This window comes from Streptomyces sp. NPDC029122 (assembly GCF_055569445.1).
Genome location: NZ_JBVHWK010000043.1, coordinates 1534 through 45331, shown reverse-complemented (window position 1 = coordinate 45331; position 43798 = coordinate 1534). Strand labels below are relative to the sequence as shown.

Genomic DNA, 43798 nt, shown 5'->3' with positions numbered 1-43798 from the left:
CCGTTCGCGGTCGCCCAGATACGGATGCGCTCCTCGCCCTCACCCTGCGCGACCCGGTCCACATAGATGGTCGGCGGGAAGATCCGGGGCCAGTTCCCCACCTCGGCGATCAGACGGTACACAGCGGCGGCCGGAGCCGAGACCGTGATCTCGTGCTCCACCTCCCGCAGACCGGACTGCGACATGCTCATGACTCCTTCAGACTCGGGACGAACCGTTCGGCGACGAACGGAACCCCAGGACGAACCCTGTGTGCCGGCCGTGGGCACCGTGCCGACGGGGCGGCCGCCGTACCAGGGGGCGGCCGCCCGGCGTCGCGGAAGGCCTAGGCGTCGACGAGGGCGCGCAGGCTCAGGTTGATGGCCTCGACCAGGGACCGCGGCGTGGTGTTGTCGACGAACACGTCGTCGTCGAGCGTGATGCCGAACTCGCGCTCGATGCGGCCGCCGGTCTCGAGCAGCGCCAGCGACTCGTAGCCCAGCGTCTCGAACTCGATGTCGAGGATGTCGCCGTCGAGGTCGACTCCCTCGTCGGCGCCGGCACCCTCGAGGAGGATGCGCTTGAGGTCGTCAAAGGTGAATTCCTGCTTGGACACGATGGATCCCTTCATTGGTCTTCCGCATCCGGGGGATTTCGGCTGCGGGGCACAAAGGACGCCGCCTCCGTCAGGGGGACGGTGGCGTACGCCGGCTGGGGGGCGCCGTCAGTCGACGGCGCGCACCACGGCCGCGGCGTTGAAGCCGCCGCGGCCGCGGGCGAGGACGAGGGCGGTACGGACCGAGGCCGTCCGGGGCCGCGCGGCCACCAGGTCGAGGTCGTACGCCGGGGACAGCTCTACGTTGACGGTCGGCGGGATCAGGCCCTCCCGCATGGAGAGGACCGCCGAGACCACGTCGATCGGTGCCGCGCCCGCGTTGATCCGTCCGGTCATGGTCTTGGGTGCGGTGACCGGCACCCCGCGGGGGCCGAAGACCGCGGAAATGGCCTCGGCCTCCTCACGGTCGAGCCTCGGGACGCCGGCGGCGTCGGCGAAGACCACGTCGACCTCGGCCGGGTGGCAGGACGCGTCGGTGAGCGCCGCGTCGATGGCCCGGCGCAGGCCGGGTTCCCGGTCGCTGCCCGGCCTGGGGTCGAGCGTGGCTCCGTATCCCGCGAACTCGGCGTAGACGTTGCGCGCGCCTCGGGCGCGGGCGCTGTCCTCGTCCTCCAGGAGGATCAGGGCGCCGCCCTCTCCCGGCACGTAGCCGGCCGCCGCCTCGTCGAAGGGCAGGTAGGCGCGCTCGGGTTCGTCGCTGGTGGACAGCTGGCCGCCCGCGAGGTGCGCCGCCCAGCCCAGGGAGCAGATCGAGGCGTCGAAACCGCCGGTGGCGATCAGCCTGCTGCTGCCCTTGCGGAGCTGGCGCCGGGCGTGGGCCAGCGCGTCCAGTCCGCCCGCCTGGTCTCCGACGAGGACGCCGGTGGGCCCGCGCAGGTCGTTGCGGACCGAGATCTGCCCGCTGTTGACGGCGTAGAACCAGGCGAAGGACTGGTACGCGCTGACGTGCCTGGGGCCCTGGTTCCACAGGTTCCGGAGCTCGTTCTCGCCGAACTCGAGCCCCCCGGAGCCGGCCGCGGTGACCACGCCCATGTCGCACGGGTGGATGTCGCCCGGCGCGAGACCGGCATCGGCGAAGGCGCAGTCGGCGGCGACGAGGGCGAGCTGGGTCACCCGGTCGGTCTGCGGTACGAGCCTGCCGGGCAGGTGGTCCTTGGCCTCGAAGCCGTGGATCTCCCCGGCCAGGCGCGCGGGGTAGGAAGAGGTGTCGAACCGGGTCACGGGCCCGATGGCGCTCTTGCCGATGCGGGTCGCCGCCCAGAAGTCCTCCACCCCGAGCCCGCTGGGGGCGGCCACTCCGATGCCGGTGACCAGGGTCCTGGTGCTCATGCGGTCCTCCTGTCGGGACGGGCCAGCACCATCGCGCTCTGGAAGCCGCCGAATCCGCTGCCGACGGTCAGGACGGCATCGGTGCGGTGGTCCCGCGCCACGAGGGGAACGTAGTCGAGGTCGCACTCCGGATCCCGGGTCCGCAGGTTGGCGGTGGGCGGCACCACGTGGTGCTCCATCGCCAGGAGGGACGCGGCGATCTCCATGGAGCCGACGGAGCCCAGCGAGTGCCCGATCATCGACTTGATCGAGCTCACCGGCGTGCCGTAGGCGTGCGGGCCGAGGGCCAGCTTGTACGCGGCCGTTTCGTGGCGGTCGTTCTGCTTGGTGCCGGAGCCGTGCGCGTTGACGTAGTCGATGTCGCCCGGGTTCAGCCGTGCCTCGTCCAGTGCCACGGTGATGGCCTCGGCCATCTCCCGGCCGTCGGGGCGCAGTCCCGTCATGTGGAAGGCGCTGGAGCGGGAGGCGTAGCCGGCGACCTCCGCGTAGACGTGCGCGCCGCGGTCGCGGGCGCTTTCGAGTTCCTCCAGGACGAAGACCGCGGCGCCCTCGCCGAGGACGAAACCCTTGCGGGAGGCGTCGAAGGGCCTCGAGGCCTTCTCCGGCTCGTCGTTGAGGGTGGTCGTCGCCTTGATCGCGTCGAAGGACGCCAGGATGAAGGGCGTGATCGGGGCGTCGGCGGCGCCGGTGACCATGATGTCGGCGCTGCCCTCGCGGATCAGGTCGACGGCGTGCGCGACCGAGTCGATCCCGGAGGTGCAGCCGGTGGAGACCACCGTGGACGGTCCCTCCGCGCCGACGGCCCAGGCCACCTCGGCGGCGAAGGAGCTGGGCACCAGGTGGTCGTACAGATGAGGGGGCGCGTCCTTGTGGTCGACCGCGTCCAGCCGGCCGCGGTCGCTGGCCGCGCGGTACGCGCTGTCGAGGCTGCCGACGGCTCCCATGCCGGTGCCGAAGCTGACACCGATGCGGTACGGGTCCAGCCCCGCGAAGTCGAGGCCGCTGTCGGCCGCCGCCTCCCGGGCCGCCACCACGGCGAACTGGGCGGCGCGGTCCATGCGCCGGACCTCCTGCGCGGTCAGCCCGTGCAGTCCGGGGTCGAAGTCGGCCTCGGCCGCCACCTTGGACCGGAAGGGGGACGGATCGAAGAGGGTGATCCCCCGTGTCGCCGTACGCCCCGAACTCAGCAGGTTCCAGAAGTCCCGGGTGCCGATGCCTCCCGGCGACAGCACTCCGAGTCCTGTGATCACTACCCGGCGAACCACCGGTGCGGCCCTCCTCTCGTATCGGCCCGGACGGATGTCACTCGGACGCCGTCCAGTCGTAGAAGCGGGTGGCCATGGCGTCGGCCGGGCTGCGCCAGGTGGCGGGGTCGTACGGCTGGATGAAGGGCAGCAGGTCGTGGCTGATCTTCATGAAGCGCGGGTCGGTACGGGATTCCTGGATGCGCTCGCCGCCGTCGTCCTCGGCGAAGTCCTGGAGGTGGAAGTAGAGCCCCTTGTACATGAACAGGCGGCGGCGGAGGGTGCCCATCCGCGCGGGCATGTCGGTCTTGTCGAACTCGGAGAACAGCTTCGCGACTTGGTCGCTCGACATGCTGTCCATCCGGGCCACGATGAGGTTGCTGTGCTGCATTCGGTGTCTCTCTTCCGTGAGCCGGGGGCTGGGTCTGGGGGCTGGTTCAGGGGTGGTAGAGGCGGATGAAGTCCGCCACTCCGTCGGCGATGAGGGCGTCCGCCTCGTCCTCGGGCACGGGCAGCGCCCCGAGGAAGGAGCGCTGGACGACACCGGAGGGAACCAGCAGGATGAAACGTTCCGCCGCCTGGTCGGCGTCGGAGATGTCGAGGAGGCCCTGGTCGGCGAGGTGCCGGAGCCGGCGGGCCAGTGCGCCGCGGGCCCGCCGGGGACCGGTGGCCTGCCACTTCTGGACGGCCTCGGCCGGGAGACGGGTGACCTCGGCGCTGATGTGACGGACGATCGCGAAGTGCTCGCGGAAGGCCTCCAGCGGCGCCAGCCACGCCCGGCCGAGCGCGATGAGGTCCTGTTCCAGGTCGGTGATCTCCGCGAGGTGGCTCTCGGCGACGGCCTCGAGGGCCGCGGCGACGGAGGCGGAGCTGTCCAGCAGCACGCTCAGCAGCAGCAGCTTCTGGTCCGGGAAGTGCCGCTCCACGGACTCCGGTGGTACGCCCGCCTCCTGCGCCGTCGCTTCGGAGGTGCAGCGCGTCCAGCCCTCACGGGCCAGCACCGTACGGGCGGCGCGGACGATGCCGCGGCGTTCCTCGGAAGCTCCGGGCGCAGCGCGTTCGATCGCTGCGGTGGGCGTTGCCATGGGGTGGTTCCTCCTCGTGACGTACTCGTCCGGCCGCCCGGGTGTGGCGGCCGCCCGGGAGTGCCGGTCGTCGGGGCGCGCCGGTGGTCAGGGCGTGCCGAACCAGCGCTCCAGCGCCATCGGCAGGTCGTGGTGGCTGCCGGGCGCGGCCCAGGCCACGTACCCGTCGGGCCGGATCAGCAGGGCGGTGGTGTCGTGCGGTCCGCCGCCGCCGGCCGGTGTCTCGCGCGGCCGGGCGGTGACGGTGTCGACCCGCTCCGCCCAGGCCGCGGCGCGCTGGCGCAGCCGGGGGTTGTCCGCCAGGTCGAGGAGCACCCCGCGGGCGGGGCGCAGCAGTTCGGTGCTGGAGGTCGGGCGGCCGTCGGCGCCGGTCAGCTCCAGGCGGGGCATGCGGCGGCCGAGCAGCGGGTGGCTGCCCCTTCCGACGTCGTAGGTGATCTCCAGTCCGGTGACCATGGCGGCGAGGTGGCGGGCCACGTCCTCGTACGCCATGAGTTCCCGGAGGGAGTCGCGCAGCGGCTGTACCTCCGCGCCGCTCAGGAACAGCAGCCCCTGGGCCCGGGTGTTCATCAGCAGGCGCCGCCCGACGGGGTGGCGTTCGCCGTGGTAGGTGTCGAGCAGGCTCAGCGGGGCACGGCCGAGCACGACCGAGGCGAGCTTCCAGCCGAGGTTGACGGCGTCCTGGATGCCGGTGTTCATGCCCTGGCCGCCGGCGGGCAGGTGGATGTGCGCGGCGTCGCCGGCGAGCAGCACCCGGCCGCGCCGGTACTCGGTGACCTGGCGTGCCGCGTCGCCGAAGGCGCTCACCCACACCGGTTCGGCGGCCGAGATGTCCTCGCCGGTCAGCCGCTGCCAGGCGGCCGCGACCTCCTCGAAGGACGGCGGGCTCTCGCGGCGGCGCGGCGGGGTGCCGCGTTCGCAGACGACGATGCGGGTGGTGCCGCCGGGCAGCGGGCCCACCATCACCATGCCGCCGGGCAGGGTCTCGCCGATCATGCGGGGCTTGAGCTCGATGCCCTTGATGTCGGCGAGGAACATCTCCATGGTGGCCGCCGTGCCGGGGAAGTCGAAGCCGACCGCCTTGCGCACGGTGCTGCGGCCGCCGTCACAGCCCACGAGCCAGCCGGCGCGCAGGGTGTGCGTGCCGTCCGGACCGCGGACCTCGACGTCGACGCCCTCGCCGTCGTCGCGTACGGAGAGCACCTCGTGGCCGCGCCGGATGTCGGCGCCCAGTGAGGTGGCCCATTCCTCCAGGTGCGTCTCGGTGACGGACTGCGGCACGGTCTTGGCGGCCTGGCAGGCGTCGTCGAGCACGCCGAAGTCCAGCGGGATCCCGCCGAAGTGGCCCTGCGTGCTCCGTTCGATCTCGCCGAAGCGGGCGAGCAGGCCGCGCTGGTCGAAGGTCTCCAGCGTGCGGGTGGTGAAGCCGAGGCCGCGGGATTCGCCTGTACGCCGTTCAAGGCGTTCCAGGACGACGACGGCGACTCCCGCCAGCCGCAGCTCGCCGGCGAGCATCATGCCCGCGGGGCCCGCGCCGACGACGATCACTGGGGCGTCCATCACGTCTCCTTGAATTCAACCTCCGGAGACAGTGCACCGGATCTTGACTACAAGGTTCTTCGGACGCGAGCGGCCGTTCAATGGCGCTGGATTCAGGAGTAGGTCAGGTTCCACAAGGGCCGGTCCGCTGTGTCGGGGGGCGGCCAAGGAAACGTCAAGCAGCGGTCAGACGGCTGGATCCGGGTCCTACCGGATGCCGTGCTGACCGCTGCGGAAGATCAGGCGGGGCGGGTGGTTCAGGTGCGCGCCGCCCGCCGGGTGAAGCAGGCGCGGACGTCGCCCTCGTTGTAGTACGTACGGCCGGCGCGGTTGCGCCTGCGCCAGCGCTCCTCGCTCGCCAGCCGGTAGACGGTGCCCGTCGGGGTGTGCCACAGCCGAGCGATGTCGGCGGCGGTCAGCCAGCGTTCGGTGGCGGCCGCCGGGGCGGCGCCGGGCTCCCGGGCGGAGTCCATGGAGCGGCTGAGCTCGCTCCACTGGTCGCTGGTCCAGCGGTGGGCCGGGTCGGCGTCGCACACGATCGCCTCTCCGGCCGCGGGCGCACCGGCGCGTACGGCCAGCGCCAGGGCGCCGGAGCAGCCGGACTCGGGGCATCCGCCGAGGCGGATGCTGCGGGCGGGGTCCGGGAAGGCCGCGCGGCGTCCGGCCCGGACCAGCCGGGCGATCTCCTTCGTGGCCTCGGCGGCCGCGGAGTGGGCGGCGAGCCAGTCGGCGTTGCGCAGCAGGAAGGCGGTGAGCGCGGCGACGGTCCGGGGCGGTGCGGTGAACCCGCGCTGCTGCGCGACCAGCCCGCTCCACGATCCCAGGACGGAGACCATGCGGGCCCGCACGTCGGCCGCGGCACCGTTGAAGGGCAGCCCGGGCAGGAATCCGCCGGTGGTCCGCTCGCGCAGGCTGCCGGGGGCCGCGCCGCCGAGCATCCGCCCGCACTCCTCGTAGAGGTGGGTCAGTTCGGCGAGGCCGGCGGTGAGGTGCTCGCGGCACGAACGGCACAGCAGGCTGCCGTCGGCCGTCCGCCTGCGGGGCCGTCCGCCGGCGTGCCCGCTGCGGCAGCCCTCCCCCTGGCACAGCGACGTCGCGGTCATGGTCGTCCCCCTCAGCTGGTATCGGTGGTCGGCGGTCCTCCCGCGGTATCCCGCGGGGCCGGCTCAGGCTGCCTGGCCGAACCGGAAACCGACGCCCCGGATCGTGATGATCCAGCCGGCGCCGATCTTGTTGCGGAGCGTGCTCACGTGCGTGTCCACCGTCCGGCGGGACCAGGAGTCGCCCCAGACCTGCTGCATCAGCATCTTGCGCGGGATGACGGTGTCGGGATGGGACGCGAGGAGGTAGAGCATGTCGAACTCCTTGCGCGTGGTCTCGACGGGCTCCCCGTTCAGCGTCACCTCGCGCGTTCCCGCGTCGATCCGCAGCGGGCCGCAGGTGATGGTCGCCGCGACGGGCCGGCTCGGGCGCGCCCGGCGCATCACCGCCTCCATCCGCGCCATCAGCTCGCGGAAGCCGTACGGCTTGACCAGGTAGTCGTCCGAGCCCGCCTGGAGGCCCAGGACCCGGTCCAGTTCGCTGCCCCGGGCGGTGACCGCGATCACCGGGATCTCGTGGGCCGCGCGGATGCTCCGGCAGACCTCCAGCCCGTCGAGGTCGGGGAGTTCGAGGTCGAGGAGCACGAGGTCGGCGTCGGCGTAGCCGCGCAGTCCCTCGCTTCCCGTGCCGACGATGTCGACTTCGTGTCCGTGGCGGCGCAGGCCGCGTGCGAGCGTCTCCGCCTCGGCCGTGTTGCTGTCCACGATGAGGATCCGCCACAGGGCCGACTGGGTCGGCGCGTGCTGTGGTGTCCTGAGTCCTTCGGCCGGAACGAACCCCCCGTTCACTCCGGCGGCGGCTGCGTGAGGTTCCAGTACAGCGATGGTCCGCTGGTTCATCTGCCCCCCTCCCCTCAAGCTCGGTTGAGCCAACGTCAGCGAAGATACAAACCGCGTCGCCGGTTTGTCAAAGGCCTCACACGCCCATGAGATACGGGGACGTATAGCCTGAAACCAGCCACGGCGGGGGAGGAATCACCACCAAACCAGCCACCCAGGACCTTCGACCCCCTTCTTTTATACCAACGGCGCGGTTTAATAATGGAAGGAAACTGATACAGGAGCTATGCGTGATGAAACAAGAACGCGCCGTCCGGACCCGTCAAGCACTGATTGAGTCAGCCGCGACCGTGTTCGGACGGCGCGGCTACGCCGAGGCGACGCTGAGCATGATCAGCGTCGGGGCGGGCGTGAGCCCGGGGGCGCTGCACTTCCACTTCGAGAACAAGGCGGCGGTCGCCGAGGCGGTCGAGGCCGCCGGGGCACGGGCCCTGCGCGCGGTCGCCTGCGAGGTCTACGCGCAGCGGACGTCGGCCCTCCAGGCCCTGGCCGACAGCTCGCAGGCCCTCGCCCGGCTGCTCTTGTCCGATGTCGTGGCACGGGCCGGGTTCCGGCTCAACCGGGAGCCGGCGTACTCCCCCGCCTACGCCCTGCCCCGGGAGTGGCACGAGTACGTGCACCGGCTGCTCACGGAGGCCGCGCAGGAGGGCACCCTGCTGCCCGGCCTCAACCTCCGCAACGTGGCGGCGACGGTGGTGGCCGCCACCCTCGGATTCGAGGCTCTGGCACGCGACGACCCGCAGTGGCTCGCCCCGCGCACGCTGGCCGGCTTCTGGCGGGTGGTCATGCCCTGCCTGGCCCTCCCCGCCACACTGCGCCGGCTCGACACCGCGGGTCGCCGGACCTGAGAAGCCCGCCACCCACCACCTCGGCGAAGACGGTGGTGGGTGACGGGCGGGCGTTACGGGTCCCCCGCGGCGCACTCGGGCCGCGAAGGCCCCTCACACGGACCGCAGGGCCCTGACGGTCTCCCCGGCGGACTGCGGCACCGGACCCAGCGTGGCCCTGGCCTCGCGGCCGAGCACCTCGCGCACGGAGCGCCGCGCCCGCGCGAGGTCCGCGCCGGGGCCCAGGACCCGCTCCACGGCCCGCTCGTCCAGCAGCACGTCGTGCCGGCACACCACGGTCACCCCCGCCGCGTCCGGTTCCAGCGACCACTCCCCGGCGTGCGCGGCGAGGAGGGGGTGCGGCCGGGTCCGCTTGAAGACGATGCGCCCGGCCGCCGGGAAGCACACCCGTACCCCCTCCGTGGTGTAGGAGGAGCCGTCCTCGGCCAGGTTCACCAGGCGGGTGCGCTGCACGCCGGGCCGGTCCTCGGTGACCTCGGCCTCGACGACGTGCGCGACGCGGCCCGGCCAGGAGTCCACGCCGTACAGGAACTCGTACACCGGCTCGGCCGGGCCCTCGATCCGTACGGAGTCCTCGAAGGACAGCAGCAGTTCGTCGAGCCGCCGCCAGCTTTCCGCGGCGGTCCGCAGACCGTGCAGCACCGCCCGGCCCCGCTCCTCGGCGGAGGCCAGGACCCGCTCGGCCTCCGCGCCGCGGCTCCCGGAGACGGTGAGGTCCTGCTCCAGGGTCAGCCGCGACCAGCCCGGGGCCAGTTCCGTCACGCTCCAGCTGCCGCCCGCCGCGGCGACGGGGTCATCGGGGCGCTCCTCGCGGAAGGCGATGCGCCACCGGTCGGGGTCCAGGGTCCGCCGCCAGAGCGAACGCCGCAGCTCCCCGTCCACGATCGCCCACTGCATGTACCGGTCGGTGGTGCCGTCGAAGTCCAGCCGCTCGACGTGGACGGCGTCCGGCAGGAACAGCGGCCAGGGGGCGGTGTCGGCCACCAGGGTGTACAGGGCTCCGGCGGGCGCGGCCGCGTCAACCGCGCATGACAACCGGTGCACTCGCTCGACAGACATCAGACACCTCTCTCAACGCTTGACACAGAGCCTGTCTGAGTCGGCCGGAGCCCGCGTGGACTGCCGCTCGAGTCTCAGGCGGCGGCCCGGCTGCCCAGCACTCCGTTGACCAGTTCGAGGAAGAGCCTCGGGGTGTCGGCCATTTCGAGGAGGTCCCCGTCGATGAGGATGTCGAACTTCCGCTCGATCGAGCCGGTGGTCTGCAGGACGGAGAGGAAGTCGTAGCCCAGCTCCATCCAGTACAGGTCCTGGACGTCCTCGCTCAGCTCGACACAGTCCTCCTCGCCGCCCCAGACCCGCAGGATGCGGGCCAGGTCGACGAGTTCCAGCTGATCCGTGGCTTGCATGGTCGCCTCTCTCCTCGTCCGCCGGCGCACCGACGCACACCGGGTCGCCAGGAGCCTGACCGCCCGTACTGGAGAGCCGCTCACGCCCCGGCCGAGCACCGCTCGAAGAACCAGGTCGCGGCCCTGCCACGAACCCGCCGGTGCACCAGGATGGCCCGAGGCGGCCGGTCCGCGACGCGGGCGGCACGGTCGCCCGGTGCACCGGCGCCCGCGCGGGGGGGCGGCGTGCGGTCGCCCGCCCGCACCGCCCCTACGCCGCGTACAGGTCGAAGGTGGAGCTGCGGCGCGGTCCCGCGACCACGTCGAGCGCCGGGTCCACCCGCAGCATCGCCTGGTGCAGGCGCTGGAGCTGCTGCGAGGGCTCGACGCCGAGCTCCCCGATCAGGCGGGCCCGGAGCCTGCGGTAGACGTCGAGGGCGGTGGCCTGCCGGCCGGAGCGGTACAGGGCGACCATGGCCTGCGAGTGCAGGCCCTCGTGCTGCGGGTTGCGGGCCATCAGCTCGGTGAGTTCGGCGAGCAGTTCGGTGTGCCGCCCCAGGCGCAGGTCGACGTCGATGCGCCGCTCGGTGGTCACCAGCCGGCTCTCCGCCAGGCGCAGCACCTCGATCTCCAGGATCGGCCCGACGCGTACGTCGACCAGCGCGGGTCCCTGCCACAGGTCGAGGGCCTTGCGCAGCAGGTCCGCGGCGCGCTCGTCGTCACCGTCGTCGAAGGCGGTCTGGCCGGCGGCCACGAGGGCCTCGTACTCGTGGACGTCCACCGACTCCTGCGGGATCTGGAGCAGGTAGCCGCCGTGCCGGGTGGCGAGCACGTCCTTGGCGGTGCCGGGGGCCCCGGGGCCCATGGCCGTGCCCAGTCTGCGGCGCAGCTGGAGGATGTACGTCTGCAGGGTGGTGAGCGCGCTTTCGGGCAGCTTCGTCCCCCAGATCTCCTCCATGAGGGTCGGTACGGGCATCACCCGGCCCGGGTAGAGCGCGAGAAGCGCCAGGATCTGACGCGGCTTGCCCGCCGTAGGAACGATCGATGCCCCGTTGACCTCGGCACTCAACGGACCCAGAACCTGAATCTTCACGGTCTCCCGTCTCCCCTCCATATTTCGTCGAGATACTCTCGGTTTTCAGTATTCGACCCGATGACGGTAAGGCAGCCCAGGGCAACATCACCGGGCGCTCGAGCCGACGTCGAGCGGACCTCCGAAACAGGCGAACAGACGGCGGATTCGAAAGGCAGGATTCCGATTGGAGACGTAACCCCGTGCTCAGCCCGCTGATGGAGCTGCTCATCTTTGTTCCGATTCCCGTTAACGCAAATTAACTCTCAGGTTCTCCCGCGCTCTTCCTTAAATCCCGGTACACGATTTCACAGGTCGATCATCCCGATACCGGGTTCACCCCACCCGGGCGAGCCGCTTGCGAGCGGTCTCCGGAGATTCGGCGGGGGTCTCGGGCCCGCTCATGAGGATCGACCGCTGGAGACTGCGCAGGGCGGCGGAGGGCTCGATGCCGAGCTCGCGCACCAGCGTGGCGCGCAGCCGCTGGTAGACGCTGAGCGCCTCGCCGCGCCGCCCGGAGCGGTGCAGGGCGAGCATGAACTGCCCGTGCAGGTTCTCGTGGATGCGGTACCGGCTGGCCAGTACGGTCAGTTCCGCGAGCAGCTCCCGGTGCCGGCCGAGCCGCAGGTCGGCCTCTATACGCTGGTCGAGCGCGCACAGCCGGGTCTCCTCCAGGCGCCGCGTCTCCATGTCCAGCTGCACGCCGCCGTCGACGTCCGCGAAGGCCGGTCCCGACCAGAGCGCGAGCGCCTCGCGCAGCAGCCGTGCGGCGTTGGGGAAGTCCCCGGCGTCCATGGCCCGGTAGCCCATCCCGGCCAGCCGGTCGAACTCGCGGACGTCGCTGGTCCCGCCGGCGCTGTTGAGCATGTACCCGCCGGGCAGCGTGACGAGGACGTCCTTGGGGGTGCGCGTCCCGTCCGTCCCCTCCAGCGCGGTGGCGATGAGCCCGCGCAGCTGGAGCACGTACGTCTGGAGCGTCGTACGGGCGCTGCGCGGCGGCTCGGCGCCCCACAGCTCCTCGATCAGCGCGGCCACGGGCACGACCTGGTCGGCGTGGAGCGCGAGCAGCGCCAGCACCTGCCGGGGCTTGGCCGCGGTCGGCGTGATGGAGACCCCGTTCTCCCGCACGGTCAGTGCGCCCAGTACATCGATGTCCACGCCGTACTCCCCTGCTTCGTCCATGGATGAGCCCTCGACTTTCGCTGGAACGAGCAAAAAACAGACGCGCCGGTTTGTCAATACCAAACCGGCTGTACCGTTTTCCGGCCCTCCCCACTCCTCGACTCACCCCCAAAGGGTTCATGACCTGCAGATTTGATGACCACAGGACTACTGGAGAGGCCCTCCAGAGGCCTCGGCAACCGAGAAGATCCAGCCTCAAGGGGCTCTGACAGGCCCAACATATGGCTGAAAACCAACCATAAAGTCCGCTGAAGACGACTTCGGAGCCTTACTGGCGCGAGGGCCGGGATGGTCCGCAGACCTGTCGACCCGCTTGAGTGGGTCGCTGAAGACTCCTTACAAACCGCTTTAGCGGTTTGCTCGCCAACATTCACACTCAGCGAACGGCGGAGCTGGATCGGAGCACGGCTCGAACGCCACTCAAGACAGGACCGAGCGGCTGCGTCCACCTATCGGACACCGGGGACGTTCAGGCCACGCCCGCGCCGCCAGGAGCCCCGGCCGTCGCCCGGCCGGATCGTGGGCGACGGCTCCCCCCGGCCACTGGACCAATGGCCGGTTCCTCCAGGAAGCCGATCCGCTCCGCGCCACGGGGAGCCACGGAAACCCCACCGAGCATTCACCTCGGCAAACCGCGAATACGACCCGCCGCGGAATCACGTCCCGCCCCGTCGGACCGGCAGGCGGACATCGCACGGCCGGCCTCCGCGGCCCGAGGCTCGACGCCGGGCATCGCTGTGGTCTGCGCGAGCCGTCAGGGCGAGCCGTTGGGGCGAGCCGTTGGGGCGAACCCGAGGCCTTCCGCATACCGGCGAAGCGACGCGCCCGGACGGCTGTGATCGACAACCCATCCGACCCGGAGGGCGCAAAGCGAGCCACTGACACAAATCGGCCATACTTCACGCCAAGGACCACGCCGGCCGACGGGCGACCGGCTAAAGGACCACTCACGGCCCGGTTGAGACACTACGGGTCGAGTGGCGGAGATTCGGCGACTGCCGACCGGCGGGGACCTGGGCAAACACTCCAGCGGTAGTTGGCCGGAATGAATTCCTCCGCATATTTACAGCATGAAGGCACTACTTCCTCTGGATAAAAAACCGGTTGGTATATATTTTTCTCGCAGGTCACACCTGTAACTCGCCAGCGCTGTCTAGGGGGAACAATGAGCGCGAGCACGTTTCATGTCGAGCGCACTCCGACCTACGACCCGGCGTTGCGGGCCGCACTCTCGCCACTCGACGAGCGCGGCTACCGCTTCCCGTCGTTCACCGCCACCGTCCCGAAGGAACTGGTGCACCGGGCGTCCGTCGCCGAGGTCTTCCTGACCGATTGGCAGCGCGTCGACGACACCCGCTTCTCGGTCACCGCGCAGTGGCCCCGCAGCCACAGCTTCTTCACCCCGGTCGCTGGGGACCACCACGATCCGCTCATCTGCGTCGAAACGATTCGCCAGATCGGCAGCCTCCTGGGACACGCCGAGTTCGGGGTGCCTTTCGGCCACCAGTACCTGCTGTGGGACCTCAGCATCACCGTCCACCCGGAACACCTCAAGTTGAGGCGGACGCCAGCTTCGTTGGACATCGACGTCACGTGCCCCGAGATCCGGCGACGGGCCGGCAAGCTGAGCGGGCTGACCTACGAGGCGGTCGTCCGCCGCGACGGAAACGTCGTCGCGACGGGGCGGGTCTCCTACACCTGCACCAGCCCGGCGGTGTACGAACGCGTACGGCCCCGGCACACCCTCCAGCCCGACCACCGCCCGCTGCCGCTGACAGCTCCCGCGGCACCGCAGAGCGTGGGACGGCTGTCCCCGACCGACGTGGTCCTGTCGCCCATAGGTGAGCCGAACCGCTGGCAGCTGAGGGTGGACACCCTTCACCCCATCCTCTTCGACCACCCGGCCGACCACGTACCGGGCATGGTGCTCCTGGAGGCCGCCCGACAGGCCGCCGCGGCCGCCCTGGGGCGTTCGTCCTTCCTCCCGCTCCGCATCTCCAGCGACTTCAAGCGGTACGTCGAGCTGGACCTGCCCTGCGTGATCCAGGCCGAGCGCCTGTACGGGGACACGCCCGGGGCCGAGGACTCCGTCCGGGTGACCGGCCACCAGGCTGGGGAGTACGTCTTCAGCGCCACCGTGACGGCTGCCTCCTGCACGAGCTGACCGCGACGCCGGCGTCAGCGCGGTACGAAAGCCGCGAGGTGGTCCCGTGCCCACCCCCTGAACGTTCCCGCCGGCCTCCCGGTCACCTCTCCCACGGTGTCCCGCACTCCGGCCTTGGCCCCGTCGCGCTGCCGCTCGGCACTCTGGAGCAGCGCCTCCACCACCGGCTCCGGATACCGAGTGCTCCACAGGGCGCGGGCCCGGGCCGGATCCAGTTCCTCGAAGCGCAGCGGACGGCCCAGCAACTCCGACAGCTGGGCCGCCTGCGCGGTCGCCGTAAGGGCCTCCGGCCCGGTCAGCGTGTACACACGGCCGGTGTGCCCCGGATCCGTCAACGCCCGCACCGCCACCTCCGCGATATCCCTCGGGTCGACGCAGGAGTTCGCCGACTCCCCGTAGAGGGCCCGTACGACCCCGTCCGCCCGAACGGAGGACCCCCAGGACAGCGTGTTGGACATGAAGGAGCGCGGCCGCAGCAGCGTCCACCCCATCCCGGAGCCGCGCAGGAGATCCTCGTTCCGCCGCTGCCACCGGGTGATCAGGTCGTCGGCCTGTCCGTCCTCGACGGCGGCGGCCGAGATCTTCACCACATGCCGGACGCCGGCCGCCCGTGCTGCCCGCAGGAACCTCGCGTCGTCGTCACGGCCGACACGGCTGGTCACGAGGAACGCACTCTCCACACCCCGCAGCGCCCGGCCCAGGGATCCCCTGTCGTCGTAGTCCCCCTGAACGATTTCAGCCGTTCCCGGGGCACCCGCGACGCGTGCGGGCCGCCGGGCCATGACCCGGACCGTCCGACCGGAGGCAAGGCGTCGCAGCACCTCACCCCCAACGGTGCCGGTGGCACCCGTGACGAGAATCATGGCGGTTTCTCCTCATCTCCCGGCTGGCCGGACGCGTCAGGCTTGGCGCCGGAGTTACCCGCTGTAAGATACGTACGGGACGGACGGTTTGCAGCAAGGCTTCCGACGCTCCGGGATTGGATGGAGAAAGGAGCCAACGTGGTTGAGCAGGTCCAGCAAGTCCGCGCCATCCGCACGCGTCAGGCAATCCTGAGCGCGGCCGCCAAGATCTTCGAGGAGCGGGGTTACCAGGCATCCACGATCTCCGAGATCCTCACCCTCGCGGGGGTGACCAAGGGCGCCCTCTACTTCCATTTCCAGTCGAAGGACGACCTGGCCCAGGGTGTCCTCAACGCGCAGAACCAGAATCTCGTACTTCCGGAACGCGCCGCGAAGCTCCAGGAGATCGTGGACATCGTCATGCTCCACACCTACCGCCTGCAGACAGACCCCATGGTCCGGGCCGGAGTACGGCTGACCATGGACCAGCTGGCCGGCCAGCTCGACCGCAGCGGACCGTTCCGCAACTGGGCCATTCCCGTCCGGGAGCGGCTGGAGAGGGCCCAGGCCCAGGGCGAGCTGCTCCCTCATGTCATTCCGGCCGAGACCGCCGACGTCATCGTGGGCACCTACGCCGGAATCCAGTCCATGTCCCAGGCGCTCACCGACTACGAAGACCTCACGGTCAGGGCCAGCGCCCTGCTGCGCCACCTGATGCCCAGCATCTCGCAGCCCTCTGTCCTCGCCTCCCTGTCCATGGGTGAGGGCCGGGCGGCCGAGGTCTACCACGAGGCCAGGCATCTACAGTCGGGCGACCAGTCGGCATGACCCTCCGGCGGTCGTACGAGGCTCGGAGGGCGTCCCGCAGGGCGCCCTTCCGCGTACCGATCGCGGTACGCGACCGACCGGACTTCCCATCCGCCGCCACCGGTCCGCTGACCACTGCCGGTTGTGCCCGCAATCCGTCCCCTCCCCCTGACCACGAAGACAAAGATACCGCACGTCCCGTTCTTTTCAAGGCTCTGGTACGAACTATGCTCCGCAGATGATCAGTTCATCCCTCCGTCTGGTGACGGTGACCCCGGACAACTTCGAAGCGGTGACCGCCGTCCGCGTCCGCCCCGACCAGGAGCACCTCGTCGAGTCCGTCACGCAGTCCCTCGCCGAGGCCTACGTCCACGGCGCGCCGGCCTGGCCCCGAGCCGTCGTCGACGGCGACGAGGTCGTCGGCTTCGTCATGGCCTTCCTGGACATCGTCTGGAACCCGGCGAAGGACCCGGAGCACCGCCGCTCCGGCATCTGGCGCCTGAACATCGCCGCCGAGCACCAGGGCAAGGGCTACGGCCGCTTCGCCGTGGAGGCCGTCACGGAGGAGATCCGCCGTCGCGGCGGGACCCGGGCGTACGTCACCTGGCACGACGGCGACGACAGTCCGGCACCCTTCTACCTCGGCCTCGGCTTCCGGCCGACCGGCGAGTTCAGCGGCCCCCAGCCCGTCGCCGTCCTCGAACTCGGCTGACCCGGCACCACGGATACGCCAGAGCCTCCTACTTCTCCGCGAGGGTGTGCGCGACCAGCGCGTTGGCGTGGCCGTGGCCCATCCCGTGCTCGGTCTTCAGCCAGGAGACGAGCTCCATGTGCTTCGTCAGCGGGGAGGTCCGGATGAGGTCCTTCCACTCGGCCACCGGACGGCCGTACTTCTTCTCGATCGAAGGGAAGTAGCTGGCGGGGCCCTTCACCGGCTGCTCGCTCATGAGGTGTTGCTCCTTGTTCCTGATGGATAGGGGGACGTGGACGGGGACCGGGGGGAGGGCAGGCTCAGCCGGCCACCGGCGCGTACGCGTGCACCTGCGCCCCGCTGCCGCCGAGCGCGGTGGTCCCCGCCGGCCGCAGGGTCTTCACCGGCGAGTCCTCGCCGAACAGCTTGCGCCCCCCGCCCCGCACCACCGGCAGGGTCCACAGCCGCAGTTCGTCGAGCAGGTCGTGCGCGAGCAGGGCGTTGACGAGCTGTCCGCTGCCGTAGACGAGCAGGTCGCCGCCGTCCTGCTGCTTGAGCGCGGCGACCTCCGTGGCGAGGTCGCCCGTCAGGAAGGTGGCGTTCCACTCCGGGGCGGCGGAGCTGGAGGTCGCGACGTACTTCGGCATCGCGTTCATCCGCAGGGTCCCGGCGTCGGCGCCCTCGGCCCGCGCCGTCCAGGCCGGCGCCATCGCCTCGTACGTCACCCGGCCCAGCAGCAGCGCGTCAGCGGCGGCGAGCTGCTCGCCGGCGAACTTCTCCGCCTCGGCGTTCCAGAACGGCATGGACCAGCTCGGGTCCTCGAAGACGCCGTCGACGGAGATGAAGACGGAAGCGATGACGTTGCGCATGAGGTTCTCCTAGAAATGTGTACGGCGTCCACATCCGGACGCTCCGCAGCGTATCCAGAAAAGTGGACGGTGTCCACATCCCGGTCGGCGGCCCAACTCCCGCTTGCTCAACGGGTAGACCGGCTTTCTCCCGCCGACTCATCGGTGCAGCGGCGGCCAACGCCGAAATCCGCCCCCCAGTCGCCCCGCCCCACCTTCCACCTGCGTAAATGACGTGCGGAGCGCCCCGCACGCCCCGTAGGGTCGACTCCCGTGGAACCGCTCACCGAAAAACAAATCCGCTCATCCTTCGTGAACTGCACCAAGGGTGAGGCGGCACGCCTGCGTCTGCCCCTGGACTTCGCCGCACTGCCCTGGCAGGACCTGGACTTCCTGGGCTGGGTGGACCCGGGCGCCCCGCTGCGGGCGCACCTCGTCGTCCCCCGCCCCGAGGGACCGCTCGGCATCACCCTGCGCGTGCCCGCCGCGACGCGGACGAGCGCGGTGAAGTCCAGCCTGTGCCAGATCTGCCTGACGGGACACGCCTCGTCCGGGGTCACCCTGCTCGCCGCCCCGTTGGCGGGCGCCCGCGGCCGCGAGGGGAACACGGTCGGCACGTACATCTGCGCCGACCTCGCCTGCCCCCTCTACGTGCGCGGCAAGCGGCAGCCGAAGCTGCGCGCCGGGCGCCAGGAGGAGTCGCTGACGGTGGAGGAAGGCCTCGCGCGGATGTGGGCCAACCTGGACGCCTTCACCGCCAGGATCGCCACCGGGGCAGCCGTCTGAACCGGGCCGGGATCCCCTCCCGGCCCGCGTCCAGCGTCACCGCGATGGGAGATGCCCGGCCCTCGAGGAGAGTTGAGGGCCAGGAATGTGATCACATAACCGCATGACGAGGACTCTCTACCTGTTCTGCTCCGCCGCCCCGCCCGTCTTCGACGTGGCCCACGTGATCGAGGACGCCCAGTCGCGCGGCTGGGACGTGTGCCTGGGCCTGACCCCGACGGCGGCGCGGTGGGTGGCGGAAAGCCTCGACGGTCTCGCCGCCCTGACCGGCAACCCGGTGCGCTGGCAGTACAAGCTCCCCGGGGAGCCCGACGTGTGGCCGGCCGCCGACGCCGTCCTCTTCGCCCCCGCCACCTTCAACTCGGTCAACGCCTGGGCCCTCGGCCTCACCGACCGCTTCACCGTCGGGGTGGCCGCCGAGGCCCTCGGCAAGGGCACCCCGGTGGTCGCCATGCCATGTACGAACGCCGCCCTCGCCGCGCACCCCCAGTTCGAGCAGTCGCTGGCCGTCCTGCGCGGCGCCGGCGCCGAACTGCTCTTCGGGGAGGGCGGCTTCCTGCCCGGCCCGGCCGGGCCCGACGTCCCGCCGCACTTCCCCTGGCAGGTCGCCCTCGACGCCGTGGACCGGGCCGGAGCGCTCTCCGCGTAACGCCCGCGGCTACTCCCCGGTGACCCCGTCGATCGCCTCGCGCAGCAGGTCGGCGTGCCCGTTGTGCCGGGCGTACTCCTCGATCATGTGGGCGAGGATGTAGTGCAGCGAGTACGCCCGGCCGCCGAAGTGCCCTCGTACGCCGAGGGACTCGGCGGCCGCCAGGACGGCCCGCGACCGCTCGCAGGCCTCCTCCCCGAACGGGCGGGGTGCGCCGTTCGAGGTCCATCCGCCGATGATCACACCGTCGCGCGGTCCCCGCCGCCGGATCCCCCATGCCGGACGGCCCCGTCCCGGAAGAACGCCCGTACGTCCTCCACCAGCAGCTCCGGCACCTCCATCGCGGGGAAGTGCCCGCCCCTGTCGTACGAGGTCCAGCGCACGATCCGGTCGGTGCGCGCGGCGACGTGGCGCAGCGGGACGAAGTTGTCGCGGGGGAAGTCGGCGAGCGCGGTCGGGGTGTCCGACACCTCCGGCGGCTGCCCGTGGTAGTCCGCGTGGGCCCGCTCGTAGTAGATGCGGGCGGCCGACCCCGCCGTCCCGGTGAGCCAGTACAGCATCACGTTGGTCAGCATCTGGTCCCGGTCGACGGGGGTCCGGGGGTCGCTCCACTCGGCGAACTTCTCCCCGATCCAGGCGAGCAGCCCGACCGGCGAGTCGTTCAGCCCGTACGCGAGGGTCTGCGGCCGGGTCGCCTGGATGTCGGCGTACCCCTGCCGCTCCCGCGCCCACACCCGGTAGCGCTCCCAGGAGGCCAGCGTCCGGTCCCGCTCGGCGGGCTCCAGCGCCGCGAGCTCCGCCTGCGCGGGTTCGCAGGTGGCTCCCGCCCCGGGCAGCAGGTTCAGGTGCACCCCGACGACGTCGCCGGGGCGGATCCTCCCGAGTTCCCGCGAGACGGCGGCGCCCCAGTCACCGCCCTGGACCCCGTACGCGTCGTACCCGAGCCGCTCCATCAGCACTCCGAAGGCCCGCGCGACCCGCTTGAATTCCCAGCCGGTGCCGGTGGTCGGCCCGGAGGGCCCGAAGCCGGGAATGCTCGGCAGCACCAGGTGGAAGGCGTCGGCGGGGTCCCCTCCGTACGCGCGCGGGTCGGTCAGCGGCCCGGCCACCTTCTGGAACTCCACGAAGGACCCCGGCCAGCCGTGCGTCATCAGCAGGGGCAGGGCGTCCGGCTCGGGCGAGCGGACGTGCGCGAAGTGCACGCGCGCCCCGTCGATGACGGTGGTGTACTGCGGCCATTCGTTCAGCCGCGCCTCGGCGGCCCGCCAGTCGTACTCCTCGCGCCAGTACCGCACGAGCTCCCGCATCTCCCCGAGCGGCATCCCGTACGCCCGCCCGACCCCGGCGAGCTCGTCGGGCCACCGCGCCCGCCTCAGCCGCCCGTCGAGGTCGTCCAGTTCCTCCTGCGGCACGTCGAACCGGAACGGCCTGAAACCCGTGTCTTCCATGCGCCCACGATGTCACCCCCGTCCGGGGCGGTGGACCCGGGTGTCATGGCCCGCCCGACCGCTCCGGTCCGGTGTCGGTCGCGGTCAGGCCGCGTAGAGGTCGAAGGTCGATCCCCGCTTGGGGCCGGCCACCACGTCCAGAGCCGGATCCACCGTCAGCATCGCCTGGTGCAGCCGCTGGAGCTGCGGCGCCGGCTCGACGCCCAGCTCGCCGATGAGCCGTCCGCGCAGCCGCCGGTACACGTCCAGGGCCGCGCCCTGCCGCCCCGACCGGTACAGCGCCACCATCAGCTGGGAGTGCAGGCCCTCGTGCTGCGCGTGCCGTGCCGTCAGCTCGGTGAGCTCGGCGAGGAGTTCGGTGTGCCGCCCCAGCCGGAGGTCGACGTCGATCCGCCGCTCCAGGGTGACCAGCCGGCTCTCCTCCAGCCGCATGACCTCGATCGCGAGGACGGGGCCCACCCGTACGTCGACCAGCGCCGGCCCCTCCCACTGCGCGAGACCCGCCCGCAGCAGGGTGGCCGCGCCCTCGTCGTCGCCGCCTTCGAAGGCGGCGAGGCCCCGCGCGACGAGGTCCTCGTACGCGTGGACGTCGACGGACTCCGGCGGCACCTGCAACAGGTACCCGCCGTGCCGCGTCGTGAGGACCTCCTTCGCGGCCCCCGGCCGGCCCGGGCCCATGGCCGTGCCCAGCCTGCGGCGGAGCTGGAGGATGTACGTCTGCAGGGTGGTCAGCGCGCTGTTGGGCAGCTCCTGGCCCCAGATCTCCTCCATGAGGGTGGGCACGGGCATCACCCGGCCGGGATGCAGGGCGAGCAGGGCCAGGATCTGCCGCGGCTTGGCCGCGGTCGGCACGATGGACTCCCCGTCGACCTCGGCCCTCAGCGGTCCCAGAATCTGAATCCTCACGGTTCCCCCTCCGCAGTTCGTCGATTCACCTCGATGACGGGGGTCGCTGTGGCCCTCGTCCCGTACGCCCGGACCGGCCGGGTCCGTACCTCTCCTCGCGCGTCGCGCCGCCCGGTCGGCGGCAGGTGCCCGAGCGTGCCGCGACCCGCGAGGGCCGCGTCCGGGCAGGACCCGCACCGTGCGTCGTGCGGACCCGCCGGACGTGGTCCACCGCATGCGGTCCTAGACCCCGCTCCCGAGGAACTCGTACCGCCGCTCCTCGCCGGCACCGGAACCGGCACCGGAACCGGCACCGGCCGCGGCTCCGCCGGAGGGGGCCTGCGTCCGGTACTCCCGCACCCGCTCCGCACCCACCAGGCTCGGCAGCAGCAGCCCCCACAGGGCGGCCACCTTCCGCTGGAGCTCCGCGTACGACAGCCCCGTGCCGGCCAGTACCTCGATACCGCAGACGGCGGCGGCCACCAGCGCCTCGGCGCTCTCCCACCGGTCGGCGGCCGAACCGGCATGACCCCCGGCCGCATCGCGGTCGCCGTCACCGTCACCGTCGCCGTCGCCGTCGCCGGGAACGCTCCCGACCGGCCGGTCCAGCGGCAGCTCGCCCACGTCCCGCGCCATCCGCAGCAGTTCGCACACCGCCGACAGCCACGCCCCGTGGAAGTCGACCGCGGCCGGCTGCTGCCCGGCGCACTCCTTGGTGATCCGGAAGCTCGCCGGGATCGCCGGATCCTCGTGCAGCGTCCGGGCCAGCCAGTGCGTCGTGTCGATCAGCGTCTGCAAGGGCGAGGCCCCGCCCTCCCGCAGCACCCTGACCGCTTCGTGCAACAGGCCGCAACCGCGCCGCTGGACCGCGTCGGCGAGCTCGTCCTTCGAGGCGAAGTGAAAGTACAGCGCCCCCTTCGTCACCCCGGCCGCACCCGCGATCTCTCCGAGCGTCGCGTTGGCGTAGCCGTTGCGGTGGAACAACTCGGCCCCGGCGAAGACCAACCGCCTGCGGGTCCGCTCCGACCTCTCCTGCACCGCTCCGTCTCCCTTCGCCCCCGCTCCGTCCTTGCACCTGCCGTCGGCCGCGCGCGTCCGGCGCCGGCCGCACGCGGGTCAGGCCCGTACGAGCCGTTCGGCCCGCGGGCCCGTACCGGCGACCGCCCCGGCCACCGCCGCCGCCTTGACCGCACCCTCCGGGCCGGCCATCAGGATCGAGCGCTGGAGCCTGCGCAGCGCGGTGGACGGTTCCAGACCCAGGTCCCGTACGAGCGTGGCGCGCAGCCGCTGGTACACGTCCAGTGCCTCGCCGCGCCGGCCCGAGCGGTGCAGGGCGAGCATGAACTGCCCGTGCAGGTTCTCGTGGGTGCGGTACCGGCTCACCAGCACCGTCAGCTCCGCCAGGAGCTCGCGGTGGCGGCCCAGCTTCAGGTCGGCCTCGATGCGCTGGTCGAGCGCGCACAGCCGGGTCTCCTCCAGGCGGCGCGTCTCCATGTCCAGCTGCACGCCGCCCTGTACGTCGGCGAAGGCGGGGCCCGACCACAGGGCGAGGGCCTCGCGCAGCCGCTGCGCGGCGACCGGATAGTCGCCCGCGTCGATCGCCCGGTAGCCCATGCCGGCGAGCCGGTCGAACTCCCGGACGTCGCTGGTGCCGCCGCCGCTGTTCAGCAGGTAGCCGCCGGGCAGCGTCACGAGCACGTCCTTCGCGGTCCGCTCCTCGTCGTCGCTGCCCTCCAGGGCGGTCGCGATGAGCGCGCGCAGCTGGAGGACGTACGTCTGGAGGGTGGTGCGGGCGCTGCGCGGCGGCATCGATCCCCACAGCTCCTCGATCAGCGCCGACACCGGTACGACCTGGTCGGCGTGGAGGGCCAGGAGCGCCAGGACCTGGCGGGGCTTGGGGGCGGTGGGCGTGATGGAGATCCCGTTCTCCCGCACGGCGAGTGCGCCCAGTACATCGATGTCCACGTCGTACTCCCCTGTCCTTTGGATGAGTCGCAAGAGTCAGTAGAAAACAGGCCGGACGGTTTGTCAATGCGCAACCGGTCGACCGGCTTTCGGCCGGGCGAATCTCGCCGCTCCTTGGAAATATCCCTCTGACCTGGGCTTTTGCGTGAACACCACAGACCCACGACAGCTTGGAGCCCTTCAGCCACCTCGCTACGCAGGTCATATAACACCCATCGGGGCCCAATAATCAAACCATTCAGTCTGTTTCTTGGTCCGCGACGGCCTTTCCGTCCGGAGCGATCCCCGGCAGCACCACCGTCCAGATCCGGGCCAGCGCCTGCCGCGCGGTCCACTCCGGTTCCACGGACAGCAGGTCCCTCAACCCGGACGTGATGGCCACGACCACCCGCGTCGCGTCCTGCGGGGAGACCCCCTCGGCCAGGAGCCCGGCCCGTTCCGCGGTGTCCATCAGCTCCTGCGTCCACAGACGGCACTGTCCCCGCAGATCCACCCTGCTGCGGTGGGCGGCGTCGGCGCCCAGCGCGAAGCCGGCCCGTACGACCACGTCCGCGGCCAGCAGTTTCAGCAGCGCGTACGTCGCGTCGACGAGCACCAGCAGGGGATCGCCGTCCCGGTCGCCCGCGCCTTCCGCTTCGGCGATCCGCCGCAGCGTCCGCGCCGCACGGGCCTCCACGGCCCGGGCCAGGGCGGGTTTGCCGTCGAAGTGGAACTGGACGGCGCCGGAGGTGACTCCGGCCCGCTCGCTGATCGCGGCGATCGACGCCGCGGCGAAGCCTTCCTCGGCGAACACCTCCGCCGCGGCGAGCACGAGAGCTTCCCGTGTGCGTGCCGCACGCTCCTGCTTGACCATGAGGGGCTCCACACCGCAATCGCCGCATCCGCGGGCCGCCCCACACCGAGGGGTACGAGATCCTGGGCCACAGTCGACGCCCTCACCGGAGCCGGACCGGACTCCCGCCAGAGCCGCCGTCCACCGCCGACCGCGTCAACGCCCGTCGCCGGCCCCCGCGGCCCGAGGTACCCCCAGCACCCGCACCGCCGGCCCCGTCGCGGCCGTCGTCACCAGGGCCATCAGCACCAGGACGGTGAACAGCTCCACCCCGATCACCCCCAGTCCGAGCCCCGCGTTCAGCACCACCAGCTCCGTCACCCCGCGGCAGTTCATCAGCGCCCCCAGCAGCACGGCGTCCCGCCCCCGCACCCCCGCCGCCCGCGCCGCCGCCGTCGCCGCGCCCCACTTCGCCGCGACGGCCACCCCCAGCACCGCCGCCGCCCACCACCAGACCCGGCCCCCGTGCAGCGCCCCGACGTCGGTCCGCAGCCCGCTCCCCACGAAGAACAGCGGCAGCAGCACCGGCACCGCGAACTCCCGCATCCGCCGCGCCGCCGACTCCACAGCCTTCTCCCCCCGCGGCACCACCGCCCCGAGGACGAACGCCCCGAACAGCGCGTGCGCCCCCAGCGCCTCCGTCGCGTACGCCGCCAGGCAGATCCCGCCGAACAGCGCCACGACCCCGCCGCCCCGCCCCGCCTCCGGCCGCTCCCCCTCCGGCCGCCCCGCCCCCCACCGCGCCGCCGCCCGGGCGAGCAGCGGCCGCACCCCCCACCACATCCCCGCCACGAAGACCCCGGCCAGGGCCGCCCGCCCAAGCCCGGCCCCCGCACCACCGCCCCCGGCGACGGCCGCGACCACCGCCAGCAGGCACCAGGCGACCACGTCCGCCACCGCCGCGCAGGCCATCGCCAGCACCCCAACGGGCGTCCCGTACAGGCCCTGCTCGGTGAGGATCCGCGCCAGTACGGGAAAGGCGGTGACGCTCAGCGCCACCGCCACGAACAGCACGAACTCCCCCCGCCCGACCCCCTCCGGCGCGAAGGTCCCGTACAACCCGAGCGCCAGCAGCCCCCCGAGCCCCAGCGGCACCCACACACTCGCCTGGCTCACCACCACCACGGCCCGCCGGAGCCCCCGCAGCATCCCCACGTCGAGCTCCAGCCCCACCAAGAACATGAAGACGACGAGCCCGAGGTTCCCCAACACCCCCAAGGACGGCAGCACCTCATCCGGCAGCAGCCACCGCTGACCCTCCGGCCACACCCGCCCCAGGAAGGTGGGCCCGAGCAGGATCCCCACGGCTATCTCCCCGACCACCGCCGGCTGCCCGAGCCCGCGCGCCGACATCCCGCCCGCACCGCACGCGAGGACCACCACCGCCACGGCGACCAGCACTCCACCCGCCACGGCCCTGTCCTGCCCGGACCCCCGCGCAGCGGAACCAGAAGGCGCCCGACTTCAGGAGGTCGCCCGCCGCTCCACCAACAGCCCCACCCCGTCGAGGATCCGCTCCAGTCCGAACTCCATGGCCTGGTCCTGCCCCCCGTGCTCGGCGACGGAGGCCAGCGCGCCCGCGAGCGCCGGATACTCCTCGCCCCTCATCCGTACGACCTCCCCGAGCACGGCCCCGAGCTCCTCCTCCGGGCCGCCGGCGCCACCCGCCGCCCGCTCCTGCTCGGCGATCCCCCGCACGTGCCCGGCCATCAGCACCACCACGTCCATCGCCTCGGCCCCGCTCAGTCCGCACCCCTCCAGCGCGGCCAGCGCCCGCTCCAGCCACCCCACCTCCCGCGGCCCCATCGCCCGCGCCCCCACCGTCGCGTCCAGCAGCCACGGATGTGCGCGGAACCCGGCCAGCAGTTCCCGCGCCCACGCCCCGAGCCGCTCCCGCCATCCGTCCCCGGACGCCGCCGGCGCGGCGTCCAGTCCCCGCGCCGGGTCGGGCAGCGCGGCCTCCACCATCAGCGCGACGGCCTCCGCCTTCCCCGGTACGTACCGGTAGAGGGCCATCTTGGTGACCCCCAGCTCCCCGGCCACCCGCTGCATCGACACACCGCCGAGACCCTCGGCGTCGGCGATCTGCACCCCGGCCCTCGCGATCTGCTCCAGGGTCAGCCCCCGCCGCGGCCCCCGTGCCGGCGTCACCGGCGGCCCCCACAACAACCGCACCGCCGCCGCCCACTGCCCGTCCGCCATCGGATCCCCTTGCCCTCGCACCGAAACCGCGTCTACCGTACACACAGAAATAGTTTCCACTAGACACAGTTACTCGAGGACACGTATGCCCACCACCAGAACCGTGCTCATCTCCGGCGCGAGCGTCGCGGGCCCCGCCGTCGCCCACTGGCTCGCACGCCACGGCTTCCGCCCCACCGTCGTCGAGGTCGCCCCCGCCCTGCGCGGCGGCGGCCACGCCGTGGACTTCCGCGGCGAAACGCACCTCCGCGTCCTCCACCGGACGGGAATCCTCGACGCACTCCGCCGCGTCCAGACCGGCGGCACCCCGATGACCTTCGTGGACGCCGACGACCGGGAGCTCCTCCACCTCCCCGCCGCCTTCGCGGGCGGTGACGTGGAAGTGCTGCGCGGCGACCTCTCCCGCATCCTCTACGAGGCCTCCCGCCCTTCCACCGAGTACCTCTTCGGCGATTCGATCACCTCCCTCACCGAAACCGCGTCCGGTGTGGACGTCACCTTCCGCCACGCCCCACCCCGCAGCTTCGACATCGTCATCGGTGCCGACGGCCTGCATTCCACCGTCCGCCGGCTGGCCTTCGGCCCCGAGGAGCGGTACGTCTCCCACCTCGGCTACTACGCCGCCACCTGGAGCCTGCCGGGCGACCCCCACCCCGCCCGCCGCGGCTCCGTGGGCTTCAACGCCCGCGGCCGCCTCGCCTCCGTCGGCTCCTCCCCCGCCACCCCCGGCCGCGCGGGCGCCTTCTTCCTCTTCGCCTCGCCCGAGCTGTCGTACGACCGCCACGACCCGGCCGCCCACAAGGCGCTCATCACCCGGGCCTTCGCCGGCCTGCCCTGGCGAGTGGGGCCGCTCCTCGAGTCCCTCGCCGGCGCCGAAGACCTCTACTTCGACTCGATCAGCCGCGCCGACGTCGGCGCCTGGTCCACCGGCCGGACGGTCCTCCTCGGGGACGCCGCCTGCGGCGCGACGATCGGCGGCATGGGCACCGGTACCGCGGTCGTGGCCGCGTACGTCCTCGCGGGCGAACTGGCCCGCTCCCCCGAGGACCCCCGAGCCGCCTTCCGCCGCTACGAGTCCCTCGTCCGCCCCTACGCCCGGGCCTGCCAGCGGGGCGGCAACCGCACCGGCCCCTTCCTCGCCCCCGCCACCACCCTCGGCCTGCGCCTGCGCAACACCCTCCTGAGCCGCCCCGGCTGCCTGGCCCTGATGCTGAAGGCGGGCCGCACGACCGCCACCCTCCCCCTCCCCCGTTAACGGCGTTAACGCCGCATCCCGGCCCGGCCGTTGGGGGCGTCAACGCCGTTGACGGCCCCACCCCCCTCTCCCACGAAGAGCACCCGGCAAACCACCCCAACCCACCCCAGAACCCATCTCCTAAGCGCCTTAAAAGTACTGGTCGACTGGTTTCTTTTCGGTTGCTCCCACTAGATTGACCTTGCCTACAGCGGACGTAACCGACAATCAGGAGACACACACGTGGCGAGGGTCAGGCAGGAACGGGCCGAGATCACCCGGCAGGCGATCCTCGACGGCGCGGCCGTCGCCTTCGACCGCGCCGGCTTCGGCGGCACCAGCCTCAGCGACGTGGTCAGGCACGCCGGAGTCACCAAGGGCGCCCTGTACTTCCACTTCCCGTCCAAGGAAGCCCTCGCCCGCACCCTGGTGGACGAGCAGTTCCAGGTGTCCAAGGACGTCCCCGCCCTGGAGGACCCGGGCCTCCAGACGGTCATCGACCTCACCCACCAGATGGCGTCCGGGCTGCGCACCAACGCCCGCATCCGCGCCGGCATCCGCCTGGTCATCGAGTTCGGCTCGTTCACCAGCCCGGACCCGTCCCCGTACAACGCCTGGATCGAGACCTGTCGCAGCTGTCTGACGCCGGCCCAGGAACGCGGCGACATCATGCCCTCGCTCGACGTGGACGACCTCTCGACGTTCCTCGTCGGCTCGTTCACCGGTGTCCAGGTGACCTCGCACGTCCGCGCCGACCGCGAGGACCTGCACGCCCGGGTCATCGACCTGTGGAACTATCTCCTCCCCGGCATCGTGCCCGCCTCCCGCATCCCCCTCTTCGATCCGGCGGGCTCCCCCTCCTGCCGCGCCGCGCTCGGCCTGACCGGTCCGCAGGCGCCCGTCCCGGTCGGCTGACGACGCTTCCAGGGCGGCTTCGCGCACGCCGTGGTGAACCACGGGGGTGCTCGCTACGGCGTGTGCGAGGCCGCCCTGTCGCGTACCCCGGGCCCTTCGCCACCCATTTCGTTAGCAAAACCCAAGCGTGGCACCCACGCGCACCCCGGAACGTTAGTAAAGTCCCTCCCATGACTTCACCCTCGTCCCAGAACGACCGAGAGAAGGTCGTCTCCAAGCTCCCCCCGTGGCTCCGCCAGGAGTTGAAGATCCGCACCGCCCAACTGCGGGTCGACATCCAGGACGCCGTCCACCAGGGCATCGCCCACTGGAGCGCCCTCGCCTCCGCCCCCTCCCCCGTCGACACCTCCGGCGCCGAGTCGTTCTCGACCTGGCTGCCCGCCGGACAGTGGGAGTCCTTCCGCACCGACTGCAAGGACCGCGGCGTCTCCCTCATCCAGGGTCTGGCCCAGGCGGTGCGCCTCTGGCTGGAACTGAACCCGGCCCCCACCGTCAAGCGTCCCTCCGTCGTGCGCCGCATCGTCGTGTGCAACCAGAAGGGCGGGGTCGGCAAGACCGCCGTCACCGCCGGCACCGCCGAAGCCCTCGCCGAGGACCCCGCGAGCCTGCACCCGGTCCGCGTCGCCCGCCAACTGGCCCGCCTCGCCGGCCCCGAGGAGACGGACGCCGGCCACCCCGGCTCCTCCCTCGACCTCGAAGACCTCCCGGGGCTGGGCATGCGCGTCCTGCTCGTGGACTTCGACCCCCAGGGCCACCTCACCAAGCAGCTCGGCCAGCAGCCGCTGCCCATCGGCGGCGACAGCCTCACCTGCCACATGGCCGGCGAGGCCAAGGGTCCCCTCCAGGACCTCATCGCCCCGATCGCGCACGACCGGTTCGGCGACCGCCTCCACCTCCTGCCCGCCTGCACGGACGCCTTCCTCCTCGACGTCCGCCTCTCCACGGTCCGCGCCCGCGAGGCCGCCCTCGAACGCGCCCTGGCCCCCGTCGAGTCCGACTACGACGTCATCCTCATCGACTGCCCGCCCAGCCTCGGCCTGAGCATGGACGCGGCGATCTACTACGGCCGGCGCCGCGACGCCGAACAGCCCGGAGCCTCCGGCGCGCTGATCGTCGTACAGGCGGAGGACTCCTCGGCCGACGCGTACGACCTCCTCACCTCCCAGATCAACGATCTGCGCGACGACCTGAGCCTCGACATCGACTACCTCGGCCTCGTCGTGAACCTCTACGACGGCCGCCGCGGCTACATCGCGACGAGCTCGCTCCAGGCGTGGATGGACATAAAGGACCCGCGGGTCGTGGCGATCGTCCCCGACCTCAAGGAACAGCGCGAGTCCGTCCGCCTCAAGCAGCCGCTCTTCGTCTACGCCCCCAACGGCGACCAGGCCGTCGCCCTACGCGCCCTCGCCCGGGAGATCTCATGAGCAGCAAGGCCGACAAGCTCGGCGTCTCGGCGTCCTTCGCACGGGCCCAGCCCGTCGGGGTCAGCTCGCGCCGCGCCGCCATCGCCGAGGTCACGGGCGCCCCCACCTCCGGGGTGGTCCCGCCGTCCGAGGTTCCCATCGACGCCCTCGCCCACAACCCGTTCAACCTCCGCGAGGACCTCACCGACCTCGACGAGCTGGCCCAGTCCCTCGCCGTACGGGGCCAGCTGCAGCCCCTCGCGGTCGCGACCCGGCTGGCCTTCATGGAGGCCCACCCCGGCCAGACGGACGGCCTGGGCCGCGCCCCGTACGTGGTCATCGACGGCAACCGCCGCCTCGCGGCCGCCCAGCTGGCCGGCCTCAAGACGATGCACATCCACGTCAACGACGCCCTGTCCGCCTCGGCGGCGGACATCCTCGAATCGGCGCTCATCGCCAACGTCCACCGGGTCGACGTGGCCCCCATGGACCAGGCCCGCGCCCTCCAGGAACTGGTCGAGGTGCACGGCTCCCAGGCACAGGTGGCCAAGCGGATCGGCAAGACGGCGGCCTGGGTCTCCCAGCGCCTGACCCTGCTGAACCTGACGCCCGAGCTCCAGGGGAAGGTCGAGACCGGCGAGCTGAAGGTCGAGCCGGCCCGCCGCATCGGCCGCCTCCCCCAGGAGGAACAGGCGGCGGCCGCCACCGAGAGCATCGAGGCCGTCAACCCCCCGCGCCAGCGCACCCGCCCGGCACCCCGGACCGTTAACGCCGTTAACGCCGTTAACGCCGCCGGCACCCCGGCGCCGGGCACCCCTCCCACACCCGCCCCCCGCCTCACGATCTCCACCCACTCCCCGGAGACCATCGCGGACGCCCTCACCGCGCACCTCACCCCGGACGACCTGAAGGCCGTCACGGAACTCCTGATGCAGCGCATCTGATCCGACGGGCCCGCACGCACGGGCCGCGCACACGCCGGGGCGCTGGCGGCATCCACACCGCCAACGCCCCCGCGTGCGGACAGGGGGATGTCAGCGAGCGCGGCCGTCCGCCTCCAGGCTGCGCCGCCGCACGAGCAGACGGCCGTCGTCCGCACGGACCAGCTCGTCATGGCAGAGCAGTGAACCGCGGATCGCCAGCGGGCCGCCCGGCGCGGTGGCCATCGCCAGCGCGTAGTAGCGGGTGCGCAGCGTGTCGTCGGGCTGCCGCTCGACACCCACCATCCCGAACCAGTGCCGGAAATCGAGCCCCTGCGCGGCGATGTGCTCGACCCCCGCGCGCACGGTGGCGCGCAGGGCGTCCCTGCCCCGCTGCGGCTCCGGCTCGCCCGCCGACTCGAAGACGGCGTCCTCGGTGAAGGTCTGCGCCCAGGCGTCCGCGTCCGCGCCGGGGCCCTCCACCAGATTCATCTGCCACGCGTAGAACTGCTGCACCTCGGCGTACAGCTCCGCCGACACGTAGGGCTCCGCCGGCACGTAGGGCTCCGCGCCGCTCGTGGTCCCGCTCATCCGCACTCCCCGTCTCTCGCACACGCGCTCATCGCGCCGAGGCTCCAACGCGCCTCTCGAGTCCGAGTTGAGCCGGGCCCGCCATCGTGACCGCGCAGCATCTTCCAGCCGAATCGAGGTGGCACTCGTGCGTGTCCTGTTCAACGTTTCTCCCGGACTCGACCACATCTATCCCGCTCTTGGCCTCGCGTGGGCCCTCCGCACCGCCGGTCACGAGGTGGCCGTGGCAACCTCCGGAGTCTCCGTCCAGGCGGCGGTGGGCGCCGGCCTCATGGCCTACGACGTGGCTCCCGAGGCCGACTTCTCCATGGTCTTCCCCAAGAAGGGAACCCCGCAGGAGCGCATGACCGCGATGCGCGCCCGGGGCGAGGAGGTCACCCGGTCCGAGGAGACGCCGGACTTCATCCTGCAGAAGTTCAGCCAGATCAACGACCTGATGGCGGACCGGACCCTCCAGTTCGCGCGCGACTGGCGGCCCGACCTGGTCGTCTACTCCCGCCTCCAGGGCACCGCGCTGCTCACCGCCCGCGCCCTCGGCATCCCGGCGGTGGAGAACGGCTACAGCTTCCTTCGTGAGGGGAACCTCCCGGAGCGCCTGCTGCCGCACCTCGCGCCCACGTTCGAGCGCCTCGGCGTCCCGGTGGAGCTGCCCACGGTGCAGCCCGTCTACTTCGCCCCGCAGGAGTTCATGCGCGGCCAGGGCGAGGGCTGGAGCATGCGCTTCGTCCCGCACCACGGCGGCGGTGTGCTGCCGGAGTGGCTGGCCGCCCCCAAGGAGCGTCCGCGCATCGTCGTGACCCTGGGCACCATCGTGCCCGGCGTGGCGGGCGTGGGCAGCCTGCGCAGCGTCCTGGACGCCTCGGAGGGCCTGGACGCCGAACTGGTACTGGCGCTCGGCGACCAGGTGGACCTGGAGCCGCTCGGCCCGCTGCCCGACAACGTCCGGCCGGTCGGCTGGACCCCGCTCAGCGCGCTCCTGCCCACCCTCGACGGCATCGTCCACCACGGCGGCGCGGGCACCACCCTGGCCTCCGCGCACGCCGGCGTGCCGCAGCTCGCGATGCCGTACGGGTCCGACAACTGGATCAACGCCGGCATCGTCGAGACGGCCGGGATCGGCTTCAACCTCCAGCCGGACGAGATCGACGTCGAGGTGCTGCGCAGCCTCGTGGGCGACGCCCAGCTGCGCAAGACCGCGGCCGCCGTCGCCGAGCACCTGACCTCCCAGCCGGGCCCGGACGCGATGGTCCCGCGCCTCGTCGAACTGGCCGGCGGCCGCTGACGGAGCGAAGCCGCGCCATCAACGCGCCACGACATCCCGCACGACGAAAGGAACCACGGAACATGAGACTCACCCTGCTGTCCCGCGCTTCGCGAGGAGCCGTCCTCGCGCTCGGCACAGCGGCCCTGGTGGCGGCCGCCGCACTGCCGGCGCACTCGGCGGTGAACGTCACGGATCTCGGCACACTGCCCGGGCACACCTCCAGCCTGGCGTACGGGATCAGCCCCTGGGGCGTCACGGTCGGCTACTCCGCCAACGCCCAGGGCGTCAGCCGCCCGGTCCGCTGGTCGGCGAACGGCAACATAACCGACCTGGGCACGCTGCCCGGTGACGTCAGCGGCACGGCGTTCGTCGTCAACGCCTCCGGTACGATCGCGGGCCGCTCGGTCGGTGCCGACAAGGCCGAGCACGCCGTCGTGTGGCGCCCCAACAGCGCGCCCGTCCAGCTGCAGGGGCTGCCCGGCTCGGTCAAGAGCCGCGCCTACTCGATCAACTCCTTCGGGACGGTGGCCGGCTTCTCGGCCACTCCGGACAACGTCTACAAGGCGATGCGCTGGGACTCGGACGGCAAGGCCGTCCACCTGCCCCCGCTGCCCGGCGGCACCGCCAGCTCCGCGGGTTCCATCAACAACTCCGGTGTCACGGTCGGCTACTCCCTCCAGAACGGCTTCCAGAACGCGGTCCGCTGGAACGCCGACGGCACCCCCGTCCCGCTCGGCGGCATCCTGCCCGGCGACGACTCGAGCCAGGCCAGCTGGATCAACGACCTCGGCGTCGCGGTCGGCAACTCGTTCAAGGCCGGCAAGTTCTACGACGGCCCGTACCGCGCCGTGCGCTGGAACCAGCAGGGGCAGGTCGTACCGCTGTCGCCGCTGCCCGGCCACACCGGCTCCGCCGCCTACGGCATCAACAACCTCGGGGTCGCGGCCGGGTTCTCGTACTCGCCCGGCGGCGTCTACCACGCCGTGACCTGGAGCCCGGACGGCACGGTCACCGACCTCGGCGTCGCCTGGCCGTCCGGCGCGACCGAGGCCTACGCCGTCAACGACTCCGGAACGGCGGTCGGTTCGCTGACCACCGGCGCGGGCGTGCTGCGCGCGGCGCGCTGGCGCAGCTGACCGGCCACCACGGAAGAGGAGCACATGGGAGAGACACACACGCACCGCTCCGCGCACGAGCTGCCGGTGCGGGCGTCCGCTCAGGACGTGCACCGGCTGCTCGCGGACGAGGGGAACTGGCCGCGCGTCTTCGCCCCCTTCGTCCACCTGGAGAACCTCGGCCGGGACGGCGAGTTCGACCGGATCGGCATGTGGGGGCACTACGACGGCACCGTCGAGCACTGGGTGGCGCTGCGCCGCGTCGACCAGGACGCCCTGCGCGTCGAGTTCCGGCCGGAATCCCTTCCGCCGCAGGTGGAGTCGATGCTCCGCTCCTGGGTGGTCGAACCCGCCCCGGACGGCGGCTCCGTGGTGCGCCTGGAACACGAGTACCGTCTCAAGGACCCGGCGGCGGCCGAGACGGTCCGCAGCACCGTCGAGACGATCGCCCGCACCGAGGTCGCGGCGGTGCGCGACGCCGCGGAGCTGGCCGCGCTGCGGCCCGAGGCCCTGGTCACCGTGGAGGACGGCGTCACCGTCACGGCGCCCGTCGAGGCGGTGTTCTCCGCCCTCTACGAGGCCGGCGAGTGGCCCTCCTACATGGCGCACGTGGCACGGGCCGACGTCCGGGAGGGCGGCGAGGGGCACACCCAGGTCCTGGAGCTGGACACCGTCGAGCGTCACGGCGGGATCTTCACCACCCGGGCGGCCCGGGTCGGGCTGCCCGGCTCGAAGATCGCCTACAAGCAGCTGCTGCTGCCGCCGCTGGGCGCCTCGCACCACGTCCAGTGGCTCCTCACGGAGCAGGACGGCAGCACCGTCGTCCGCTCCCTGCAGACGGTCGTCATCAAGGAGTCCGGCGTCGCGGCCGTGCTCGGCGAGGGCACCGGGCTGACGGCCGCCCGGGAGTTCGTACAGAACGAACTGAGCTCGAAGGTCCGGCTGATTCTCGACGCGGTGAAGAACCGTCTCGAGCAGGATGCGAACTGATCCACATGACGAACTACTGAAAGGACCCCCGTGATGCGAGCAGCCGCTCTGTCCGAGTTCGGCGCCCCCGAGGTGCTGCGGGAGACCACCGTCAAGGACGTGCAGGCCGGACCCGGCGAAGTGCGCGTACGCGTCAGGGCCGCCGGAGTGCTGCCCTTCGACGTGCGGGTGCGCGGCGGCTGGACCCCGCCGTTCATCAAGCGGGAGTTCCCGATGGTCCTCGGCAACGAGTTCGCCGGCACGGTCGACCAGACCGGCGAGGGGGTGACGGCCTTCGCGGAGGGCGACGAGGTGCTCGGCTACAGCGTCCTGGGCGCCTACGCCGAGTACATCACCGTGGCGGCGGACCAGATCGTCCGCAAGCCCCCGGCCATGCCCTGGGAGGTCGCGGCCGGCTTCTCCGGCAACGGCCAGGGGGCGCACATGGCCCTGTCCACGGTGGGCGTCAACGCGGGCGACACCGTGCTCGTCAACGCGGCAGCGGGCGGGTTCGGCACCTTCGCCGTGCAGCTCGCCCTCGCCTGGGGTGCGGGCCGGGTCATCGGCACGGCCAGCGAGCGCAACCACGACCACCTGCGCGCACTGGGTGCCATCCCCGTGACGTACGGCGAGGGTCTCGCCGAGCGGGTGAGGGCGATCGCGCCCGACGGCGTCGACGCGGCCGTGGACGCGGCGGGCCCCGACGCCCTGCGGGCCTCCGTCGAGGTGGCCAAGGACCGGAACCGGGTCGTCACGATGATCGCCGACGAAGCGGCGCAGGAACTGGGGCTGCCGTCGGTGGCGGGCGCGCGCTCGGCCGAGCGGCTCGCCGAACTCGTCGGCCTGTACGTCCAGGGCAAGGTCAACATCCACATCCGTGAGGCGTATCCCCTCGCCAGGGCCGACGAGGCCCACCGGGACGTGGAGAGCGGCCACGGCCGCGGCAAGGTCGTCCTGACCATCGGCTGACCGGCTCGCGATGCCCCACCGCGAAGGGGGCGGCCACCACGGCCGCCCCCTTCGCGTGCGCGCTTCGAGGCTTCCTCGACCGGCCTGCCACAGTCTCGGAGCAACCCTCCGGGCCCCTGCGAACGAGCCGACGACAACACGAGGTGAGACTTTCCGTGAAGGGAATCATCCTGGCCGGCGGGAACGGCACCCGGCTGCATCCGCTCACCCTGGGCATCTCGAAACAGCTGCTCCCGGTCTACGACAAGCCGATGATCTACTACCCGCTGTCCGTGCTGATGCTCGCCGGAGTCCGGGACATCCTCATCATCAGCTCACCGGTGGACCTGCCGCAGTTCCGCCGCGTCCTCGGTGACGGCAGTGCGCTCGGTCTGAACCTGTCGTACGCCGAACAGCCGGAGCCGCGCGGCCTCGCGGAGGCGTTCGTCATCGGGGCCGAGCACATCGGCGGTGACTCCGTCGCCCTCGTCCTGGGTGACAACGTCTTCCACGGACCCGGATTCGCCCAGCTGCTGCACCGCCACGTCCCGCACAAGGAGGGAGCGCTGCTGTTCGGCTACCCCGTGCGCGACCCGGAGCGGTACGGGGTGGGTGAGACGGACACGCTCGGCAGGCTCGTCTCCATCGAGGAGAAGCCGGCCCGGCCGAAGTCGAACCGGGCCATCACCGGCCTGTACTTCTACGACAGCGACGTGGTGGACATCGCCCGTGGTCTGCGCCCCTCCGCACGCGGGGAGCTGGAGATCACGGACGTCAACCTCGAGTACCTCGCCCGCGGCAAGGCCTCGCTCGTCGACCTCGGCCGGGGGTTCGCCTGGCTGGACACCGGCACCCACGACTCGTTGCTGGAAGCGTCCCAGTACATCCAGACCCTCGAGCGGCGCCAGGGGCTGCGCGTCGCCTGCGTCGAGGAGATCGCCCTCCAGATGGGGTTCATCGACGCCGACCAGTGCCACCGGCTCGGCTGGCTCCTGCGCAAGTCCGGCTACGGCGAGTACGTCATGTCCGTGGCGGAGTCCGCCCGGGCCGGCCGACTCGCCGCGACGGTTCCGGCCGCGACGGCCGAAACCGTCGCGGCCCTGTTCTAGGGGGCGCCCGGCGGATCAGGGCCGGGCACCCCCGGTCAGCTGCGGCTGGACTCCGGTGCCGCCTTCGCCGTCTTGTCGGAGGCCTCCCCGTCGGGCCGCCTCGGCATGAAGAGCGCGGGTACGACCATCGCCGCCGCCATGCCCAGCACCCACCAGAAGGTGTTCGCGTAGGCGGACGGGTCTGCCTGCGGGCCGCCGGAGTCCGAGGAGCCGAGGTTCACGGACAGCAGCAGGGCGACCATCGCGGTCCCGAACGACGCCCCGACGCGCTGCACCACCGCGATCATGACGGTGCCGCGGGGAATCCGGTCGCTCGGGATGTCGAGGTAGGCGGTGATGAGGATGGCCACGCCGACCACTCCGAGCCCCAGGCCCCGTACGCCCAGGGAGACGCCGAGGAGCAGGTCGTCCGGGTCCGAGGCGAGCTGGGTGAAGCCGACGGTGCCCGCCACGGACAGGGCGGTGGCGAACAGGATCAGGACCCGGGGCTGGTAGCGGTCCGTGAGCCACCCGGCGACCGACAGGCCGACCAGCATGCCGAGGCCCTGGGGGGCGAGCAGCCAGCCGATGGTGGAGCTGTCGTAGCCCAGGGAGCGGGCGTAGAAGAGCGGCAGGACGAAGAGCGGGCCGTAGACGGCCACACCGCTGAGGAACACCAGCAGTGAGGACGAGGAGAAGGCCCGGGAGCGGAAGAGCCCCACGTCGACGAGCGGGGACCGCGAACGCACGGAGTGCACGCAGAACGCGGCGATCAGGGCCGCGCCGGCGAGGAGGACTCCCACCGTCAGCGGGTCGGTCAGCTGCGCCACGTCACGTACCCGCGAGAACCCGTACACCAGCGCGACCATGCCCGGGGGCAGCAGCATGACGCCGACGCGGTCGACCTTGGCGTCCCCGCCGCCGGCGGAGGGCGGCAGCACCCTGTGCGCGAGGACGAGCGCCACGAGGATCAGCGGTACGTTCACGAAGAAGATCCAGCGCCAGCTGGCGACGTCGATGATGAGGCCGCCGGCCACCGGCCCCAGGATCGGGGCGAGCTGCCCGGGGATGCCCACCAGGCTCATCACCTTGCCGAAGCGCTTGGGGCCCGCCGCCTGGGCGAGGATCGTCTGCACCATCGGGAGCACCATGCCGCCGCCGACGCCCTTGACGACACGGAAGGCGATCAGGCTCTCGACCGACCAGGCCACCCCGCACAGCACCGATCCACCGAGGAACACGGCCAGGGCGAACATCCACATCCGTCTGCTGCCGAAACGGTCGACGGCCCATCCCACCAGGGGCGTCACCAGGGCCAGGGTGAGGAGGTACGAGGTGCTGACCCAGGACAGCGCCGTCTCGGACGCTTCCAGATCGGCCGAGATCTCGTTCAGCGCGACGCTGACGATGGTGGAGTCCAGCAGTGAGGCGATGGCGCCTATGAGCAGGGTGCCCGCGAGGATGAGCAGTCTGCGGTCCAGGCGTTCCGGGGGTGGAGTCTGCATACGAGGACCGTACGAAGCCGCGCTCTGCTCCGCCTCGAATCCGGTTCGAGCGATCCTGTTCCCGCGGACGCGTGCCGGCCGCCGGCCGTCGCAGGGCCCGGGCTACTCGCGGGTGCCGATGAAGAATCCGGGACGGCCGCCGCCCGTCTCGACGTACTCCACGTCGAGACCGCTCTTGCGGAAGGCGTTCGTGTACTCCTCGCGGGAGAACAGCGTCAGGTAGTCGACCTCGCTGCGGTGCTGGATTCCCGTCCCGGCGTCGGCGACCACGTAGTGGATCTCCATCCGGGTGACGTTGCCCTCCCGCGTGGAGTGGGAGACGCGGGAGATGCCCTGGTCGCCGTCCTTGAACGCGTGGGTGGAGACGTAGCCGGGGAGGAAGTTGTCCGGGAAGTACCACGGTTCGATGGCCAGGACGCCGTCCTCGGCGAGGTGCCGGGTCATCGCCTGGACGGCGGAGTCCAGGTCCTCGACGGTGCGCAGGTAGCCGATCGAGCTGAACATGCACACGACGGCGTCGAAGGTCTCACCGAGCTCGAAGGAGCGCATGTCGCCCTGGTGGACGGGAACGCCCGCGAGCCGCTCGAAGGCGAGGTCCGCCATCCACTGGGACAGGTCGAGTCCGGCCGCGCGGTCGAAGATCTTGGCGAAGGCGGCGAGGTGGATGCCCGTGCCGCAGGCCACGTCCAGCAGGCTCGCCGCGTCCGGCTTGCGGCCGCGGATGAACCCGGCCACCTGGGCGGCCTCCGCTTCGTAGTCCTTGCGGTCCTGGTAGAGCCGGTCGTAGAGCTCCGCCTGGCTCTTGTTCTCGTACATGGATCCCCTCCCGTTGAACACGTCCCGGCTCGGTCCTGGGACCGGGACGAGGCTGACCCGGCCGGCTCGTGTCCACCTCGACCCCCACTGGACGTCCGGAGCCGGCCCGATGCCGTCGTCAGGGCCCGCCCGAGCTCCGTCAGGTTGAGCGAGCCTCCAGAGGCCTTGGCGAGCCTGGGCCCCACCTTCGCGACATCGACCCGCTGCCCCTCGAGCCACCCCCGGAGAGCAATGTCCCGCCGCCTGTTTACCTCGGAGTCCGTGACCGAGGGTCACCCCGACAAGATCGCTGACCAGATCAGCGACACGATCCTCGACGCGCTCCTCACCGAGGACCCGACCTCGCGTGTGGCCGTGGAGACCCTCATCACCACCGGTCTCGTGCACATCGCGGGCGAGGTGACGACCAAGGCGTACGCGCCGATCGCCCAGCTCGTCCGCGACAAGATCCTCGAGATCGGCTACGACTCGTCCAAGAAGGGCTTCGACGGCGCCTCTTGCGGCGTCTCGGTGTCCATCGGCGCCCAGTCCCCGGACATCGCCCAGGGCGTGGACACGGCCTACGAGCAGCGCGTCGAGGGCGACGAGGACGAGCTCGACAAGCAGGGCGCGGGCGACCAGGGTTTGATGTTCGGCTACGCCACGGACGAGACGCCCGAGCTGATGCCGCTGCCGATCCACATCGCGCACCGCCTCTCGCGCCGGCTGACTCAGGTCCGCAAGGAAGGGATCGTGCCCTACCTGCGCCCGGACGGAAAGACGCAGGTCACCATCGAGTACGACGGCGACAAGGCCGTCCGCCTGGACACGGTCGTCGTGTCCTCGCAGCACGCCGCCGACATCGACCTCGACTCGCTGCTGAACCCCGACATCCGCGAGCACGTCGTGGAACACGTGCTGGGGCGGCTCGTCGAGGACGGCATCAAGCTGGACACCGAGGGCTACCGGCTGCTGGTCAACCCCACCGGCCGTTTCGAGATCGGCGGTCCGATGGGTGACGCCGGCCTGACCGGCCGCAAGATCATCATCGACACCTACGGCGGCATGGCCCGTCACGGCGGCGGCGCCTTCTCCGGCAAGGACCCCTCGAAGGTCGACCGTTCCGCCGCGTACGCGATGCGCTGGGTCGCCAAGAACGTGGTCGCCGCCGGTCTGGCCGCCCGCTGCGAGGTCCAGGTCGCGTACGCCATCGGCAAGGCCGAGCCCGTCGGCCTCTTCGTCGAGACCTTCGGCACCGGCACCCTGCCCGACAAGCGCATCCAGGAAGCCGTCTCCGAGGTCTTCGACCTCCGCCCCGCCGCGATCGTCCGCGACCTCGACCTGCTGCGCCCGATCTACGCCCAGACCGCCGCCTACGGCCACTTCGGCCGCGAGCTCCCCGACTTCACCTGGGAACGCACCGACCGCGTCGACGCCCTGCGCACCGGCGCCGGCCTGGCCTGAGCGCGGGCCCACGTACGAGCGGGCGGCGCGGCACCACCACCGGACTTCGATCCACGGTCGAGCGCCCGTTCCTAAGCTCGATCGCGACATCCGGACGTGAGAGGCGGCTATGATCAATCTTTTTCAGCCCCAGGTGGGTGCTGAGGAACTCGACGCGGTTGCCGAGGTGTTCGAGGACCGTTGGCTCGGCCACGGACCCCGCACCAAGGCCTTCGAGGCGGCGTTCGCCGAGCACCTGGGTGTCGCACCCGAACACGTCGTCTTCATCAACTCCGGCACTTCCGGCCTGTTCCTGGCCACCGAGCTGCTGGACCTCGAGGAGGGCGACGAGGTCGTCCTGCCCTCGCTCAGCTTCCTCGCCGCCGCCAACGCGGTCGTGACCAGCGGCGGACGCCCCGTCTTCTGCGACGTGGACCCGCGCACCCTGAACCCCACGCTCGAGGACGTGGAGCGTTCCCTCACCGACCGCACCAAGGCGGTCATCGTCCTCCACTACGGCGGCTACCCGGGCGACATCGTGCGCATCGCCGAGCGCTGCCGCGAACTCGGCATCACGCTGATCGAGGACTCCGCCTGCTCCGTGGCGTCCCGCGTCGACGGCAAGGCCGTGGGCACCTTCGGCGACCTCGCCATGTGGAGCTTCGACGCCATGAAGGTCCTCGTCACCGGGGACGGCGGCATGATCTACGTGAAGGACCCCGAGCAGGCCGCCCGGGTCCGGCGCCTCGCCTACCACGGGCTCGCCCAGCCCAGCGGCTTCGGCTACGCCAAGGTCTCCGCCCGCTGGTGGGAGCTCGACATCCCCGAGCCCGGCCGTCGCGTCATCGGCAACGACCTGACCGCGGCCATCGGCTCCGTACAGCTGCGCAGGCTCCCCGAGATGGTGGCCCGGCGCAAGGAGATCGTCGCGCTGTACGACCAGGAGCTGGCCGGGACCGCCGGCCTGGTCACTCCCCCGGCGCTCCCGGACGGCCACGAGTCCACCCACTACTTCTACTGGGTGCAGATGGACCCCGCGATCAGGGACCAGGTCGCCAGCGACCTGCTGGCCGACGAGATCTACACCACCTTCCGCTACGCCCCGCTGCACAAGGTCCCGGCGTACGGCACCGACCCGGCCGAGCTGCCCGCCTCCGACTGGGTTTCCGACCGCACCCTGTGCCTGCCCCTGCACCCCGGACTCAGCGACGCGGACGTACTCACCGTCGCCGCCTCCCTGCGCAAGGCGGTGGACGCGCGCAGCGCGGAACAGGCCGCCGGGCGCTGACCCGCCCGTACACGCCGCGGGGGGGGGGGGAGTTCACCGAACTCCCCCCGCCCCCGTTTCCGCATGCGCCGCCCGTCGCGCGGGAGCGGCGCGGCCGCGGCCGCCGAAGGGGGGCGCCGGCAGCCCGGCGCCCCCCGTTCAGCGGCCGCGGTCGTGTGCGGTGGTCACGCGACGACGTCGATCCGTCCCATCTGCCCGCCGGAGGAGTGCCCCAGCTGGTGGCAGTGGTAGAGGTACTGGCCCGTGTACGGACCCCAGGTCATGGCGATCTTCACGGTGTCGCCGGGGCCGAGGGTGACGGTGTCCTTCAGCCCCGCGTCGCGGACTCCGGCCGGCTGGCCGTTGCGCTCCAGCACCCGGAAGTACGTCAAGTGGGTGTGGAAGCTGTGCCAGAGGTGGAAGTCCGGCTTGCCGGGCGCGGCCGGGGCCTCGGCGTTGCGGACCGTCCAGACCTCGGTGGTGCCCAGCTTGGCCGTGATGTCGACCCGGTTCGGGTCGTAGGACAGGCCGTTGATGGTCATCGCCGGGAAGGTACGGATCTCGAAGTCCCGCTCGACCGTCGCCGCCGGCAGCGGCGGGTGCGTCGTCAGGCGGCCCGGCACGAAGCTGTAGTCGGAGGCCCGCCGCACGATGTCGAAGCGCATCACCTCGGGCCGCTCGGTGGGCTGCGCGCCCGGGTTCTCCAGGACGACCGAGTCACCGACCGCGTACCGGGAGAAGTCCACGACGATGTCGGCGCGTTCACCGCCGAGCATCAGCAGCTCCGTCTTCCGCACCGGGGTCTCAAGGAAGCCGCCGTCGGTCCCGATCTGGGTGAATTCGATGCCGTCGGCGAAGCGCAGCCGGAAGTACCGGTTGGCGCAGGCGTTGTAGACACGGAAGCGGTACTTGCGGGCCGCGACCTGGAAGTACGGCCGCTCCTTGCCGTTGACCAGCATGTGCGGGCAGTCGGACGGGCGCGTGTAGAGCAGCGTCCCGTCCGCCTCGACGCGCGCGTCACGGATGATCAGCGGGACGTCGTAGCTGCCGTTCGGAAGGGGCAGGGTCCGCTCGTTGTGGTCACTGAGCAGGTACAGCCCGTGCAGGCCCATGTAGACGTTCTCGGCCTCGAGGTGGTGCGCGTGGTCGTGGTACCACAGCGAGGCCGCGGCCTGCTGGTTGGGGTAGTGGTACGTGCGCTCGCCGCCCGGCACGATGGTGTCCATCGGCAGGCCGTCGTCCTGGGAGAGGACGTGCGCGCCGTGCAGGTGCACGGCGGTGTCGACCTGGAGCTCGTTGATCTGGCGGACCACGACCTCACGGCCCTGGGAGGCCCTGATGGTCGGTCCGGGGAAGGTTCCGTTGTAGGTGCGGACCTTCGACATCAGGCCCTTGACGATCTCGACCTGTGCCTCCCTCATCCGTATCTCGTACAGATCGGAGGTGGCGGTGAAGCCGGTCGGCGCGAGGGTCTTCGGCAGCGGCATGGCGTGCGCGAACGGCACGATGGGCGCCGCCTCCGCCGTGACGAGGGAACTGGCCACGGCCTCGGAGCCCGTGCCGGTCAACCGGTCCCACGGGAACAGGGCGGCGGCGCCACCCGCGGCCGCCACCTTGAGCGCATTACGACGATTCAGCATGAAACGGATCCGGATTCTCTTCGAAGGTACGGAGCTGCGCCGGCCCTCGCCGCCCACGGCACGCCGACGGCGAAGACGAGCAGCAGGCCGGCGAGGGCACAGAGCCGCAGAGCGGTGACGGCATCGGCGGCGATGGCGGAGCCCAAGGGACCGACGTCCACGGGGGAGAAGGCCCGCGCCAGGACCACGAGGGGTACGGTCACGGCGGCGCCCACGGCTGTGGCGGCGGCCGTGAAGGCCAGCTGGGCCGTGAGCGTCCTGCCCCCGGCCCGCACGAGCCGGCCGCCGGGGGGGGGGGGGGGGGGGGGGGGGGGGGGGAGGGGGAAGGGGGGGGGGGGGGGGGGGGGAGGGGGTGGTGGA

At 71.8% G+C, this 43798-nt stretch carries 46 protein-coding genes; 17 read left to right on the top strand and 29 right to left on the bottom strand.

Annotated features, from left to right (window positions below; all coding sequences use genetic code 11):
* The 9 genes from ACZ4WZ_RS32525 to ACZ4WZ_RS32485 form a co-directional block, all read right to left on the bottom strand.
* Positions 1–185 (bottom strand): SRPBCC family protein (locus tag ACZ4WZ_RS32525; protein WP_467896534.1); only part of this gene is annotated, 185 nt, incomplete at its 3' end.
* Between the two features lie 140 nt (positions 186–325).
* Positions 326–595 carry an acyl carrier protein gene (locus ACZ4WZ_RS32520; RefSeq protein ID WP_388945583.1) on the bottom strand — a complete coding sequence of 90 codons (270 nt, stop codon included), beginning with the start codon at positions 593–595 and terminating at the stop codon, positions 326–328.
* 108 nt (positions 596–703) lie between these two features.
* The gene (locus ACZ4WZ_RS32515) at positions 704–1924 is read right to left on the bottom strand and encodes a ketosynthase chain-length factor (protein WP_467896530.1); all 1221 of its coding nucleotides are present in this window, start codon (positions 1922–1924) and stop codon (positions 704–706) included.
* The gene (locus ACZ4WZ_RS32510) at positions 1921–3189 is read right to left on the bottom strand and encodes a beta-ketoacyl-[acyl-carrier-protein] synthase family protein (protein WP_467896528.1); all 1269 of its coding nucleotides are present in this window, start codon (positions 3187–3189) and stop codon (positions 1921–1923) included. Before ACZ4WZ_RS32510 ends, ACZ4WZ_RS32515 begins: the two co-directional genes overlap by 4 nt.
* 37 nt (positions 3190–3226) lie before the next feature.
* Entirely contained in the window at positions 3227–3559 is a 333-nt protein-coding gene (locus ACZ4WZ_RS32505) for a TcmI family type II polyketide cyclase (RefSeq protein ID WP_388945592.1), read from the bottom strand.
* A 46-nt stretch (positions 3560–3605) separates the two neighbouring features.
* Entirely contained in the window at positions 3606–4253 is a 648-nt protein-coding gene (locus ACZ4WZ_RS32500) for a TetR/AcrR family transcriptional regulator C-terminal domain-containing protein (RefSeq protein ID WP_467896527.1), read from the bottom strand.
* A gap of 87 nt (positions 4254–4340) precedes the next feature.
* A complete protein-coding gene (locus ACZ4WZ_RS32495; protein ID WP_467896525.1) occupies positions 4341–5813 on the bottom strand; it encodes an FAD-dependent monooxygenase in 1473 nt (490 codons plus the stop codon).
* A gap of 236 nt (positions 5814–6049) precedes the next feature.
* A complete protein-coding gene (locus tag ACZ4WZ_RS32490; protein ID WP_467896523.1) occupies positions 6050–6895 on the bottom strand; it encodes a hypothetical protein in 846 nt (281 codons plus the stop codon).
* Between the two features lie 63 nt (positions 6896–6958).
* Positions 6959–7597 (bottom strand): response regulator transcription factor, encoded by a 639-nt coding sequence (locus ACZ4WZ_RS32485; RefSeq protein WP_467896521.1) that lies wholly within the window; start codon positions 7595–7597, stop codon positions 6959–6961.
* 368 nt (positions 7598–7965) lie between these two features.
* Between ACZ4WZ_RS32485 and ACZ4WZ_RS32480 the strand changes: the two genes are divergently transcribed.
* Positions 7966–8580: a ScbR family autoregulator-binding transcription factor gene (locus ACZ4WZ_RS32480; RefSeq protein ID WP_388945607.1), complete on the top strand. Its 615-nt coding sequence runs from the start codon at positions 7966–7968 to the stop codon at positions 8578–8580.
* A 93-nt stretch (positions 8581–8673) separates the two neighbouring features.
* Here ACZ4WZ_RS32480 and ACZ4WZ_RS32475 read toward each other — a convergent pair whose 3' ends face one another.
* From ACZ4WZ_RS32475 to ACZ4WZ_RS32460, 4 genes are all read right to left on the bottom strand, one after another.
* Positions 8674–9639 carry an SRPBCC family protein gene (locus ACZ4WZ_RS32475; RefSeq protein WP_467896519.1) on the bottom strand — a complete coding sequence of 322 codons (966 nt, stop codon included), beginning with the start codon at positions 9637–9639 and terminating at the stop codon, positions 8674–8676.
* A 74-nt stretch (positions 9640–9713) separates the two neighbouring features.
* Positions 9714–9986: an actinorhodin polyketide synthase gene (locus ACZ4WZ_RS32470; RefSeq protein WP_388945614.1), complete on the bottom strand. Its 273-nt coding sequence runs from the start codon at positions 9984–9986 to the stop codon at positions 9714–9716.
* Between the two features lie 250 nt (positions 9987–10236).
* On the bottom strand, positions 10237–11058 hold the full coding sequence (locus ACZ4WZ_RS32465; RefSeq protein ID WP_362457485.1) for an AfsR/SARP family transcriptional regulator: 822 nt from the start codon (positions 11056–11058) through the stop codon (positions 10237–10239).
* Between the two features lie 315 nt (positions 11059–11373).
* On the bottom strand, positions 11374–12195 hold the full coding sequence (locus ACZ4WZ_RS32460; protein ID WP_467896532.1) for an AfsR/SARP family transcriptional regulator: 822 nt from the start codon (positions 12193–12195) through the stop codon (positions 11374–11376).
* A 1189-nt stretch (positions 12196–13384) separates the two neighbouring features.
* Here ACZ4WZ_RS32460 and ACZ4WZ_RS32455 point away from each other — a divergent pair.
* The gene (locus tag ACZ4WZ_RS32455; protein ID WP_467896516.1) at positions 13385–14383 is read left to right on the top strand and encodes a ScbA/BarX family gamma-butyrolactone biosynthesis protein; all 999 of its coding nucleotides are present in this window, start codon (positions 13385–13387) and stop codon (positions 14381–14383) included.
* A 14-nt stretch (positions 14384–14397) separates the two neighbouring features.
* Here ACZ4WZ_RS32455 and ACZ4WZ_RS32450 read toward each other — a convergent pair whose 3' ends face one another.
* Positions 14398–15246: an NAD(P)H-binding protein gene (locus tag ACZ4WZ_RS32450; RefSeq protein ID WP_467896515.1), complete on the bottom strand. Its 849-nt coding sequence runs from the start codon at positions 15244–15246 to the stop codon at positions 14398–14400.
* Positions 15247–15384: 138 nt separating this feature from the next.
* On the opposite strand from ACZ4WZ_RS32450, the gene ACZ4WZ_RS32445 reads away from it, so the two are divergent.
* Positions 15385–16053 (top strand): ScbR family autoregulator-binding transcription factor, encoded by a 669-nt coding sequence (locus ACZ4WZ_RS32445; RefSeq protein ID WP_467896513.1) that lies wholly within the window; start codon positions 15385–15387, stop codon positions 16051–16053.
* A 217-nt stretch (positions 16054–16270) separates the two neighbouring features.
* Positions 16271–16744, top strand: coding sequence for a GNAT family N-acetyltransferase (locus ACZ4WZ_RS32440; RefSeq protein WP_467896511.1), 474 nt, complete (start codon positions 16271–16273; stop codon positions 16742–16744).
* 28 nt (positions 16745–16772) lie between these two features.
* On the opposite strand, the gene ACZ4WZ_RS32435 is transcribed toward ACZ4WZ_RS32440, so the two are convergent.
* Positions 16773–16979, bottom strand: coding sequence for a DUF4287 domain-containing protein (locus ACZ4WZ_RS32435; protein ID WP_467896509.1), 207 nt, complete (start codon positions 16977–16979; stop codon positions 16773–16775).
* A 64-nt stretch (positions 16980–17043) separates the two neighbouring features.
* Positions 17044–17592 (bottom strand): dihydrofolate reductase family protein, encoded by a 549-nt coding sequence (locus ACZ4WZ_RS32430; protein WP_467896508.1) that lies wholly within the window; start codon positions 17590–17592, stop codon positions 17044–17046.
* A 252-nt stretch (positions 17593–17844) separates the two neighbouring features.
* Here ACZ4WZ_RS32430 and ACZ4WZ_RS32425 point away from each other — a divergent pair, with 252 nt between their 5' ends.
* Both ACZ4WZ_RS32425 and ACZ4WZ_RS32420 read left to right on the top strand, forming a co-directional pair.
* Positions 17845–18357, top strand: coding sequence for an FBP domain-containing protein (locus ACZ4WZ_RS32425; RefSeq protein WP_467896506.1), 513 nt, complete (start codon positions 17845–17847; stop codon positions 18355–18357).
* Positions 18358–18460: 103 nt separating this feature from the next.
* Positions 18461–19006, top strand: a complete 546-nt coding sequence (locus ACZ4WZ_RS32420) for a flavoprotein (protein WP_467896504.1) — start codon at positions 18461–18463, stop codon at positions 19004–19006.
* A 9-nt stretch (positions 19007–19015) separates the two neighbouring features.
* Here ACZ4WZ_RS32420 and ACZ4WZ_RS32415 read toward each other — a convergent pair whose 3' ends face one another.
* The 8 genes from ACZ4WZ_RS32415 to ACZ4WZ_RS32380 form a co-directional block, all read right to left on the bottom strand.
* Complete coding sequence (locus ACZ4WZ_RS32415) at positions 19016–19249, bottom strand: mycothiol transferase (RefSeq protein WP_467896503.1); 234 nt, start codon at positions 19247–19249, stop codon at positions 19016–19018.
* Positions 19246–20454 (bottom strand): epoxide hydrolase family protein, encoded by a 1209-nt coding sequence (locus ACZ4WZ_RS32410; RefSeq protein ID WP_467896501.1) that lies wholly within the window; start codon positions 20452–20454, stop codon positions 19246–19248. The genes ACZ4WZ_RS32415 and ACZ4WZ_RS32410 overlap by 4 nt, the downstream gene beginning before the upstream one ends.
* An 84-nt stretch (positions 20455–20538) precedes the next feature.
* Positions 20539–21360, bottom strand: a complete 822-nt coding sequence (locus tag ACZ4WZ_RS32405; protein ID WP_467896499.1) for an AfsR/SARP family transcriptional regulator — start codon at positions 21358–21360, stop codon at positions 20539–20541.
* Positions 21361–21582: 222 nt separating this feature from the next.
* A complete protein-coding gene (locus tag ACZ4WZ_RS32400) occupies positions 21583–22377 on the bottom strand; it encodes a ScbR family autoregulator-binding transcription factor (protein WP_467896497.1) in 795 nt (264 codons plus the stop codon).
* Positions 22378–22455: 78 nt separating this feature from the next.
* Entirely contained in the window at positions 22456–23304 is an 849-nt protein-coding gene (locus tag ACZ4WZ_RS32395) for an AfsR/SARP family transcriptional regulator (RefSeq protein WP_467896495.1), read from the bottom strand.
* Positions 23305–23542: 238 nt separating this feature from the next.
* Positions 23543–24157, bottom strand: coding sequence for a ScbR family autoregulator-binding transcription factor (locus ACZ4WZ_RS32390; RefSeq protein WP_467896493.1), 615 nt, complete (start codon positions 24155–24157; stop codon positions 23543–23545).
* A gap of 135 nt (positions 24158–24292) precedes the next feature.
* Positions 24293–25549, bottom strand: a complete 1257-nt coding sequence (locus tag ACZ4WZ_RS32385; protein WP_467896491.1) for a cation:proton antiporter domain-containing protein — start codon at positions 25547–25549, stop codon at positions 24293–24295.
* Between the two features lie 51 nt (positions 25550–25600).
* Entirely contained in the window at positions 25601–26338 is a 738-nt protein-coding gene (locus ACZ4WZ_RS32380; RefSeq protein ID WP_467896489.1) for a TetR/AcrR family transcriptional regulator, read from the bottom strand.
* 85 nt (positions 26339–26423) lie between these two features.
* Between ACZ4WZ_RS32380 and ACZ4WZ_RS32375 the strand changes: the two genes are divergently transcribed.
* The 4 genes from ACZ4WZ_RS32375 (at position 26424) to ACZ4WZ_RS32360 (ending at position 30837) form a co-directional block, all read left to right on the top strand.
* Complete coding sequence (locus ACZ4WZ_RS32375; RefSeq protein WP_467896487.1) at positions 26424–27593, top strand: FAD-dependent monooxygenase; 1170 nt, start codon at positions 26424–26426, stop codon at positions 27591–27593.
* A gap of 222 nt (positions 27594–27815) precedes the next feature.
* On the top strand, positions 27816–28487 hold the full coding sequence (locus tag ACZ4WZ_RS32370) for a ScbR family autoregulator-binding transcription factor (RefSeq protein ID WP_467896485.1): 672 nt from the start codon (positions 27816–27818) through the stop codon (positions 28485–28487).
* Positions 28488–28657: 170 nt separating this feature from the next.
* Positions 28658–29914 (top strand): ParA family protein, encoded by a 1257-nt coding sequence (locus ACZ4WZ_RS32365; RefSeq protein ID WP_467896483.1) that lies wholly within the window; start codon positions 28658–28660, stop codon positions 29912–29914.
* A complete protein-coding gene (locus ACZ4WZ_RS32360; protein ID WP_467896482.1) occupies positions 29911–30837 on the top strand; it encodes a ParB/RepB/Spo0J family partition protein in 927 nt (308 codons plus the stop codon). The genes ACZ4WZ_RS32365 and ACZ4WZ_RS32360 overlap by 4 nt, the downstream gene beginning before the upstream one ends.
* A 90-nt stretch (positions 30838–30927) precedes the next feature.
* On the opposite strand, the gene ACZ4WZ_RS32355 is transcribed toward ACZ4WZ_RS32360, so the two are convergent.
* The gene (locus ACZ4WZ_RS32355) at positions 30928–31404 is read right to left on the bottom strand and encodes a nuclear transport factor 2 family protein (protein ID WP_467896480.1); all 477 of its coding nucleotides are present in this window, start codon (positions 31402–31404) and stop codon (positions 30928–30930) included.
* On the opposite strand from ACZ4WZ_RS32355, the gene ACZ4WZ_RS32350 reads away from it, so the two are divergent.
* From ACZ4WZ_RS32350 to rfbA, 5 genes are all read left to right on the top strand, one after another.
* Positions 31391–32686 carry a nucleotide disphospho-sugar-binding domain-containing protein gene (locus ACZ4WZ_RS32350; protein ID WP_467896478.1) on the top strand — a complete coding sequence of 432 codons (1296 nt, stop codon included), beginning with the start codon at positions 31391–31393 and terminating at the stop codon, positions 32684–32686. The genes ACZ4WZ_RS32355 and ACZ4WZ_RS32350 overlap by 14 nt on opposite strands.
* Positions 32687–32748: 62 nt before the next feature.
* On the top strand, positions 32749–33804 hold the full coding sequence (locus ACZ4WZ_RS32345; protein WP_467896476.1) for a hypothetical protein: 1056 nt from the start codon (positions 32749–32751) through the stop codon (positions 33802–33804).
* 24 nt (positions 33805–33828) lie between these two features.
* Positions 33829–34773: an aromatase/cyclase gene (locus tag ACZ4WZ_RS32340; protein WP_467896475.1), complete on the top strand. Its 945-nt coding sequence runs from the start codon at positions 33829–33831 to the stop codon at positions 34771–34773.
* 33 nt (positions 34774–34806) lie between these two features.
* Positions 34807–35721, top strand: coding sequence for an NADP-dependent oxidoreductase (locus tag ACZ4WZ_RS32335; protein WP_467896473.1), 915 nt, complete (start codon positions 34807–34809; stop codon positions 35719–35721).
* A gap of 155 nt (positions 35722–35876) precedes the next feature.
* Complete coding sequence (gene rfbA, locus ACZ4WZ_RS32330) at positions 35877–36809, top strand: glucose-1-phosphate thymidylyltransferase RfbA (protein ID WP_467896471.1); 933 nt, start codon at positions 35877–35879, stop codon at positions 36807–36809.
* Positions 36810–36844: 35 nt separating this feature from the next.
* Here rfbA and ACZ4WZ_RS32325 read toward each other — a convergent pair whose 3' ends face one another.
* Both ACZ4WZ_RS32325 and ACZ4WZ_RS32320 read right to left on the bottom strand, forming a co-directional pair.
* Entirely contained in the window at positions 36845–38293 is a 1449-nt protein-coding gene (locus ACZ4WZ_RS32325) for an MDR family MFS transporter (protein WP_467896469.1), read from the bottom strand.
* 102 nt (positions 38294–38395) lie between these two features.
* A complete protein-coding gene (locus tag ACZ4WZ_RS32320; RefSeq protein WP_467896468.1) occupies positions 38396–39109 on the bottom strand; it encodes a class I SAM-dependent DNA methyltransferase in 714 nt (237 codons plus the stop codon).
* A 231-nt stretch (positions 39110–39340) separates the two neighbouring features.
* Here ACZ4WZ_RS32320 and metK point away from each other — a divergent pair, with 231 nt between their 5' ends.
* Both metK and ACZ4WZ_RS32310 read left to right on the top strand, forming a co-directional pair.
* The gene (metK, locus tag ACZ4WZ_RS32315; RefSeq protein WP_467896466.1) at positions 39341–40552 is read left to right on the top strand and encodes a methionine adenosyltransferase; all 1212 of its coding nucleotides are present in this window, start codon (positions 39341–39343) and stop codon (positions 40550–40552) included.
* A 109-nt stretch (positions 40553–40661) separates the two neighbouring features.
* A complete protein-coding gene (locus tag ACZ4WZ_RS32310; RefSeq protein WP_467896464.1) occupies positions 40662–41819 on the top strand; it encodes a DegT/DnrJ/EryC1/StrS family aminotransferase in 1158 nt (385 codons plus the stop codon).
* 164 nt (positions 41820–41983) lie between these two features.
* On the opposite strand, the gene ACZ4WZ_RS32305 is transcribed toward ACZ4WZ_RS32310, so the two are convergent.
* Together ACZ4WZ_RS32305 and ACZ4WZ_RS32300 are read right to left on the bottom strand one after the other, a co-directional pair.
* The gene (locus tag ACZ4WZ_RS32305) at positions 41984–43438 is read right to left on the bottom strand and encodes a multicopper oxidase family protein (RefSeq protein ID WP_467896462.1); all 1455 of its coding nucleotides are present in this window, start codon (positions 43436–43438) and stop codon (positions 41984–41986) included.
* On the bottom strand, positions 43432–43641 hold the full coding sequence (locus ACZ4WZ_RS32300; RefSeq protein WP_467896460.1) for a hypothetical protein: 210 nt from the start codon (positions 43639–43641) through the stop codon (positions 43432–43434). The genes ACZ4WZ_RS32305 and ACZ4WZ_RS32300 overlap by 7 nt, the downstream gene beginning before the upstream one ends.
* Positions 43642–43798 lie beyond the last annotated feature (157 nt).

Coding starts and splice junctions, on each gene's coding strand:
- ACZ4WZ_RS32455 (WP_467896516.1), top strand. CDS start 13,385: ATGAGCGCGAGCACGTTTCATGTCGAGCGCACTCCGACCTACGACCCG.
- ACZ4WZ_RS32365 (WP_467896483.1), top strand. CDS start 28,658: ATGACTTCACCCTCGTCCCAGAACGACCGAGAGAAGGTCGTCTCCAAG.
- ACZ4WZ_RS32375 (WP_467896487.1), top strand. CDS start 26,424: ATGCCCACCACCAGAACCGTGCTCATCTCCGGCGCGAGCGTCGCGGGC.
- ACZ4WZ_RS32310 (WP_467896464.1), top strand. CDS start 40,662: ATGATCAATCTTTTTCAGCCCCAGGTGGGTGCTGAGGAACTCGACGCG.
- ACZ4WZ_RS32320 (WP_467896468.1), bottom strand. CDS start 39,109: ATGTACGAGAACAAGAGCCAGGCGGAGCTCTACGACCGGCTCTACCAG.
- ACZ4WZ_RS32475 (WP_467896519.1), bottom strand. CDS start 9,639: ATGTCTGTCGAGCGAGTGCACCGGTTGTCATGCGCGGTTGACGCGGCC.
- ACZ4WZ_RS32305 (WP_467896462.1), bottom strand. CDS start 43,438: ATGCTGAATCGTCGTAATGCGCTCAAGGTGGCGGCCGCGGGTGGCGCC.
- ACZ4WZ_RS32420 (WP_467896504.1), top strand. CDS start 18,461: ATGACGAGGACTCTCTACCTGTTCTGCTCCGCCGCCCCGCCCGTCTTC.
- ACZ4WZ_RS32360 (WP_467896482.1), top strand. CDS start 29,911: ATGAGCAGCAAGGCCGACAAGCTCGGCGTCTCGGCGTCCTTCGCACGG.
- ACZ4WZ_RS32480 (WP_388945607.1), top strand. CDS start 7,966: ATGAAACAAGAACGCGCCGTCCGGACCCGTCAAGCACTGATTGAGTCA.
- ACZ4WZ_RS32410 (WP_467896501.1), bottom strand. CDS start 20,454: ATGGAAGACACGGGTTTCAGGCCGTTCCGGTTCGACGTGCCGCAGGAG.
- ACZ4WZ_RS32470 (WP_388945614.1), bottom strand. CDS start 9,986: ATGCAAGCCACGGATCAGCTGGAACTCGTCGACCTGGCCCGCATCCTG.
- ACZ4WZ_RS32505 (WP_388945592.1), bottom strand. CDS start 3,559: ATGCAGCACAGCAACCTCATCGTGGCCCGGATGGACAGCATGTCGAGC.
- ACZ4WZ_RS32495 (WP_467896525.1), bottom strand. CDS start 5,813: ATGGACGCCCCAGTGATCGTCGTCGGCGCGGGCCCCGCGGGCATGATG.
- ACZ4WZ_RS32500 (WP_467896527.1), bottom strand. CDS start 4,253: ATGGCAACGCCCACCGCAGCGATCGAACGCGCTGCGCCCGGAGCTTCC.
- metK (WP_467896466.1), top strand. CDS start 39,341: ATGTCCCGCCGCCTGTTTACCTCGGAGTCCGTGACCGAGGGTCACCCC.
- ACZ4WZ_RS32435 (WP_467896509.1), bottom strand. CDS start 16,979: ATGAGCGAGCAGCCGGTGAAGGGCCCCGCCAGCTACTTCCCTTCGATC.
- ACZ4WZ_RS32335 (WP_467896473.1), top strand. CDS start 34,807: ATGCGAGCAGCCGCTCTGTCCGAGTTCGGCGCCCCCGAGGTGCTGCGG.
- ACZ4WZ_RS32450 (WP_467896515.1), bottom strand. CDS start 15,246: ATGATTCTCGTCACGGGTGCCACCGGCACCGTTGGGGGTGAGGTGCTG.
- ACZ4WZ_RS32380 (WP_467896489.1), bottom strand. CDS start 26,338: ATGGCGGACGGGCAGTGGGCGGCGGCGGTGCGGTTGTTGTGGGGGCCG.
- ACZ4WZ_RS32340 (WP_467896475.1), top strand. CDS start 33,829: ATGGGAGAGACACACACGCACCGCTCCGCGCACGAGCTGCCGGTGCGG.
- ACZ4WZ_RS32430 (WP_467896508.1), bottom strand. CDS start 17,592: ATGCGCAACGTCATCGCTTCCGTCTTCATCTCCGTCGACGGCGTCTTC.
- ACZ4WZ_RS32515 (WP_467896530.1), bottom strand. CDS start 1,924: ATGAGCACCAGGACCCTGGTCACCGGCATCGGAGTGGCCGCCCCCAGC.
- ACZ4WZ_RS32355 (WP_467896480.1), bottom strand. CDS start 31,404: ATGAGCGGGACCACGAGCGGCGCGGAGCCCTACGTGCCGGCGGAGCCC.
- ACZ4WZ_RS32490 (WP_467896523.1), bottom strand. CDS start 6,895: ATGACCGCGACGTCGCTGTGCCAGGGGGAGGGCTGCCGCAGCGGGCAC.
- ACZ4WZ_RS32390 (WP_467896493.1), bottom strand. CDS start 24,157: ATGGTCAAGCAGGAGCGTGCGGCACGCACACGGGAAGCTCTCGTGCTC.
- ACZ4WZ_RS32345 (WP_467896476.1), top strand. CDS start 32,749: ATGAGACTCACCCTGCTGTCCCGCGCTTCGCGAGGAGCCGTCCTCGCG.
- ACZ4WZ_RS32440 (WP_467896511.1), top strand. CDS start 16,271: ATGATCAGTTCATCCCTCCGTCTGGTGACGGTGACCCCGGACAACTTC.
- ACZ4WZ_RS32325 (WP_467896469.1), bottom strand. CDS start 38,293: ATGCAGACTCCACCCCCGGAACGCCTGGACCGCAGACTGCTCATCCTC.